Origin of the sequence: Sphingomonas sp. (assembly GCF_029239295.1) — a bacterium.
In the GTDB taxonomy this organism is placed as follows: Bacteria; Pseudomonadota; Alphaproteobacteria; order Sphingomonadales; family Sphingomonadaceae; genus Sphingomonas.
Window position 1 is genome coordinate 172151 of sequence record NZ_JAQZBC010000006.1, and the last position, 55369, is coordinate 227519.

Sequence of the window (55369 nt, forward strand, 5' to 3'; positions counted from 1 at the left end):
AGCTCGATTCCGGCCGGTCGGATCAGCCCAACAATCCGGCAAACTGGCGCGTCGCCCGCTTCGTTGATGAGCTGGAGGCGATCCGCGGCGCACTGGGCGTGGCGCGCTGGCATATGCTCGGGGCCAGCTGGGGCGGCACGATCGCGCTGGAATATGGCGCCCGGCGGCCCGCCGCGCTCGCCGGCCTCGTCCTTGCCAGCCCGCTGATCTCGACCCGCAGCTGGCTGGGTGACGCCCGCGCGCTGATCGGAGAGCTCCCCGCGCCGATCCAGGAGGAGCTGCGCCGCTGCGGCGCGCTCACCCTGCCTGCCCCGCCGGCCAGCTGCGACGAGCCGACCCGTGCATTCTATGCGGCGTTCAACCGGCGGGAGCCGCCCGCGCCTGATATCAAGGCCTACACAGGGCAAGGGCGCGGCTTCAACGCACGCCTGTACCGCGCGATGTGGGGCGCAAGCGAGTTCGTCTCGACGGGCACGCTCAAGGATTATGATGGTGAGCCGTTGCTCGCCAAGCTGGAGGGAAAGCGTACCTTGTTCCTTTGCGGTCAGTATGACGAGGCACGGCCGGGCACCGTCGGCGCCTTTGCCGCGCGCGTGCCCGGCGCCGGCTTCGGCGTCATTCCGGGTGCCGCCCACGGCCTGTTCAACGACCGGCCGGCGGAGACGGTCGGCGTGCTGCGCGCCTGGCTCGCGCGGCAGGACGCGCTGGCATGACCCCGGGCATGATCATCGCCGTCGACGGCCCCGCCGCCTCGGGCAAGGGTACCATCGCCAAGGCGCTGGCGCGTCACTACAATCTGCCGCACCTCGATACCGGGCTGCTGTACCGCGCCGTCGCCGCAACGGTTCGCCGGCTGGAACTGGATCCGACGCGCGAGGCGGATGCCGTCGCAGCATGCGATTTTGACGAACTGACGCTCGCCGATCCGGTGCTTCGCGAGGAGGACATCGGGAAGCTCGCGTCGGTCGTCTCGGCACATCCGCTGGTACGCGCCGCGCTTCTCCAGCGACAGAAGCGCTTTGCGCATCAGGACGGCGGCGCAGTGCTCGATGGACGCGATATCGGCACCGTCATAGCGCCCGATGCCGATGCGAAGCTGTTCATCCGCGCCACGCCGACGATCCGTGCCCGCCGCCGCCACAATGAACTGGTGGCGCACGGCGCCTCGGTCAGCTTCGATCAGGTGCTCGCCGATATTCGTGCGCGCGATCAACGCGACAGCTCGCGCTCAACCGCGCCGCTGGTCCCCGCCAACGACGCCGCGCTGCTCGACACCAGCTTCCTGTCGATCGAGGCGTCGATCGAAAAGGCCATCGCCCTGGTCGAGGCTCGCCGTCGCAGCGACGGCTGACGACTCGCATCCGGCGCGCCCTCACGCCACGGAAACAGGCGCGCGCCTCTCGGCGGGTCGGACCCGGGCGCAAGGGCCAGCGCCCACCGGCGCGCGCCCGCACGGCATCCTTGCTCCGGCTAGTGCTTTGCAGTAAGGCGCACCGTCCGGCGAGCTTGGGTTCGCGGAGGCGTGGCGCGGAGGAAACCTCCAGCGCCCTTTTCGCATTTCGTGCGTCTTGGCCCTCCCCACCCCGGTCGTACGGATGCTGCGGCGGCATGCGGCCGGCGCGGCAACGATGGCCAAGACCAGCGGAACCAACCGCTTGGCCGGAAAACGAACTGACTAGGACGAACGATTTTATGGCCTCAACGGCAGCTCCCACGCGGGACGATTTCGCGGCGATGCTCGATGACATGTTCGGCGGCGCCGACAGCTTCGAGGGCCGCGTGGTGCTCGGCACCGTCACTGGCATCGAGAACGACCTGGCCGTCATTGACGTCGGTCTGAAGAGCGAAGGCCGCGTGCCGCTGCGCGAGTTCGCGCCGGCGCCGGGCCAGAAGGCCGAGCTGAAGGTCGGTGACGAAGTCGAAGTGTACGTCGACCGCGTCGAGAACATGCACGGCGAAGCGATGCTGTCGCGCGATCGCGCACGCCGCGAAGCTGCATGGGACAAGCTGGAGACCGAATTCGCCAAGACCGCACGTGTCGAAGGCGTGATCTTCGGCCGCGTGAAGGGTGGCTTCACCGTCGACCTGAACGGCGCCGTGGCCTTCCTGCCGGGTTCGCAGGTCGATATTCGTCCGGTGCGTGACGTCACGCCGCTGATGGACATCCCGCAGCCGTTCCAGATCCTGAAGATGGACCGCAAGCGCGGCAACATCGTGGTCTCGCGCCGCGCCGTTCTGGAAGAGACCCGCGCCGAGCAGCGTTCGGGCCTGATCCAGAGCCTGGCCGAGGGTCAGATCATCGAAGGCGTCGTGAAGAACATCACCGATTACGGTGCGTTCGTTGACCTGGGCGGCATCGATGGCCTGCTGCACGTCACCGACCTGAGCTACAAGCGCGTCCAGCACCCGTCCGAGATGATCAACATCGGCGACACGGTGAAGGTGCAGATCATCCGCATCAACAAGGACACGCAGCGCATCTCGCTGGGCATGAAGCAGCTCGAGAGCGATCCGTGGGATGGTGCATCGGTCAAGTATCCGGTCGGCGCGAAGCTCACCGGCCGCGTCACGAACATCACCGAATATGGTGCGTTCGTCGAGCTGGAGCCGGGCATCGAAGGCCTGGTGCACGTCAGCGAAATGTCGTGGACCAAGAAGAACGTCCACCCGGGCAAGATCGTCTCGACCTCGCAGGAAGTCGACGTCGTCGTGCTCGAGGTCGATGCCGACAAGCGTCGTATCTCGCTGGGCCTGAAGCAGGCGCAGCAGAACCCGTGGGAGCGTTTCGCCGCCGAGCATCCGGTCGGTTCGACCGTCGAAGGCGAAGTCAAGAACTCGACCGAGTTCGGCCTGTTCATCGGCCTCGACAACGACGTCGACGGCATGGTCCACATGTCCGACATCGCCTGGGGCGTGTCGGGTGAGGACGCGCTCAACCTGCACCGCAAGGGTGAGACCGTTCAGGCCGTCGTGCTTGACGTCGATCCTGAGAAGGAGCGCATCAGCCTCGGCATGAAGCAGCTCGAGCGTGGTGCACCGGTTGTTGGTGGTGCGACCGCAGGCGACCGCCTGTCGAAGAACCAGGTCGTCACCGTCACCGTTCTCGAAGTCCGCGATGCGGGCCTCGAGGTTCAGGCGGGCGACGATGGCGCAACCGGCTTCATCAAGCGCACCGATCTCGGCCGCGACCGCGACGAGCAGCGTCCGGAGCGTTTCCAGGTCGGTCAGAAGTTCGACGCGATGGTCACTGGCTTCGATCGTTCGAAGAAGCCGACCTTCTCGGTCAAGGCGATGCAGATCTCCGAGGAGAAGCAGGCCGTGGCACAGTACGGTTCGTCCGACTCGGGTGCCTCGCTCGGCGACATCCTGGGCGAAGCGCTGAAGGCTCGTCAGAACAAGGAGTAATCCTGTCCCGACAGGGTTCAAAAAGGGTCGGGTGGCGCATGCCACCCGGCCCTTTTTCGTTACGTTTCGTCTCCGTAAGGATCGAAACTTTCGTTTCGGCCCTATTTTGATTGCACTTTATCTGTATTAAGGTGCACCGACGCCGGGGACGGCAAAGGGTAGATCAAGGGCGGGACGAAATGATCCGATCGGAACTGGTGCAGCATCTGGCGGAGGCAAATCCGAGCCTCTCCCTGCGCGAGGTCGAGGCGATCGTCTCCACCTTCTTCGATGAGATCGTTCGCCGCCTAGCGGAGAACGGCCGCGTCGAACTGCGCGGCTTCGGCGCCTTCTCGACCCGCGCTCGCGATGCCCGCACGGGCCGCAACCCGCGCACCGGCGAAGTCGTCGAAGTGACCGCGAAACGCGTGCCCTATTTCAAGCCTGGCAAGGAAATGCGCGTTCGATTGAACGTCTAACGCTTGACGGCGGCGCTTCACTGCCGCTTTTCGTCAGGCGTGATGCGCGGACGTGGCGGAACCGGTAGACGCCGGAGACTTAAAATCTTCTGCCCTCAGGGGCGTGCGGGTTCGAGTCCCGCCGTCCGCACCATCGCTCGGTCAATGTGCCTGTCGCTGCTCCTCGCCACTGCGGCGTGTGAGCGGCGCCCCGATGTCGGCGCGGTGATCGTCAGTGCCGCGGGCACTACCCCCCATCTGACGCCGGCGATCCCCCCGCCCGATGATCTTGCCGATCTGCTGCTGGCCGATGCCGCCGCACAGGGGCTGGTGCGATTCGACGCGGCGGGCCAGATCGAACCGGGCATCGCCGAACGCTGGATCGTTACCGACGAAGGGCGCACCTACATCTTCCGCCTGCGTGAGATGACGTGGTCGAACGGCCGCCCCGTCCGCGCGGCGGAGATCGTGACGATCCTGCGCCGGCTGCTTCAGCAGCGCGCCCGCAACCCGCTCTCCGATTATCTCACCGCAATCGACTCGATTGTGGAGATGACCCCGCAGGTCATCCAGGTGGAACTGTCGCGTCCCCGCCCCGACTTGCTGAAGCTGTTCGCGCAGCCGGAAATGACAATGGTCGATCCGACCCGCTCGATCGGTAGTGGGCCGATGCGGATCGTCCGTCAGGCGGGGATCGTCACTCGCCTGACGCCTCGCCCCGATCCCGATCGCGCGGCGGACGAGCAGCGGGAGCCCGTGCCCGAGGATGACGTGCTGCTCGTCGCCGAACGGCCAGCCGCCGGCATTGCCCGATTTGCTGCGCGCAAGTCCGATCTGTTCGCCGGTGGCCGCTTGTCCGAATGGCCGCTGGTGGCGGCGGCCGGTGTCGCCCAGGTGAACATTCGCGTCGACCCGGCTGCTGGCCTCTTCGGCCTCGCTGTCAGCAATCGCGAAGGCTTCCTGTCATCACCGGACAACCGCGCCGCCATTGCCATGGCGATCGATCGTACCGCGCTGACCCGCTCCTTCACCGAGGATTGGCGCCCGGTGGAGGATCTCTTGCCCGCCGCGCTCGATTCCGCTGCCCCGCCGGCGCGTAGCGCATGGCAGGGTATTCGCCCCGCGGACCGGGTGCCCGCGGCGCAGGCGCGCGTGCGCGCGTGGCGTGAGGCCGGCAATCCGCTCCCGACGCTTCGCCTCGCGTTACCCGGCGGGCCCGGTGGAACGCTGCTGTGGGCGCGGCTGGCGGCGGATCTCTATGCGATCGGCGTCCGCCCGGTTCGCGTGTCCGCCACCGACGATGCGGACCTCCGCCTGGTCGATCTGGTGGCGCCCTATGACAGCGCGCGCTGGTATGTCGATCAGGCCTGCCAGCCCTGCGATGAGCGCGCCGCGACCGCGATCGAGGCCGCGCGGGTGGCCCCGACGCTCGCCATCCGCGCGCGCGAGCTTGCCGCGGCGGATGAGGCGCTGGCCGCCGATGTCGCCTTCATCCCGCTCGCGCGTCCGTTTCGCTGGGCGCTGGTAGCGCAACGGCTGCGGGCGTGGCAGCCCAACGATCGCGCGTGGCACCCGTTGAACCTGCTGCGCCGCGCCCCCAATTGACTCCATCATGATCAATGCCGATCCCAATTCGCCCATGGCGTTCGCCGCGACGCTGCCGCTCGGGCGGGACCCGGCCTCAGTCCGTCGCCGGATCGAGGCAATGGAGCGCCTGCTGGAGGGCGTCGTCGACGTCCCCGGCATGAACCGGAAGGTGGGGCTGGATTTCTTCCTTGGCCTGGTTCCGATCGTCGGTGATGCGGTCGCCGCGGCGCTGGGCGCGTGGATGGTGTGGGAAGCGCGCAATCTCGGGATGACGCGGCTTCAGCTGACCCGTATGGGCGCACGCGTTGGTTTCGACGCGCTTCTCGGCATCGTTCCCTTCGTCGGCGACGCGGCCGACTTCTTCTATCGGTCGAACACGCGCAACCTGAAGACGATCAAGCGGCATCTCGATCGCCATCACCCGTCGACGGTGACGATCGAGCGCTGACGGGGTTCACCGGGGGGCTGCGGGCACCCCGGCCGTCACATCGCCGCCATGTTGCCTTTCGGGTCGTGGCGAACCCCGCCCGTCATTGGGGCAGGCACGCCGGTCGTTCCCGGGAAGGAAATCGGCAGGCCGCGCAGCGATCGCACCGCCATATAGGCAAAGCCCTCCGCCTCGATCGCGTCGCCATTCCATCCGAACGCATCGACCGGCTCCGGCATCAGGCCGGTCTTTTCCGAAATCATCCGCAGCATGACCGGATTGTGCCGGCCGCCGCCCGCCACCAACAGCCGGAGCGGCCGTTCGGGCAGCAGCGAAAGCGCCTCCGCCACGCTCGCGGCGGTAAAGGCGGTCAGCGTCGCCGCGCCGTCGGCAGCCGCCAGACCGCGTACCGGCTGCACGGTGAAATCATTGCGGTCGAGCGACTTGGGCGCAGCCTGCGCGAAAAACGGATGATCCAGCATCGCAGCAAGGATCGCCTCGTCCACCCGTCCGCCCGCGGCAAGCGCCCCGCCCTCATCAAAGCGGGCGCCTGCCTCCTGCTCGACCCAAGTGTCAATCAGGCCATTCGCCGGCCCCGTGTCGAAGGCGACGAGTTCGCCTTGGGCGCCGATCCACGTGATGTTGGCGACGCCGCCCAGGTTCAGCACCGCCAGCGGCCGCGGCAGATCCGCGGTCAGCGCGGTGTGATAGATCGGCAGCAGCGGCGCGCCCTGCCCACCCGCCGCCACGTCTGCGCTGCGCAGGTCGGCGACGGTGACGATTCCGGTGGCATCGGCCAGCGCCTGGCCATCGCCGATCTGCCACGTCCAGCCGCGGTCAGGCCGGTGCGCCACGGTCTGTCCGTGAAAGCCGATCACATCCACCTCGCCCGGCGCAAGTCCCGCGTCGCGCAGCAGCTTCTGCACCGCCAGCACATGCGTGCGCGTGATCAGCTCCGCAGCAGCGACCAGTTCGGGGTTGGCGCGCGGCCGCTCGAACGTCAGCGCCAGCGATGTCGCCGCGGCGAGCTGCGCACGCGCGGTATCGGAGTAAGGCTCGCCGCGGAATGCGACCGCCTTGACCTGTGCCTCTCCGTCCGTCTCGATCAGCGCCGCGTCGATCCCGTCGAGCGAGGTGCCGGACATCAGCCCGATCGCAAGCATCACTTCATCCCCATCTTGGCTGCAACCCGCCTGCGCCTGTGGCGTCCAGCGGTAAGGCCGGTCTTTCACCCACTATAGCGGCGCAGATATGGCAAATTGGTGCATTGCGCATTATGTGCCCGACCACTCATGGCAACGCGTCTTCCCTCACCGCCCCGCGTGGGCATGGTGTCGCTCGGCTGTCCCAAGAATCTGGTCGACAGCGAACGTATCCTCACCCAGCTCCGCGCTGACGGCTATCACATGTCCCCCGACTATGCCGGGGCTGACGTGGTGCTCGTCAACACCTGCGGCTTTCTCGATTCGGCGAAGGAAGAAAGCCTGGAGGCGATCGGCGAGGCAATCGCCGAAAATGGCCGCGTCATCGTCACGGGATGCATGGGCAAGGAAGCCGAGGTCATCCGCGCGCGCTTCCCGAACGTGCTCGCGATCACCGGCGCGCATGAATATGAGCAGGTGGTGGAGGCGGTGCACGAGGCCGCACCGGCGAACCTGTCGCCCTATATCGATCTGGTGCCAGATGCCGGGCTGAAACTCACGCCGCGCCACTACAGCTATCTGAAGATTTCAGAGGGCTGCAATCATCGCTGCTCCTTCTGCATCATCCCGTCGCTACGCGGCGATCTGGTCAGCCGCCGTCCCGACGCGATTTTGCGCGAGGCGGAGAAGCTGGTGGCCGCCGGCACGCGAGAGCTGCTGGTGATCAGCCAGGATACCTCCGCCTATGGCCTTGACCTGCGTCACGCTACCTACCCGGTGAAGAGCGGCGGCCCACTCGCCGGGCAGCCGCCCAGGGACGTGCGCGCGCACATGACCGATCTGGCGCGCGAGCTGGGCCGCATCGCGCCCTGGGTTCGCCTGCACTACGTCTACCCCTACCCACACGTCGATCAGGTCATCCCGCTGATGGCCGACGGGCTGGTGCTTCCGTACCTCGACATTCCCTTTCAGCATGCGGCGCCCAACGTGCTGCGTGCGATGAAGCGCCCGGCCAATGATGCCAAGGTGCTCGCACGGCTGCGCAACTGGCGCGAGATCTGCCCCGATATTGCGATCCGCTCCACCTTCGTCGTCGGCTTCCCTGGCGAAACCGAGGCTGATTTCGAATATTTGCTCGAATGGCTGGACGAGGCACAGCTAGACCGCGTCGGCGCATTCCGGTTCGAACCCGTCGAGGGGGCCAGCGCCAATGCCTTGCCCAATCCGGTGCCCGAGGAGGTCAAGGAAGAACGCTACGCGCGCATCATGGAAAAGACCGCCGCGATCAGCGCGGCAAAGCTGCAGGCGAAGATCGGCCGCAGCTTCGACGTCATCATCGACGCCGTAGGCGATGAGGGTGCCACCGGCCGCTCCTACGCCGACGCCCCTGAGATCGATGGCGAAGTGCACCTGCGCGACGCCGGCCACCTCAACGAAGGCGACATCGTCCGCGTGACGATCGAGGACGCTGACGATCACGACCTGTTCGGCGTTCCGGTCGCCGACTGATCCTCAGCCGGGCGGCAGCAGCAATGCGCCGCCCGGCCATTCACCAATAATCTGCGAAGAAGAAGGCACGCCGAATGCACGTCGGCGCACGCCAATTTGCGCGCCCAGCGCCTCGATCGGTTGCTCGTTGGAATAACGTCGCGAGTGGTAGCGGAGGAACTTGAACCCCCGACCCCAGGATTATGATTCCCGTGCTCTAACCAGCTGAGCTACTCCGCCGCGCCTTCGTGAAGGGGCAAGTACCGCTCGCGAGGCGCGGGCTATAGCAGGGGTTTGAAGGGCGTCAAGCGCTGAACATATGTCGCGACAGCAACTCCCACGGGCCGCCGCGATACCACCACGCCGCCAGCCCGGCGATCTGCAGCGGCCGGGGCCGAAACTCGGCGCGCAATTGCGCCAGCAGCGCCCGTGCGACCGGCGGCTCGACCTTGTTCTGGATGGTGACGTGCGGGCGCCAGCCGGCCTGATCCTGCGGCGTCAGCAGCCCGACAAAGGCATCTGCCAGCCGCTGCCGGACCGCCACCAGTTCGTCACTGTCGATCCGGTAGGCGACGCCCCGCCCCAGCGAAAACGGCGCCTGCAGCGTGGCGGCAGGTCGGGGGACACCGCGGGTCTCGCTCGCCAGCCGCTGTTTCACCTCTGCGGCCGTGCTGGGCGGCAGATGGTGAAACATTGTCAGGTGAGCGGCCAGCACGTTGCGTTCGGGCGGAAAGTGCGCCCTGCGCAGCGCATCGAACCAGGCGTGGTCCGCCTTGTCGAACAAGGCGGTGACGATGATCGGGGCCGGGATCGGCGCGGGTTGGTTATCGCTCAAATCTCGATCTGGCTGCCCAGCTCGACCACGCGGTTGGTGGGCAAGCGGAAGAATTCCATCGCGCTTTCCGCGTTGCGCAGCATCCACGCGAACAGCTTTTCACGCCAGATCGCCATTCCCGGGCGGGCGGAAGGCAGCAGCGTCTGGCGCGACAGGAAGAAGCTGGTCTCCATCATGCGGAATTCACCGTCGCAATCGTTGAACGATTTCAGCGCCGCCGGAATGTCGGGCGATTCCATGAAGCCGTAGCGCAGGATCACGCGGTGAAAGCCCTCGCCCAGCGCCTTGTGCTCGAAGCGCGCCTCTTCGGCGACATACGGCATGTCGCTGACCTTCACGGTCAGCAGGATCACGCGTTCGTGCAGCACCCGGTTGTGCTTCAGATTGTGCAGCAGCGCGTGCGGCACGCCCTCCGGCGTGGAGGTCATGAACACCGCCGTGCCGGGCACGCGGGTCGCGCTGCCGGCGGCCGAGCCGATGAACACCTTGATCGGCATCGCGCCCTCGCGCATCCGCTCCAGCATCAACTTGCGCCCCGTCGCCCAAGTCGTCAGCAGCACGAAGACGATGATCGCCACCAGCAGCGGGAACCAGCCGCCATCGGGCACCTTGGTCAGGTTCGACGAGAAATACAGCCCGTCGATGCACAGGAAGGCGGCGACAAACGGCACCACCGCCCACAGCGGCCAGTGCCACACGCGCTGGATCAGCACCGCGACCATGCAGGTCGAAATGAACATCGTGCCGGTCACCGCGATGCCATAAGCGGCAGCAAGGTTGGACGATTCACGGAAGCCCAGGATGAGCAGCAGCACCATCGTCAGCAGCGCCCAGTTGATCGACGGGATGTAGATCTGTCCGGCGGCGGAGGCGCTGGTATGATCGATGCGCAGCCGCGGCATCAGCCCCAACTGCACCGCCTGCTGCACCACCGAATAGGCGCCGGTAATCACCGCCTGGCTGGCGATCACGGTGGCCATGGTGGCCAGGATCACCAGCGGCAGTCGCCACTCTTCCGGCGCCATAAGGAAGAAGGGGTTCTTCGCCGCGGCCGGATCGCTCAGCATCAGCGCGCCCTGCCCCAGGTAGTTGAGCATCAGCGCCGGGAAGACGAACCACAGCCAGGCGTAGGCGATCGGCTTGCGCCCGAAATGCCCCATGTCGGCATAAAGCGCTTCCGCGCCGGTCACGGCCAGCACGACCGAGCCCAGCGCCAGGAACGCCAGCATTCCGTCCGCCGCGGCGAAGCGGAATGCCCAGCGCGGGTCGAGCGCCAGCAGGATGTCGGGCTGCGCCACCACATGGTACAGGCCCAGCACCGACAGGGTGATGAAATAGACCATCATGATCGGGCCGAACAGCCGCCCGACCCGCGCCGTGCCGACCGATTGCAGGTAGAACAGCCCGATCAGGATCGTGACCGCGATCGGGATGACGAAGCTGTCGAACCGCTGCTCGACCGTCGCCAGCCCTTCGACCGCCGACAGCACCGAGATCGCGGGCGTGATCATGCAGTCGCCGAAGAACAATGCGGTCGCCAGCACGCCCAGCACGACCAGGCCCGGTTCCCACCTTTTGCCCGCGCCGCTGCGCCGCTGGATCAGTGCCAGCAGCGCCAGGCTGCCCCCCTCGCCATTGTTGTCGGCGCGCAGGATGGTCATCACATATTTGCACGTGACGATCAGCACCAGCGACCAGAACACCAGGCTGACGACGCCAAAGATATGCAATTGGTCGACGGCGAGCGGATGATGCCCGACGAAGACCTCCTTCATCGCATACAGCGGGCTGGTGCCGATATCGCCATAGACGACGCCCACCGCGCCAAGCGCGAGCTTCTTCAACGAATCGCTGTGATGAGGGCCATGCGTCTGGGGCACGGCGGCGCCGGAGGCGGTGCTCATCACCGCGTCGCCGACGCCAGGTTCAAGGGGAAAGAAGCCACCGTCATCCTGTCAAAGCCTCGGCGCGCCTAGCACTTGCTCATGGCGACGCAAGCGGGAACGTTGCAAGAACGTAAGAGTTGCTGCTCTTGAAAGGAAGTCTTTGATGAGCGACTCCAACCCGAAGAACGATCCCTTTTCGAACGCGGAAAAAGATCCCGACGATTGGACCACTGGCGACGAGCCGATGACTGGCGCGCAGGCAAGTTATTTAAAGACGTTGAGCGAGGAAGCCGGCGAGCCGTTCGACGAACAACTTACCAAGGCCGATGCGTCTAAGCGGATCGACTCACTTCAGGAGAAAACCGGCCGCGGACGATAGGGCCGGTGCGGGCTGGCGCGCGGTACAAACGGCTGGGACCAGCGCCGCCCGACCACCGATCGTTACCGGCCGCCGCGCTCCATCGCGGCGATATATTGGTCCAGCACGCGCAACTGGTTCGCGATAATGCGGCGATAGTCCATGCCATCCGGCGAGAGGCTCACCGCGCGAGCCAGCAGGCGCCGCGCGGCGGGCAGATCGCCCGCGCGAACATAGGCGATACCGGCATAATAAGGCGGGGCGGGATGCTCGGGCGCAAGCTGCGCCGCCCGCCCGAATGCCAGCTTCGCTGCGGGCGACATCTGATCGCCGTCCAGCATCACCAGATTGCTGCCCAGCTGGGTCCACAGGATGAAGCTGCGCGGCAGGGCGCGCACCCCGCCCAGCACGACCTGCGCCGCCGCGCGCTTGTCCCCCGCGCGAAGCATCGCGTCGGATGCGACGATATAGGCGGTGTCGGCGGTATACCGGCCCATCAACTGCTCACGCAGCATGATCGCCTCGGGATCCAGCGGCACGGCATCGACCCGCGGCTTGGCCGGCGCAGTCGGCTGCCCCGGGCGCCCCTGCCAGGCATAGCCCGCCGCACCCAGGAACAGCGCAGCGCCGGCAAAGGACCACAAAAGCCGCGGCAGCCGCAGCGCCACCAGCACGCCAAAGACAACCGCGCCGATCACCGCCAGGGCGATGAACCCGCTCACGGCTCCAGGCTCTTGGTCTCGTGCATCTTGCCGGCCAGTTCGGGGGGCATGTACTTCTCGTCGTGCTTGGCGAGCAGGTTCGATGCGATGAACGAACCGTCGGGCATGAAGCGCCCCTCTGCCACCACGCCCGAACCCTCACGGAACAGGTTGGGGACGATACCCGCAAAGCGCACCGGCGTGGTCGCCCGGCCATCGCTGACTGCGAACAGGATCGTGACCCCATCGGCCGCGCGTGCGACCGATCCGGCCGCCACCATGCCGCCCAGCCGCACCGCCCGGTCGGACGCCAGCACCTCGTCGGTCACGTCGGACGGCGCGTAGAAGAACGCCGCCTGGTCGCGCAGCCCCGACAGCGCCAGGAACGCCGCCAGCGCGATCGCCAGCAACGCCGCGCCCGCCAGCCACAATCGCTGATGCTTCGCCTTCACTTCCCGTCCCTCTCGGCGCGGCGCATCGCGCGCCAGCTCGCCAGCACGATCAGCGCCGTCGCACCCAGCGCCACGGCATAGGCGGCAATGACATAGGGCCAGGCGGTCATGCGCGTGCCTTCCGGCGCATCCGCGCCTCGGCCTTGGCGACCGCCAGCAACGTGCGCATCCGCATCAGCACCACCGCCCCGAACAGAAAGGTGAAGCCGAACAGCATGATCGGCAATGGCCACAGGATCGAGGTGTCGATCGTCGAATGGGTGAGGCCGATGCTCGGCCCCTGGTGCAGCGTGTTCCACCAAACCACCGAATAACGGATGATCGGCAACAGGATCGTGCCCGCCACCCCGAACAGCGCGGCAATCCGCCCGTCGCCGCCACGCTCGCGATCGGCCCGGGCCAACGCAATGTAGCCCAGATAGACGAAGAACAGCAGAAGCATGGACGTCAGCCGCCCGTCCCATTGCCAATAGGTGCCCCACGTCGGCCGACCCCAGATCGCACCGGTCAACAGGCAGATGGCGGCAAAGGCAGCGCCCGGCAGCGCGATCGCGCGGGCCGCCACATCCGCCAGCGGATGGCGCCAGACGAGATAGGCGATGCTCGAAATCGCGATCCCGCTCCATCCGCCCATGCCCAGCCAGGCCGACGGCACATGGACGTACATGATTCGGACGGTTTCGCCCTGCAGGTAATCCGGCGGCGTCTGGGTCAGTCCTGCCCAGCTACCCACGACGATCAACGCAAGGCCCAGCCACCCCAGAACCGGGGTCAGCGGGCGCGCGATCTTCAGGAAGCGCGCAGGATTGGCGAAGGCGTGAAGGGCAGGCACGATGGGCTTCCCTTATGGGGAAATTGGCGGCGCGTCATCTGGTTGAACGACATCGGCCCACCGCCGTCGTCGCACCATGGAGAAGCAAGGCTCAGCCTGTTTGGATCAAGGGTGGGAGCGGCGCGCCGGCCGCTTCCACCCCGATGGTGTTCAGCCGCGGCCGATCAGTCGGCGGGCGATACGATCGGCAACGTCGGACGCGGGATCGCCGCTGCTGTCGCTCTCGTCCCACACCTGGACCAGGCGATCGGGGATCCGCGCAATACGGGCCTTCACCTCGGCCTCGTCGCCCTGCCCCAGATATTCGAGGCCAACGTTGATGATCCCGCCGGCGTTGATCACATAATCAGGCGCAAACAGGATGCCGCGCTCGTGCAGGCGACGACCGTCTTCGCGCGTGGCAAGCTGGTTGTTCGCACCGCCTGCGACCACCTTCACCTTCAGCGTGGCGATCGACTGCTCGGTGAGCACCGCGCCGAGCGCATTGGGGCTGACGAGGTCGACGTCGGAGGCCAGGATCGAATCGGCAGATGCAGTCGTCGCGCCCAACTCAGCCGCCAGCGCCGCGGCGCGATCGGCATTCACGTCCGCCAGCGTCAGCACCGCGCCATCGGCCGCCAGCAGGCGGGCAAGGCCGCCGCCGACCGAGCCGACACCCTGGATGGCGACGCGAACGCCCTTCATGTCGGTTGCGCCCAGCCCGCGCTTCGCCGCGGCCTTCACGCCCAGGTACACGCCCAGCGCCGTATAAGGCCCCGGATCACCACCAGCCGCGCCGCTCGCCACCGGCAGGCCGGATACGTAGCGGGTTTCCTCGGAAATCACCTTCATGCGGGCTTCGGACATGCCGACGTCCTCGGCAGTCACATAGCGTCCACCCAGCGACTCGACGACACGGCCGAACGCGCGCAGCTGCGCCTCGGTGATCGTCGCGCCGGGCTTGTCAGCCAGCACCACGCCCTTGCCGCCGCCCAGCGCAAGGCCGGCCATCGCGTTCTTGAAGCTCATGCCGCGCGACAGGCGAAGCGCGTCGGTGATCGCCGCGGCGTCATTGGCGTAATGCCAGAAGCGCACACCGCCAGCCGCCGGGCCAAGCGCCGTGGAATGCACGGCGATTACGGCGCGTAGGCCCGAAGCCGGATCGGTGAATAGATGGACGCCCTCATGGTCGTCGAAATCGGGGAAGCCCCACTCGGTCATGTCACCCTCCGGTGGTCGTACAAATATTGTGCGAAGGCGCAATAATGTTGCCACCGCGAAAAGGCGAGGATGAAATTGCGAGGAGGAAAATGGGGCGATCGACGGGACTTGAACCCGCGACCCTCGGTACCACAAACCGATGCTCTAACCAACTGAGCTACGATCGCCGTCAGAATGGGCGCCCCTACGGCCGGGCGCTGGCGGCGTCAAGGGACTTGCCGGTCCACCCGGCAGCAAAACAAGCGTCGCGGGTGCTGTTGTCGCGGCCCTTGCGTCAGAACCTGCCCTCGATCGCCAATTCCATGCCCGTATCGGTCTGGACGAACCCCGCGGTCTGCAGCCGCATCGCGGCGGCAGGGTCGCTGGGCTGCAACGTCAGTTCGGCACGATATCGCCCGTCCGGCCACAACCGGATCGTGCTTCCTTCATTGCCGGCAGCGCTGACCAGCGGCAGCAGCAGCGCCCCACCATCGCAGCGCGCATTGCCGGTCAACGTCGCGGGCACCGGCAGACCGCCGATATCCCCCGTCAACGTCGCGCGGACCCGCCCCTCGGCCGAATCGCACTGGTCGCCGTTGAACCGCACGCTGACCTGCTCCAGATCCAGCACCGTGACCGGCACCGGGCGGAAGGCCGTTCCTACCGGCAGCGACGCGGTCAGATCGTCCAGCGCGAAACTGTGCCGGCTGACGGCGATGGCCCCGCTCAGCCGCGGCGCCGGGGGTATGGCGGCTCCATCCAGTTCCACTCGCGCGCGGCCAAGCAGCAAGGGCAGCGGCGATACGCCGGCCGACAGGTCGCCCAGCGCGATCTGGCCGAACCGCGCCTCGCGCAAATGGCCGGACCAGATGCTGCCGCTCACCGACCGCGCGGTCAGCCCCTGCTCCGCCAATCCGAACCAGCCCAGCGCCAGCCGCAGCGGCAGGAACACGATCAGCGCCACGACGAACATCGCCAGGAACAGCGCGTTCGGCCCCGTTTTCAACCGGATACGCTTCATGCCTCGCGTCCCTTCAGTGTCATCGTCGCTGCTACCGTACCGTCGCCGTTGCCGGTGATCGTGCTCGCGTCGACCAGCAGCCCGTCTGCCTCCAGCGTCGCGATCCAGCCGAGCAGCGCTCCCGGCTTGGCCGTCGCGATAGTGATGCGGACCGAATTGCCGTCCGGCTCCAGGCTGGACAGGGTAAAGCCCGCCTCATCGGCGCGCGTGCGGATCGCATCGACCAGCGGCCCTTCAATGGGCCGCGGACGGCTACGCTGGATCGCCTTCACCTGCGCGACTTCGCGCTGCACCTCGCCCAGCCGCACTACCGCCGCGGCATGCCGCTCTCGGCTGGACGCCAGGCCATCGCGCACAGGGCGGATGACGCCCGCCCACAGGATCGTCACGACCAGCAGCGCCAGCATGACGAGGATCAACCGCCGCTCGCGCAGCGACCGTCCCTGATACCAGCTCATCAGATTGCTCATGGCAGGGTCACCGTCAGATCGCCGCGCAGTCGCTGGCCGTTCGATTCGAAGGTGCTGGCGGTCACGGCGAAGCCAGCCTCGCGCAGCCGCGCGACGATCTGGTTGGCCTGCGCCTCTCCTTCGGCCGCGACGGTTGCGCGCACGCTACCGTTGGGCTCGAACGACAGCGCGACCAATTCGGTGCCCGCCACGCTGCGCACCGCGCTCGACAGCGCCGCCGCCATTGCGGTGAACCCCGCTCCCGGGCCGCGCAGCCCCGCCAGCCGTTCGGCCAGCAGGCGATCGGCGTCGCCCTGGTCGGCCCCGCGCGGCAGGCCCTCACGCGCAATCGCCTCCGCCCGCGCGTCTGCCGCATCCGCAGCCGACGAATATTTGGCGATCCGCACCACGTCGATCGCCAGCGTGGCAAGCAGGACCAGCCCGCCCAGCACGGCCAGCCGCCGCACCAGCCGCCAATCGATCGCGCGCCGCTTGCGCTTGGCAAACGGTCCTTGCCGCAGGTCCAGTTCGGGGCGTCCCACAGCGGAGACGATCGCGGCATCCAGCGCGTCACGTCCCAGCGTTTCGGGCGCATCGTCGCCAGTGATCAGCGCGGTCAGCCGCGCTTCGTCGGCAAATCCACTGGCCGGGCCGCGCACCACTGATTGGAGGCCGAATTGCCCCCGAACGTACCCGGATTCGGGCCGCGGCAGCAGCATTGGCGCAGGAATAACGGCCGCCGGATCGATCCCCAGGCCAGCGAGGGAGTCCAGCCAGGCGCGCATCCGGTCGGCCCCGACGACGCCGATCGGCCGCTCGCGCGGATCGGCCTCACCGCCCCCGGTCTCCGCCGCGCCGACCGCAACATGCAGGCGTTCGACCGGCGACGCACTCGCCTCGCTGACGAGGATGCGGGCGGCAGCGGCGGCTTGCGCTGCGGATCGCGCGGGGATGTCCGCCCAGTGAAGCGTCACCGCATCAGCCGGCGCCACCGCGATGACCGCTCCCGCGTCGCCCTCCGGAATGCCCTCACCGCGGTCAACGATCGCATCCTTGTCGATCCGCAGCCACTGCCACGGATCATCGGCCCCGGGCGGCAGGAAAAGCAGCGTGGCCGTCATGACAATTCCCCCCATTGCCGCGAAACAAGCCGCGCGGGCAGCGTCGTCGCGTCAATCAGCGCGCGTTCCTGCAATTCGCTGTTCGCGACCGTCACGTCGATCCGCAGATCAAACCATTTCGTCTTCACGTCCGCCTGCTGTTGCGCCGCTGGATCAGGCGTAATTCCCTGTTCCGACAATGGCTTCCAGAAGTCAGCTACTTCGCCATAGCCAGCGGCCGGCCGGCGCAGCAGCAGCGCCCGCGCCTGATCGACACCCAGTGTATCCGGCAGCAGCATAGCGACCAGCGGCGCCTGTTCGGGCGTCAGCGTGTTCACGTTCAACCGCGATCGTTCGGCGTTGGGCAGCGTGCACAGCCATGGGCGCAGCTTGGCATAAGCGTCCGCCGTCACCCCGGCGACCGCGCGCAATTCGCTGGGGTCCACCATCAGCGTGCCTGCGGTGCGATATGGCGTCGCGAGCCCCCCATAGGCGCTGTCCTCCGCCCCCGCTCCTAGCGGCTGATCGTCAGTGTCGATCCAGTCAGCCGTGGCGGCGGCAATCCCTTCGCCACCGGGCACGTTGAGCAGGCGGATCAGCCGCGCAAATTGGGCGACCGCGGTGGGATCAGCGACATAAGCGCCATCAAGATTGGTCACCAGGCTATTGAGATTGAAACAATTTCCGCCGTCAGTCACCCGCGCGCTGGCGACACCGCCGGGCAGCGGGATCGTATAGGGTCGGTCGCTCCATCCCCCCGCCAATGTCACCCGCCCGGGGGCTCGCTGCAGCATGTCGGTGATCCGCCCGGCCGCCAGCGCTTCGGCAGCGAATGCCAGCGCGCGCGCCTGATCCAGCGCGACGGCGTTGGCGGTCAGCCGCGTCGACAAGCGCAATCGTTCCAGCGCCGTTGCCGCCATCACGGCGATGATCGCCACCAGCAACAGGACGGTAAGCAGCGCCGCACCGCGCTCGCCCTCACGTCTGGGGCGCATTGGGCTGCTCCTGCGGCCGCGGTGGCGCGCCGCTGCCGACCAGAAACATCTGGCGGAAGCTCGTACCGTCATCGCGCTGCATCACCAGCTCGAACGCCTGCGGCAGCGGCGCGCCTTGCGCACCATCCCACCGATCGCTCCATGCGCCGGCGACACGGTATCGCATCCGCACGCCGCGCACCCCGGTCATCGTGGTCGCAGGCGGCAGCGGTGCTGCACCGTCCACCATCGGCCACGCGATCCGCTCCAGCGCGTCGCCCGTCATTCGATAGCTGACCTTTTGCAGCGTCGATCGCGGTTGCCCGTCGATGTTGCTCCAGCCGGCACGAACCAGCGTCACGCTGTTCTCATTGCCGACAAAGGCGGGAAAGCGCGTGCCCCGCTCATCGCGCGCCGGCCGGTTCACTGCCTGCGCCAGATCCGCCCCCATCAACGAGGATAGCCGCGCCAGCGCGCCGGTATCATCCAGCCGCTCCACCGTGGCGCCCTGCGCGCGAACGCTGAACGCCAGCAGCCCCACGCCGGCAGAGGCGATCATGCCGAAGATCATCAGCGCGACCATCACCTCCACCAGGGTGAAGCCGTTGGCGCGGCGCGCGGTACGGCGGACGCTCACGATATCTGCACCTCGGCCTGGGGCGGCCGGATCATCGTCAACCGCCCAAGCTGGCGCCCGGCGGCGTCGGCCACCGCGACGTCGATCCGCAGAATTCGTGCGTCGCCTGTCGGACGAACCTCCCGCACCCAGCGCCATGCCCGCCCGCCGTTCTGCTCCACGCCCGCAGCTCGGCCAAGGGTCGGCGGCCGCGCCGCGGTCACCGCATCGATCGCTACATTGCGTGCCACCATCTGCGCGACGATCGTATCGCCGAGCAGCGCGGTAGAACGGATCGTCGCGCCTTCCAGCCGGATCAGCGCCAGCGCGGCCAGGCTGAAGACCGCGAGCGCGACCATCACCTCGATCAGCGTGAAACCGGTGTTACCGCGGCGCGGGAAAGTAGGCTCAGCCATCCACCCGCGCGCCCCCGTCCGATCCCAGCGTCACCGTCACGCGAGTCCGCTCCCGCCGCAACGGTACCACCAGCGCGCGGTCGGCCATACCGGTCGGATCGAACGCCACGCGCGTCCGCTCGGCGACCAGTGCCTCGGTCCCCTCGCCCCATTGCGACACCCGCAACGGCTTTTCCGCCAGCGCCATCCACTGGCCGCCCCGGCGCTCATCGAAGCCGTAGCCGCTGCGATCCACCCACACGCTGACAGGGCGTCCCCCGATGATGGCGGCATCATGCGCCGCACGTACTCGCGTGGCGAAGCGCGCGCCTTCATCGATCAACCGGCCGCGCGGGTCAGGCATCGCAAGCACCGCGATGGCGGAGGCAAGGCCGATCACGGTGATGACGATCATCAATTCGACCAGCGTGAACCCGCGCGACCCCGCGCCGCGCCGCGGCGGCACGCGCCTGCACGAACGGGTGCACGCAGTTCCGCCGCGTCGGGCTGCTGGAGTCATCCCGCCCCGCTTTCGCGACCAGCCGCTATCGGCCGTTTACTGCCAGGATCCGATATCGGCATTGATCCCTTCGCCGCCTTCCTTGCCGTCGGCACCGTTGGTCCACACGTCGAACGCGCCATGCTTGCCCGGCAAGGCATAGAGGTACGCATTGCCCCACGGATCATCAGGCAGCTTCTTGATATAACCACCGGCCTGATAGGCAGCCGGGTTGGCCAGCCCCGCGGGCGGCGAGGTCAGCGCCCCCAGACCCTGCGCGGTGGTGGGATAATTGCTCTGCTGCAGCCGATACATTTCCAGCGCCTGTTCGATCGTGGCGATGTCGGCCTTGGCCTTTTGCACCCGCGCGGTGTCGCCCGACGGGATCACGTTCAGCGCGACGATGGTTGCCAAAAGGCCGATGATGACGATGACCACCATCAGCTCGACCAGGGTGAAGCCGTTCTTCTTCCGGCGCTTATGCGATTTTGTTTGCATGATGTCTCTCATTGCCCGGCCAACGTGTTGAGCTGGAGGATGGGAAGCAGGATCGATAGCACGATGGTCGCCACCACGCCGCCCATGACGACGATGATCGCCGGTTCCAGCAGCGACATGGCCGTCGCCGTGAAGCGGTCGAACTCGCGCTCCAGATAGTCGGCGGCGCGCTCCAACATCTCGTCCAGCTGCCCCGCAGCCTCACCCGATGCGGCCAGGTAGGTAAGCAGCGGCGGGAACACGCCCGCCCGGCGCATCGCCGCCGACAGGCTGCCGCCGCCACGGATCGCGTCGGTGATCTCGTCCGACGCAAGTTTCAGCCGGCGATTGTGGATCGTTCCTGCGGTGAGCACTAGCCCTTCAAGCAACGGCAAGCGGCTCGCCACCATCGTCGCCAGCGTGCGGGCCATCCGCGCGGCATGAAGGTCGCGCAGCAACCGGCCCAGCAGCGGAATTCGCAGCAGCCAGCTGTCGAACGCCAGACGGATAGGTGGCTGACGAAGCGCGGCGATGAACCCCGCGACCGCGAGCGCGAACACCAGCAGCATCAGCCACCACCAACCGACCAACAGGTCCGAGATGCCGATGACGATGCGGGTAAGCAGCGGCAGGGCCTGCCCCACCGTGTCGAACTGCTCGACCACTTGCGGCACCACGAAGATCATCAGCGCGGCGACGACCCCGGTGGCCACCAGTGCGAGGATCGTGGGATAGGCCAGCGCCGTCAGCAACTTGCCACGGATTTCTGCCTGCCGTTCGAGCAGCGTCGACAAGCGCTCAAGAATAGCGGGCAGCGTGCCGGAGCTTTCCCCGGCCGCAATCATTGCGCGATACAGCGGCGGGAAGCTCCTTGGTTCCCGCGCCATCGCATCGGCAAGCCGCCGGCCTTCAACGACGCCGGCGTGGACGGTCTCCACAACCACCCGAACCTTGTCCTGCTCGGTCTGGCGGGTGATCGTCCGTAGCGATTCCTCCAGCGGCGACACGCGCGACAATGTCGCCAGCTGGCGCGTGAACAGCGTCAACTGCTTTGGCGACATCTTGGGTGTGCCAAGCTGCAGGCCGAACAGCGGGCGGCCTCGCGCCGCCGGGGCGCTTCCCGGCGCGATCTTCACGACATACAACCGCCGCCGATCCAGCGTGGCGCGCGCGGCATCGATGCTCGGCGCGGCAATATGCCCGCGCGTTTCCTGCCCGCGCGTATCGATCGCCAGATAGTCGAAGTCAGCCATGGGAACGCGCCGTTGATCGGCCGCGAGGCAACCGTGCCTCAGCCATCGGTGTCGCGGCGCGACACGCGCACCGCTTCCTCGGGCGTCGTGACCCCCTGTTCCACCATCCGCCGCGCCGCATGGCTCAGCGTATCGCTGCGCGCAAAGGCGTGCGCGGCGATCGCGCTTTCGTCGGCGCCGTCATTGATCATCCGCCGAACGGTGTCGTCGATCCGGATCGCCTCATACACGCCCACCCGGCCCTTATAGCCGGTCCCGTTGCACTCGGCGCACCCCTGCGACGAATAGACGAGGGCGTCCCGCGCAATACCCAGCAACGGCGCCACCGTCTCCTCGGCGGGCACAGCTCGTCGGCACGTGGGGCACAGTCGGCGCACCAGCCGCTGCGCAATCACCGCGCGCAGCGTGGAGGCGAGCAGGAACGGCTCCACCTTCATGTCGCGCATCCGCGTGATCGCGCCGATCGCGTCGTTGGTATGAACCGTGGACAGCACCAGATGGCCGGTCAGCGACGCCTGAACCGCGATCTCCGCCGTTTCCCGGTCGCGGATTTCGCCGACCATCACCACGTCGGGGTCCTGCCGCAGGATCGCCCGCAGCCCCGCGGCAAAGGTCAGGCCGACCTTCGCATTCACCTGCGTCTGCCCGACCCCTTCGACGGCATATTCGACCGGGTCCTCGACGGTCAGGATGTTGCGGCTGCCGTCGTTCAACAGCCGAAGCGCGGCATAAAGCGTCGTCGTCTTGCCGCTGCCGGTCGGCCCGGTGACCAGCACGATGCCATTCGGCTCGCTGATCGCCCCTTGGAGCAGGTCATGCATCGCCGGGGACATGCCCAGCGCGTCAAGGTCGATCCCGGCATTGTCCTTGTCCAGGATACGCAGCACCACCCGCTCACCCGCCCGGCTGGGTAGCGTCGAAACGCGAACGTCGAGCAGTTTGCCGCCCAGCGTCAGGCCCATGCGCCCGTCCTGCGGCACACGCCGCTCGGCGATGTCGAGGCGCGCCATCACCTTGATCCGGCTGACCACCACCGGCGCGACATGCGGCGGCATGCGCAGCGTCTCGCGTAGCACGCCATCGATCCGCATCCGCACGACCAGCCCGGTCTCATAGGGTTCGATATGGATGTCCGACACGCCATTGCGCGCCGCATCGGCGATCACGCCGTTGATCAGGCGGATCGCCGGTGCGTCGTCCGCCGTGTCGAGCAGATCCTCCGCGGTCGGAATGCCATCGGCCAGCAGGTCCAGCTCGTCACCCATCCCCACCGCCGCTAGCGCGGTCGCCTGGCCATCCATCGCGTAATTGTCACCGAGCAGCCGGTCGAACGCTGCCGGCTCCAGCACGACCACGTCGAACGGCCGCCCCAGCACGCGCCGCACCTCGATCAGCGCCTTGGGATCTGCCCCCTCGCGCAGCGCCACCGCCTCGCCCGACAGCGTCACCCCGAACTTGCGCGCGAAGGCGTAAGGCAGCGACACGAGGTCGAGTTCCAGCACCGGTGCCGACGCGACCGGGATCCCGGCCGCGATGATGGCGTCGGCCGAATCCGGCCCGGGCGCGACGACCGCCGCGCCGGGAACGGCGTCGGGCATAGCCGTCCCGTTCCCGTCGACGGAAAGATCGCGCCCGGTTCTGATCATTTGTCCCGCCGCTTGATCGTAACGGCGGAATTGCGCTGCACCGGCACCTGGATGCGGGGATCTTCGATATTGCCCGGCACCGGGGCCGACGGGATCGGCGCCGCCGCCCCCATGTAATCGCGCACCAGTTCATCGATCGACGGCTCGCGCGTCGGATCGTGCATCCCCTGTTGCAGCCGCAGATAGCCATAACGCTGCTCGGTCACCCGGCGGTTGTCCTCGGGCGTCCGCAGAATGGTGGGGCGGATAAAGACCATCAGGTTCGTCTTCGTGCGCTGCTTGCCCTTGGATCGGAACAGGTTTCCGAGCACTGGAATGTCGCCCAGCAGCGGCAGTTTTTCCAGTGTCCGTCGCTCGTCGTCGCTCAGCAGCCCGCCGATGATGGCAATCTGGCCGTCGTCAACGGTCAGCGTGGTCTCCACCTCGCGCTTGTTCAGGATAAGGTCGGAATTGTCGTCGCTCACCGGCCCGGCGATCGAGCTGACCTGCTGGTGCAGGAACAGCTTGATCGATCCGCTGGAGTTCACCTGCGGCCGCACCTCCAGCTGGATGCCGACATTCTCGCGCTGAACGGTGCGGAACGCATTGTCGAAATTCTGGCTCAGCGCCTGCCCCGTAGTGATCGGGATTTCCTGTCCGACGAGGATGCGTGCTTCCTGATTGTCGAGCGTGATGAGGCTCGGCGCCTGGAGAAGGTTCGACGTCGTGTCTGATTTCACCGCATTGATGATCGCGCCGAACACGGTGTCGCCGCCCAGCGTGCCGCCATAGCCGCCGAATGCCCCGCTGGCGCCCAGCACCGAATTCAGCGCCTGTTGCGCCAGCGCGTCCGCGGCCGGGTTCGGGGTGTTGGTGGTCGTGCGCGTCCCGTCGGCGCCGACCACGGTGGTGGACGTCCCGCCAAACTCCCGCGCCGCGATCGCACCCGCGATGGTCAGCAGGCTGGGCGCGGTGTTGGAGAAACTGGTTGCGCCAAATGCGCCCCCTGACAGGCTGCCCAGCAGGAACTGGAAGCCCAGCCGGCTCGCCGTCTGGTCCGATACTTCCGCCACGATTGCTTCCACCAGCACCTGCTCGCGCCGGGTGTCGAGCTGCCGCACCACCTCGCTCAGCTGGCGCTGAATGTCGGCCGGGGCGGCAATCACGATCGCATTGGCGCCGACGAAGCGAGTCACCACGGCAGGCGCGCGGCCGCCCTGCGCCTGTACCGCCGCCGTCCCGCTTCCACCGCCGCCGCCGGGCGCGCTCTGGCTCTGCGTCTGCCCCGCGGTATTCACCGTCGGCTGGCCGGAGGAGCCGCCGCTATTGGTGGAGGCCCCGAAGTTCGATTGGCTCAATTGGTTCTGCGGGATCGTGTCCGGCGCCTGCCCGACAAGCTGCTGCAACACCGGCAACAGCTGCGCCGCATCGGCATGTTCCAGGAACACGACGCGGATCTCGGTGCCGCTCTTCGCCTTCTGATCAAGGTCGAGCGCGACCTGCGCGAGCCGGCCGACCGTGCTCGGATCGCCGCGCAGCGCGACCGAATTGGCGCCCTCCACCGCAACCACGCTTGCCGTCGCGGTCTGCCCCTGCGCCGGGGTTCCGATCAGGCCCTGCAGCGCGGTGGCTATATCGCGTGCACCGGCATTCTTCAGCGCGATGACGCGCGTCGAACTGTTGTCGGTGTCGATCCGCCGCAGCACTTCACGCACACGCCGGACATTGTCCGCAAAGTCGGCGATGACGATCGAGCTGCCCGCGCGATTGGCGCTGACCGATCCCTGTGCCGACACCAGCGGCCGCACTGTATCTACAGCCGATTGCGCATCGACTGAGCGCAGCCGCACGATTTCCGTGACGAACTGATTGCGTGCCGCGCCAGCGCTGCCGATCCGCCCGGGATTGGCGGCGGCATTCTCGACCGGCTGGACGCGCAGCGCGCCATTGGCGGTCGGCACCGTGACCAGGCCGTTGGCGCGCAGCGTCGACAGGAACACCTCGAAATATTCCGATCGGCTGAGCGGCCGGTCGGTGACGACCGTCACCTTCCCTTGCACCCGGCTGTCGATGATGAAGGTACGTCCGGTGACCTTCGCGGCATCGGCGATGAACGCCCGAATATCCGCGTCGCGCACGTTGAGCGTCGTTTGCGCCTGCGCGGGCGCAGCCAGCACCAGGGCCAGTGCCGACGTCAGGATCCAGTGCCTCATTGTCCCGTCACCTGAACGCTCAACCCCACCGTCTGCCCTCCTCGTTCGACCGTCAGGCCGATCGTGCCCCCGCCAGAGAATTGGGCGGACAACCGCTCGATATCACTGGGCCCCTGCACAGGCCGTCCGCCGATCTGAGTCACCACATCGCCATCGCGAAGGCCGGCCGCCCGGAACGCGCCACCCGAGCCGGCGGGACGCACCACAAGTCCGCTCATCCGCCCCCCTTCGATCCGCGGCACGAAGCCGATCTCGCTCTGAAATTGCTGCACCGTAATCCCTGAAGCGGCCGTCGGCGCGACCGCAGCTTGCGCCGCGCCGGGCGCCGGCGTCGCTGTCGTCGCTGCCCCGCCCGATTGATCGAGGAACAGATCCTCTCGAGCGCCGGCCCGTTCCAGCGTGACGTGATCAAACGCCACCGCGCGCAGCACGACGCCCGGGATTATCTCCTCGCCCACCGCCACGCTTTGCTGCACCCCGTCGGGCCCGGCGAGGATCGCGGACCCGCGCCCCGTCGCTTCGTCGATGCGCGTGCCGAACAGCTTGAGCTGAAGCGACGTCACCACTGCCGGGCCGCCGCTCGCCGCGCCGCTGATACGATAGAATGGGTCGAAACCGCGCAGAACCTCGCCCGGCGCGATCGGCAGCACCAGCCCTGCAGGGCGCCAGTCGCCCAACGGCGTAACCGGGGTCACCACCGTCCACACCAGCCGCGCGCCCTGGACGGCCAGCGCCCCCAGCAGCAGCAGCTCGGCCAGCGAATACACGTTCGCCACGGGAATCCGCCGCAGAAGCGCTCGCGCACGAGCGTCGAAACTCAATCGCATGTGCTTGCCAATCCCCGCCCCGCCGCCGCTATGTCCGTGATGTTACAGCGGCATTGCAGCCAAGTGTAATAATTCCGCACTGGCCCGTCGCGCCGCCTGATGGCAGACATCGCCACCATGCACGCCGCCCCCCCAGATCCTGCGCTCGCGTCCGGTTTGGATGGCAATGCAGTGGTCGCGCGACTTAGCGGGGTGGCCGGGGTGCAGCGCGTTCCCAGCCCCAAGGCCAACCTGTTTCTGCTCCGCGACTTCCTCGATGCGGAGACCTGCTCAGCACTGATCGCGCTGATCGATGCCGATCGGCGTCCCTCGACCGTGTCCGATGCCAATGGCGATTCGGCCTATCGGACCAGCGAGACCTGCGATCTGTCCGCGACTCACCCCGTCGTCCGCGATGTCGAGGATGCCTTGGCGCGGCTGACCGGGATCGATCCGATCTATGGCGAACCGCTCCAGGGCCAACGCTATGCGATCGGGCAGGAGTTCAAGGCACACACCGATTATTTCGAACCCAATGGGATGGATCTCCACCGCTTCTGCGATGTGGCTGGCAATCGCACCTGGACCGCGATGGTCTATCTGAACACGCCGGAGGCCGGCGGAGCGACTCGCTTCAAGGCGATCGACAAGACGATCCAGCCGGAGGCGGGAAAGCTGGTCGCCTGGAACAATCGCCGGCCGGACGGGACACTCAACCCGGCGACGATCCATCACGGGATGAAGGTGCGCGCCGGGGTGAAATACGTCATCACCAAATGGTTTCGCGAACGCCCCTGGGGCTGACGCGCCCCGCGCCGTCGATTGCCTCGCCCATCAGCGACCCCGCGCGCCTAACCGGCCTCACGAGGTCGCTCCTGGACGACATCAGAACGTGACGCTGGCCCCCAGCGTGAACAGGCGACCCTGTTCGAACCGGTTGATGTAGACCCGGCGCCCGCCGTCGAACGTCTGATATTCCTGGTATTTGGTGCCCGACAGGTTGCGGGCCTCACCCTTGATCTCGACCTTCGTACCAAGGAAATCGACCGTCTGGCGCGCGACGAAGTCCACCCGGATGCCCGGCCGTTCGATGATGTCCGGCTGAAAACCGACACCGCCCAGCAGCGATGGGCCGCGGTTGGTCACGCGGTCGCTGGCGTAATTGAACAACAGCGTCAGCTGGGTTTCATTGTCCTTGTCCTCATAACCCAGCTGAAGGTTCACCAGATGGTCCGACTGGCCGGTCAGCGGTGCGCCGTCGCGGAACTGAAGGTTGGCCGGTGCGAAACCGGCCGGGCATCCGCCAAGCGATACGCCCAGCACGCTTGGCACGCATTCCGCATTCGCCGTGATCTTTGACTGGGTGTAGGTGTAATTGGCGATCAGCACCGCGCGCTTGCCGCCCATGCTGTCCGAGATGAAGTCGAGCGGAAAATACTTCTGCGCTTCGAACTCGGCGCCCCACAAGGTCGCCTTGGGCAGATAGGTGAAGCCGGTCTGCAGCCGTGCGTCGGGCGTTGGATAGAAACCGACCTGCTCGATCGGATTGTCGATCCGCTTGTAGAAACCTGCCGCCGTCAGGCGCTGGTCACGGTCAAAGAACCATTCGTAGCGCGCTTCCAGATTGTAGAGCTGCGAATCCCGCAGCAGCGGATTGCCGAAGAACAGCCGGTCCGATTCGAAGTCGCGGAACGCCTGGGGTGCGAGTTCGCGGAATTGCGGACGTGCGATCGTCTTCGCCGCGGCTAGGCGCAGCTGCATATCCGGCGCAAAATTCCAGGTCAGCGTCGCCGCCGGCAGGAAATAGTCGTTGTTCAGCCGGGTCGATACCGCCGCCAGCGGAGTCACGCTCTGCTTTGCGGTCTCGTACCGCACGCCGATGATCGCGCGAACGCCATCGATCGCTTCCGCTTCCGCCTGCACATAGCCGGCGTGGATCCGCAGGCTGGCGTCATATTGCGTCGACCCGTTCAGTCCCGCATCGAATCGTAGCTGGACGGCGTTGCTCGCCGGGGTGCCCGTGGTCGCGACTGGGCAGCCGTTCAGCACGTCGGGCGACAGCAGATAATCGGGGCGAAACAGGTTGCACGGGAACGGGATCGCCCCGCCAGCGACGGTCTGGTAGGTGTACGGCAGACGGGTCGAGGTTCGCTCGTTCTGCGAGTAGTAATAACCCGCCGACAGGGTGAACGGGCGATCACCCGGCAGCTTGTAGCTGACGTCCGCCTGGCCTGAATACAAATCCTCGTTCAGCTCGCTGAATACAACGGTCGCGAACCGGCCGAAGGAGTTGCTGGCCTCCCAGGCACCCGGGCATTGCAGCTCCGTTCCGCCAACCGAATTGGTGCCGGTAACGTTGTAGCTGGTGTTGCAATTATAGACGAACTGCCGCTCGTACGGCGAATTGCGCTTCGAATTGGCATAAGCGCCGCGCACATCGACTGACAGATCCTCGATCGGCTTGAACTCGCCCACCAGCTGCGTTTCGATCAACTGGCGCTCGAACCAGTTGGTGTTCTGCTGGAACAGCGGATTGCCCGACGAATTGTTGTACACCGTCGCGGCCGATGCCCGGCCCTGCTTCAGCGTGTCGTGGATGTAGACGTTGGTCCAGCGGATGCGGTTCTCGTCGAATTCGTAACCGAAACCCAGCATCCCGTTCACCACTGCGCGCATGTCGGTGATGACGGTGTCGAAATCGTTGCGCAGCGTGCCGTCCTCGCTGATCGTATCCTGCTGCAACGTGGCGCGGGTGCGCCAGGTGTTGGACACGCTGCCGGTGGCGATCATGCCGACGCGGCCCGCCCCCAGATCGCCGGTCAGCCCGACGTTGATATCGGCGGACCAGTTCGCCGGCAGATCGTTGTTGCGCTGGAGCAGCGTGGTGCGCGCATTGGAAAGCTGCGCGACCTGAGCGGTCGGAATGATGCCGCTGCCGTTCGCGCCGTTGCGGATAAAACCCGGCACCTTGCGCTCGCCATTGTCATAGCCGAGCCAGTCGGTCTTCGACCCGTAATAGGTGTAGCCCAGCTTGCCGGTGGTCTGCGTGTCGATCCCGCCCGATGCGCCGACGGTGACGAAATTCTCGTCCGGAATGGCCTTCGTCGTCAGGTTGATGACGCCGCCGCCGAACTCGCCGGGATAGTTCACCGAATAGGTCTTCTGGACCAGCGCCGAGCCGACGATCGTCGTCGGGAAGATGTCCAGCGGTACCGTGCGCCGCAGCGGCTCGGGGCTGGGCAGCGGCGATCCGTTGAGCAGCGCGGAGGAATAACGATCGCCCAGGCCACGCACGAAGACATAGCCGTTGCCGACCACCGACAGGCCGGTGACCCGCGTCAGCGCGCCGGCGATATCGCCTTCACCGGTGCGCGCGATGTCGGCGCTCGACAGCACATTGATGACCTGCGCGGTCGACCGGACGGTGTTGGGGATGTTGCGCCCCACCACCACGATATCCCCGCCGGACGTGGCGTCGATCCCCGGCGCGGAAACCTCGGGCGACCGCTGCTCGGCATCCACCTGGGGCTCGGCAGAGGGCGCAGTCTGCGCGTCGGCAGGGTCGACACCGGTCGACATGGTGCTGGTGGCCGGCGGCCCGGCGGGCGTGCTTGTGGAGGGCGCGACCTGGGCCAGGGCAGCCGGTGCGACCAGCGTGGTCGTGAGAAGAAGCAGGGTGGAATAGGCGGTGCGCTGGCGCAGCATGGTCGGGCCTTCCGGTCAGATGGCAATGGGCGGGCCCGCGGCCGCGTCGAAACGCTTGCCGGGGCCCGCCTTGGTCATGGATGCCGAAGGAGGCTCAGCGGCCCTGGCACTGGAAATAGACCGAGTTGAAGGTCGGCGGGCCGACATCCTGCAGGTCTGCGTTAGCGGGCCGGATCGTGGTCCGGTTCGCGCCCTCGCCCGATCCTGCGACGATGTTGATGCAGGCCTGGCCAGCCGCTGCCTTCACCACGCCGTTGACGAAGGCGAAGTCCGCACCGCCACGCAGGCGGATCGCGGCCGGGGCCGACGGCGTCGTCTGGATGAAGGTGAAGTTGGCATAGCGGCCGAAGGTGCGCGGCAGCAGGTCTTCGGAGCCGTTCGAGTCGATCTCGGTCGCGAAGGAGTCGGCGGTGGTGCCCGACGGCTTCTGCGCGGCGATGATGAACTGCATGAACCCGCGCCATCCATTGTCGACGTCGAAGCCGTCATCGTCCGCGCCGGTCACCGCGAAATATTTGACGTTGGTGGTGCCGCCAAAGATCTCGATGCCGTCATCGGCCGAATTGTGGCTCTGCACATGGTCGATCGTGGTGCCGTTGCCGGTGCCGCCCAGCGTCAGGCCCTGCAGCTCATTGCCCTCGCTGATCGCGATGCCGGTGTAGCGCAGCTGCACGTACCGAAGCGTACCCGAATTGCTCGCCTGGTTCGGGCCACCATAGAAACGGCCGGTCACCCCCTCGATCGGGTTCTGGCAGCTGGTGCTGGTGCCGCCCGCATTGTTCGGGCCCGTGCCGGTAGCGCAGACCGCCGTCGGCGCCTGGCCCAGCATGATCAGGCCACCCCAGAAGCCCTGCGAGGCTTCAGACACGCCGTTGGCGGTCAGGTTCTGCTGCGCGGTGAAGATGATCGGGCTTTCCGCCGTGCCCACCGCGTTGATCTGCGCACCGCGGTTGACGAGGATCAGGTCGTTGGAGCTTTCGCTCGAATCCGCTGCCAGCACCACGCCCGGCGCGATCGTCAGGACAACGCCCGATGCAGCCCCGGTCGATCCGACGTCGGTGCCGACCTCGGTCTGCCCACGGAAGCGATAGAAGACGCCGGGGATCTTCGGCAGCGTCAGGCTGGCGTTGATCGTCTGCGGCAGGCGGCATGCCTTGAAGCCGCCAACGGTCACATTGTCGTCGATCGTGCCGGTCGGGCACGCCGTGCCGGCGGCCAGCGTGCCGATGTTCGGCACGGCGGTGCAGGCGGTGGTGGTGCCGCCGAAATTCGCCGACGTGGAATTGCAGGTCCAGCCCTGGAACGACGTGTCGTTCGGGCCATTCAGCGCGCCGACGAAGTTGGTGGCGGTGAAGAAGGAGTTGATCGTGGCGGGGTTCATCGCCGGGGTCAGCGACGTCGCGCTGGTCGGATAGACACCGTTCAGCCCGGCGAAGCCGTTGACGTTGTTGTTCGCGCCCGCGTTGACGATCGCCAGCTGCTCGTCAGCAGTGATCGTGACGCCGCTCTGCGTGGTCGCAAGGGCGAATTGCGCTGCGGTGATCGCGCCAGGCGTCGGCGTTCCGGTCGGCGTCGGGGAAGGCGTCGGCGCCGGCGTTACGATCACGTCGATATTGCCTGCGCCCGGCGAGGCGACGCCATCGGCTCCACCGCAAGCGGCCAGCAGAAGGCAGGCGGTGCCGGCAAGAAACTGATTGCGGCGGCTGAAGCTCAGCATGTCTCACTCCCGTTGAACTGAACGGTCCGTCCCCTGGACCGGAAGCGAGTCGAGCCGATTGCCCGCCGCCCTCCACAGCGCCGCTAGGCCCGGCGCGTGACAGCCGCGTGGAGGTTCAGAGACGTGATGGTGACGATGCTGTTTCGGATCCGTGACAGTCCTCGCGCGGGACTAGTCGTCGATGCCGAAGTTCAGGCTGCGCGACACGAGCGGATCGGCGACGCCGACCAGCAGATAGGCGACGAACTGCTTGGCCCGCTGCCACAGCCCGGTGGCCGCCATGTAGCGCTCCAGCGTGATCTCCTCGGACTGGGCGACCTCGCCATCGATATAACGGCGGACATGGGCGGCAAACGCCGGGTCATCGATCCGCAGCATCAGCTCCAGATTGATGAACAGGCTGCGCATGTCAAAATTGGCGCTGCCGACGTGCACCGCATCATCGATCGCGTACAATTTGGTGTGCAGCTTGGTCGGCAGATACTCGAACACGCGAATGCCCCGCCGCAAAAGCCCGCGATAGGTGAAGCGCGCCGCCGCGATCGTCGCGTTATTGTCCGACTTTCGCGCCGTCACAACGCGCACATTCTGCCCCAGCCGCCCTGCCCGATCGATCCGCCGCAGCAGATTGGGGCTGGGCGTGAAATAGGCCGCGATGATGTCGATGCGGCTCGCCTTGCTCATGTCGCGCCGGATCGCCCGAGCCCAGGGCGATAGCCGCCGGGTCGGCCCGCCGATCAGCCAGCGGACCGGGCCGCTGCCCTCGCTCCACTGCGACAGCGCCCGGTTCAGGTGGCGAAGCTTGCTGTCGTCGGACACGACCCAGGCGCGCAGCGCATCGAAATAGCCGCCGATGCGCGCCGCCGCCGGGCCTTCCATCAACAGCCCCAGGTCCCGCCACGCCTGGTCCCCGGCGGTGCCGAAATAATCGTCCTCGATGTTGAAGCCACCGATGATGATGCGGGGATTCTCGCTCTCGGCATCGGCGAGCGCCAGCTTCTGGTGATTGCGCAACAGGTAGCGCCGCCCGAGCCGCGGCACGAAGCGGCAGACGCGGACCCCGGCCGCGTCGAGCGGATCGAAGAAGCGCCGCTCGGCCGCATCGTCGCTGCCGAAACCGTCGAGGATCAGCCGCACGTCCACGCCGCGCTGTGCCGCCGCAATAAGTGCGTCGTTCACCTGCTGGCCTGCCTGATCGTCGGCATAGATATAGTATAGGATGCGCAGGGATTGGGTCGCGCCGCTGATCAGGTCGATCAGCGCGTTCAGCCGCTCCGGCCCCTCGACGAGCAGGGTCAGCCGGTTGTCAGCCACGGTGAAAGGCGCTGCATGATCCATCGGCCCGCCTTGGCCGTGCAGGGCCGCAGCGGCAAGGACGCGCTTTTCTTGACTTGCCCGCCCCCCTCGCCTAGATCGCCGTCCTTCATCCAGCGATAGTTAAGCGAAGGAAGCGTCTATGGCGCGCGTCACGGTCGAGGATTGCGTCGACAAGATCCCGAACCGGTTCGATCTGGTTCTGCTGGCAGCGCAGCGCGCGCGGCAGGTCTCGGGTGGCGCCGAACTGACGATCGATCGCGATCGTGATAAGAACCCGGTGGTCGCGCTGCGCGAGATTGCCGAGCAGACCGTCAAGCCGAAGGATCTGAAGGAAGCCGTGGTGCAGAGCCTGCAGCGCGTTCAGATCGACGACGAGGAAGAGGCGGACGCCGTCGGCTCGCTGGCCGCATCGGCAGAGGCGCTGCGTCTCACCGCCGCTGCTCCGCCGCGCAACCAGAACCTGGGCGCCGACTACGACGGCTGAACCAGCAATCGACCGGCGCAGCGATCTGCTGCACCAGCGATAGAAATCAAAAGAGCCGCGGCAATTGCTGCGGCTTTTTTTGTTGCGTTCCGCTCAGGTTTTGCCGCGCCGTCACGCACGCGGGTGCTTATTGCGGCGCATCAACGTGTCTCGATGTTCTGTGCGCGCCGCTGCGACACCGCGGGCCAACCCTGCGCCGCTAGGTTTAATCCCTTATCGCGACAGGTTTTTTCTTCGATAATTGTCTCTCTTCCGGCGCGTGGCGCACGAACCAGGGCGACCAGAATCGCGCTTGTCGGGAAGGAGAGACCCCCATGCCTGAAAGCGAGCAGCCCCCTGTATTGCACGAGGCCCGCCCCGCGCGGGGTGCCGACCGGCGCGACTTCTTCAAGCTTGCGGCCGCAGGCGCAGCCGTCGGTTTCGGCGCTGCCGGGCTGGCCGGGCGCGCCTCGGCGCAAACCGCTCCGGCCGCCGCGCCGAGCGACACCGATATCCTCAACTTCGCGCTGAACCTCGAATATCTGGAAGCGCAATTCTACAGCTTTGCCGCGATCGGCACCGGCATCCCGCCCGCGCTACTGCCGGGCACGCAAACGCAGGGCGCTGCCGTCGGCGGGCGCAAGGCCAATCTGCAGGATCCCGTGGTGATCCAATATGCGCGGGAAATCGCCTCGGATGAACTGGCGCATGTCACCACGCTGCGCCGGGTGCTGGGGTCCGCTGCGGTGGCGCAGCCTGCCCTCGACATCTCGCCACAGATCTTCACCGCCGCGGCGGTCGCCGCAGGCATCGATCTGTCGGCCTCGGGCGGCGTGTTCGATCCCTATGCCAGCGACGACAACTTCCTGCTCGCCGCCTACATTTTCGAGGATGTCGGCGTCACCGCCTACAAGGGCGCGGCACCGCTGCTCAGCAGTCCCGACAATGTCGATGGCGCGGCGGGCATCCTCGCGGCGGAGGGCTTCCACGCCGGGATCATCCGCGCGGCGCTGTACCGGCGCGGGGTGGAGGTTCCCGCACTGTGGACCGCGACCGACCAGATTTCGGCGCTGCGCAACCGCCTCGACGGCGACGTGTCTTCGGCAGGGCCGCCGCAACGCGTGGCGAACGACGATTCGGGCGTGTCGCCGGTGCAGACGCAATTCGGCCTCACCGCCAATTTCGTGCCCACCGACAGCAACGGGATCGTCTTCAGCCGCAACAGCGAACAGGTCCACAACATTGCGTACCTGACCCAGAATGCGGCCACCTCGGGCGGCTTCTTCCCGAACGGCACCAACAATCCGAACCCGGCGCTTCGTCGGTCGGGCGCGAATTGAGGAGGCGGCGATGAGCGACAAGATGGAATTCCTCGACCTCATGGAACGCGCCGAGACTCAGCGTCAGGCGCGCCGCAGCTTCATCCGCCTGTGCGGCGGGGCGGCGGCCATGACCGGTGGCCTGTCCCTGCTGGCGGCGTGCGATGACGATGATGACCCGCCGTTCCCGCCCCCGCCGCCGCCCGGGCCGGGCCCCTCTCCCACCCCGCCGGGGCTGACCGATGCCGACGTGCTGAACTTCGCGCTTCAGCTCGAATATCTGGAGGGCAATTATTACTCCTACGCCGTCTCCGGGCAGGGCATCCCCGCTGCACTGCAGACCGGTACCGGCGCGCAGGGCAATGTCGTTACCGGCACCGGGCCGGGCGCCGCCCGTCAGGTATCCTTCACCGATCCAGTGCTGCAGCAATATGCGCGCGAGATCGCCTTCGACGAGATTGGCCACATAACGTTCCTGCGCAATGCCCTGGGCAGCGCCGCCGTGGCACAGCCGGTCATCAACCTGTCGGGCAGTGCCACCATCACGGTCGGCAATACGACCCCGGTGGGTGCCTTCACCGCGGCGGCACGCGCGGCGGGCGTGGTAGGGCCGAACGCGATCTTCGATCCGTTCGCCAGTGACGAGAACTTCCTGATCGGATCGTATCTCCTCACCGATGTCGGGGTCAGCGCCTATCGCGGTGCGGCGCGGCTCATCACCAACAAGACGTTCCTGGAGGCATCGGCCGGCATCCTCGCCACCGAATGCTACCATGACGGGGTGATCCGGGCCGAGCTGTGGCGCCGCGGGTTGACCGCACCCAGCATCTACAGCGTGATCGCGCAGGTATCCGCCGCGCGCGACGCCCTCGATGGAACACCCGATCTCGATCAGGATATCGGCAATGCCAGCGTGGCGAACCTGATCCCTACTGATCCTGGCGGGCTCGTCCTTGGTCGCACCGCGCCGCAGGTGCTGAACATCGTCTATCTCAATCCCGCGTCGACGCAGGGTGGTGGCTTCTTCCCGACCGGCGTGAACGGCACGATCCGCAGCAGCGGCGGCCCATAGGCATTGGCCCACAGGCCAGTCGCGGCCGCATCACCTCACCGGGTGGTGCGGCCGCAGCCGTTCCTGGCGCTGATTACTCGGCGTCGCTCGCCTCGCCTGCCTGCTCGTCCGCCGAACCGTCGGCCGCTTTACCGGCGGTCCCGCGCCGCCCCTTGAAGCCCTGCGCCACGACGAACCATTCCACCGAACCCTTGCGGCTCGCCGGTGGCTTGGCATGTTTCACCGTCGCGAAATTCTTCTTCAACAGCGTCACCAGCGTCGAATCGGCACCCCCCGCGAAGACCTTGGCGACGAACGTCCCGCCCGGCTGAAGCACGCTGATCGCAAAATCGCTCGCCGCCTCGACCAGCGCCATCGTGCGCAACGCATCGGTCTGCGGATGGCCGACGGTGTTCGCCGCCATGTCGGACAGCACAATATCAGGCGCACCGCCCAGTTCGGCGATCAGCCGCTCGGGTGCGTCATCGGCCATGAAGTCCATCTGCAGGATCGTCACGCCGTCCAGCGGGTCGACCGGCAGCAGGTCGATGCCGACCACCGCCGCGTTCGGCACCTTGCGCCGTACCACCTGGCTCCAGCCGCCCGGCGCCATGCCCAGGTCAACGACGCGCTTGGCGCCGCGCAGGAAGCCGAAGCGCTCGTCCAGCTCGCTCAGCTTGTACGCCGCACGGCTGCGGAATCCCTCGGCCTTGGCGCGCTTGACGTACGGATCGTTCAGCTGCCGCTCCAGCCAGCGCGTCGACTGCGCCGTGCGTCCGCGTGCCGTCTTGACGCGCGTGCGAAGTCCGCCCCCGCCCCTCATGCCGCAGACGCCATCAGACGGCGCAGGATACCCTCGCGTATGCCGCGATCCGCCACGCCCAGCCGCTCGGCCGGCCACAGATCCAGGATCGTCTCCAGAATGGCGCAGCCCGCCACCACCAGATCGGCGCGCTCGCGGCCGATGCAGGGCAGCTTGGCACGCTCTGAAATCGGCAGATGCGCCAGCCGCTGGCTGATCGCCCGCATCGACGCCGCCGGCGCGATCAACCCGTCGACCTGCGCGCGATCATATCGGTCCAGCCCCAGGTGAACGCTCGCCAGCGTCGTCACTGTGCCCGATGTACCCAACAACCGCCGCGGCCCCTCCACCTTGGGCAGACGCGCCGCAAAGGGGGCGAAGCTTTCGCGGACCAGATTGCACATGCGCTCATAGGCGCTCGCCAGTCCCGACGCGCTATCGCCGCCGCCCGCGCTCTCGGTCAGCGACACGACGCCCCACGGCGCCGAATGCCAGTCGATCACCGTCGGCACCGTGGTCGACGTGTCGATCAGAACCAACTCGGTCGAACCCCCGCCTATGTCGAACACCAGCGCGGGCGCATTGCCCGGTTCCAGCAGCACATGGCAGCCCAGCACGGCAAGCCGCGCCTCTTCCTCTGCCGATATCACGTCGAGATGAATGCCCGTTTCCCCATAAGCGCGTTCGATGAACGCGGGTCCGTTGGTGGCGCGTCGGCACGCCTCGGTCGCGACCGACCGGGCCAGCGTGACGTTGCGCCGTTTCAGCTTGTCGGCGCAAATCCGCAGCGCGCCGATGGTCCGTTCGATCGCGGCGTCGGACAGCCGGCCGCTCGTCGCCAGCCCCTCTCCCAGCCGGACGATTCGCGAAAAGGCATCCACCACGGCGAAACCGTCGCCCTGCGGTCGTGCGATCAACAGCCTGCAGTTATTGGTGCCGAGATCCAGCGCGGCATAATGTCGCGCGAAATGCTGGCGAAAAGGGGCCGATTGGTGACCCTCCAGTGCCGAACGGGCGCGGCGATCGTCGCGCCGGTACGGCAGGTCGGCGTGATGATGCGCCACGTGCCGTCGTCTTTCTTTTGTTCTTCCGTCGCGGGTGGCCCGCTCGGTGCTTGGCGGCGAAGCTAGCGTGCGCTGGCCCCCACCGCAACCCGCACGCGCAATCAGGTGCTTGACCTCGCGGATAGGCGGGATTAGAGGCGCCCTCCTGTCGCTGCTTCATCGCTGCGACGCGGCTGATGCCCGATCCTCTAACGGTAAGAGAGCGGACTCTGACTCCGTCAATCAAGGTTCGAATCCTTGTCGGGCATCCACCTTTCTATCTTCGCCGGCGCACCAAAGGCCGCTGACGTTCCTGCTGGCAAGCCACCACGGCGCCCCCTGTTTTTTGAATAGCGCGCGGGTTGCCCATGCTGATCCTGTCCTTGCTGCTCCAGGCAGCGGTTGCCACGCCCACTCCCGGCCTGCCGCCTCAGCCACCCGCAACGATGGTGGTGGAGCCTGTCGGCATGTTGATCGCCACCTTTGACGCCGATGGCAACGCCCGCGTCACCAAGGCGGAGCTTGAGGCCGGCGTTCGCCGCACATTCGAGGCGATCGACACCGGTCGCACGGGGCAGCTCGGCTATATCGCCTTTGCCGATTGGGCGGAGCGGTATTTGGGCGATCGCAACGCCCTGCCCAGCCCGTTCGAAACCGATCGCAACGCCGACAACCGGATCACGCTGGACGAACTGCAGGCAACGCTTGCCGGCTATTTCGCCCGCTTCGATCGTGATCGCGATACGGTCGTCACCCGCGCCGAACTGCTGACCATTCGCGCCAACGCCACCCGCTCCACCCCCGATCTGCCGCCGGACGGCAAGAAGAAGCGCGCCCGCCGATGACTGACCGTTTCGCCTTCACCATTGCCGCCACCGATGGCGCCGCCCGCACCGGCAGCATCGCCATGGAGCGTGGCACCATCCGCACCCCCGCCTTCATGCCGGTCGGCACCGCTGCCACCGTGAAGGCGATGAAGCCCGCCGACGTGGAGGCGGCCGGGGCGGACATCATCCTGGGCAACACCTATCACCTCATGCTTCGCCCCGGGGCGGAGCGCGTCGCGCGGCTTGGCGGGCTGCACCGCTTCATGGGTTGGGACAAGCCGATCCTCACCGATTCGGGCGGCTATCAGGTGATGAGCCTGTCCGATCTGACCAAGCGGTCGGAGGAAGGCATCACCTTTAAATCGCACCTCGACGGCACCCGCCACTTGCTCAGCCCGGAACGCTCGATCGAAATCCAGCGGCTGCTCGGCTCGAACATCGTCATGGCGTTCGACGAACTGGTACCGACCACGTCGACGCGGGAGGTGCAGACCGCGGCGATGGAACGCTCGATGCGCTGGGCACGCCGCAGCCGCGATGCGTTCGACAGCGGCGGCGAACATGCCGCACACAACGCGATCTTCGGCATTCAGCAAGGCGCGCTCGACGAGGGGCTGCGCCGCACCTCCGCCGATGCGCTGATCGACATCGGCTTCGACGGCTATGCAATCGGGGGGCTGGCGGTCGGCGAAGGGCAGGAGGCGATGTTCGCCTGCCTCGATTTCGCGCCGGGTCAGCTGCCTGCGGATCGCCCGCGCTATCTGATGGGCGTCGGCAAGCCCGACGACATCGTCGGCGCGGTGGAGCGCGGCGTGGACATGTTCGATTGCGTGCTGCCGACCCGCTCGGGCCGCACCGGCCAGGCGTTCACCCGCTCGGGCCCGATCAACATCCGCAACGCCCGCTTCAACGAGGATCAGGGCCCGCTCGATCCCGAATGCGGCTGCCCCACCTGCGCGACCTGGAGCCGGGCCTATCTCCATCATCTGGTGCGCGCGGGCGAGATCCTCGGCGCCATGCTGATGACCGAGCACAATATCTTCTTCTACGAAACGCTGATGGCTGATCTGCGCTCGGCGATCGCCGAACAGAGGCTCAAAGCCTTTGCCGATGCGTTCCGGTCGCGGTACCAGCGCGCCAAAGGAGAGTAAGCGTGTCTGACGAACCGAACGAAATTCTCGCCGCTGCCGCCGCCGCGAAGCAGCATGAAACCGCCGCCAAGGACGCCAAGGCTGCGCGTCAGAAGCGTGGCTGGGATCTGGGCAAGATCGGCCTCGGCGTCGGCATCGGCTCCGCCGCGATCGCGGCCGCCGTCATGTTCACGCGCAAGAAGGACTGACCCGATCGCTCCTGCCGCTGGCGCGCCCAGCGGCAGAACGGGCGGCCGGCCGCAGCTCCCGTCGCTGACAACAGCCCGCACTAACGCCGAGGCTTAGCTCCGCCCCCACAGCCAGCCAGGCGACGCTCGCCCTGTCGCTGATCAACGCCCGCGCGCCATCAGCGCTCCGGCCTACAAGCCTGAGCGGCGATCATCCTCGGCTACGCAAGGGTGACCGCCGCCCGCAGGATCAGCCCGCCAGATCCTTGAACGCGGCATCCTTGTCCGTCCGGATCTCGCCCGGCAGGCCAAGCACGCGCTCGGCGATGATGTTCTTCAGGATCTCGTCGGTGCCCCCCGCGATGCGCAGCCCCGGCGCGTTCATCACCGCGCCCTGGAACAGCCCCTTCAGCGGCAGCAGCGCGGGATCGTTGATGATCCCGTACTGATCCTCCGCCTCGACCGCGGCGTTGCCCAGATCCTGCAGCACGTTGGCGGCGATGATCTTTCCGATCGAGCTCTCCGGCCCCGGCGTCTGGCCGCGGCTCAGCGCGGTCATGGTACGCATGCGGGTGTTCTTCAGCCCCTCGGACTGGACGTACCAGTCGGCCAGCCGCTGGCGGAACGCGCTGTCCTTGATCAGCGGGCCGTCGGCGGCGTCCAGATCCTTGGCCAGCGCCAGGATCTCCTTCGGGCTCGCCCCGCTCGCCCCGCCGACCGCGAGCCGCTCGTTCATCAGCGTGACCAGCGCGACCTTCCAGCCGTCGTCCACCGCGCCGAGACGCTGCGAATCGGGGATGCGGACGTCGGTAAAATACACTTCGTTGAAGTTCGAGCCGCCCGACATCTGGTGGATCGGCCGGATCTCGACGCCCGGCGATTTCAGGTCGAGCCAGAACATCGTCAGGCCCTTGTGCTTGGGCACGTCGGGGTTGGTGCGGACCAGGACGATGCCATAGTCCGAATAATGCGCGCCGGAGGTCCACACCTTCTGGCCGTTGATCACCCAATCGTCGCCATCGCGCACCGCGCGGGTACGGATCGCCGCCACGTCGGATCCGCCGGCCGGTTCGGAGAACAGCTGCGACCAGATCTCCTCACCACGCAGCGCGGGGCCGACGAAGCGCTTCTTCGTCTCGCCATCGGCAAACGCCATCACGGTCGGCACGCACATGCCAAGGCCAATCGTGAAATAGCCATACTGGACGGGGAACTTGGCCTCTTCCTGGCCGAAGATCACCGACTGGATCGGCGTGCCGCCGGCCCCGCCCCATTCCTTGGGCCAGGTGATCTGGGCATAGCCGGCCTCGGCCTTGCGCCGCTGCCACGCCTTGCCGGCGGCCATGTCGTCGGCATGGTTCTGCGCCTTGTGCTCGGCGACGTTCTTTTCCAGCCAGGCCCGCGCCTTGGCGCGATAGTCGGCTTCTTCCGGGGAATCGTTGAAGTCCATGTCGCTATCCTCTCACGCGCTCAGGCTGCGTTCTTCATTTCAAGCTGGCTGACCAGCCGCTCGCGCCACGTCGCCGGGGCACCCGCCACCAGCGAAAGCTGCCGCGACCGGCGATAATAAAGCTGCGGGTCCGCTTCCCAGGTGAAGCCGATGCCGCCGTGCGTCTGGATATTCTCCTTGGAGGCGAACCAGAACGCCTCGCTCGCCGCAACGCGTGCGGTCGCCGCCGCCAGCGGCAGCTCGCCCGCATCGGTGTTGAGCGCCCAGGCGCCGTAATAGGCGTTCGACCGGGCGATCTCGTTCTTCACATACATGTCGGCCAGCTTGTGCTTGATCGCCTGGTAGCCGGCGATCGCGCGCCCGAACGCCTGCCGCTCGAACGCATAGGCCTTGGCCATCTCCAGGCTCTTGTCGGCCCCGCCGATCTGCTCGAACGCCAGCAGCACCGCCGCACGGTCGAACACCGCCTGCATCGCGGTGATGCCGTCCTCCCCGCCATTTTCTGGGCCCAGCCGCTCGGCCGGCGCGCCCGAGAAGGTCAGCTTCGCCGCCGACCGCGTCGGGTCCAGCGTGGTCAGCACCTCGGCCGACACGCCCTCGCCCTTTTCGACCAGGTACAGCCCGTCCTTGGCCAGCACGACGATCAGGTCAGCGACGTCGCCGTCGGTGACCGGGATCTTCTCGCCGGTCAGCTTACCGCCCGACACGCTCGTCTTGATCGACCGCGCCGTGACCGGCCCCTTGCCCTCGGCGGTAGCGAAGGCACCGATCACCTCGCCCGCCGCGATCTTCGGCAGCCACTTCGCCTTCTGCTCCTGCGAGCCGAACTTCATCAGCGCCTCAGCGACGAAATAGACGGTCGAGGCGAACGGGATCGGCGCGCACGCACGGCCCAGTTCCTCGGCCAGCGCGCACAGCTCGACATGGCCAAGCCCCAGCCCGCCGAACTCTTCGGGGATGGCGGCGCCCAGCCAGCCCTGCTCGGCCACGCCTTTCCAGAGCGCCTCGTCATAGGCGCGGTCGTCATTGTCGAGCACGCCGCGCACCACCTTGGTGTCGCATTTGGCGGTGAGGAACTTGCGCGCCTCGTCCTTCAGCATCTTCTGGTCGTCGGAATAATCGAAATTCATCTAAACTCTCCCCGCCCGCGCCGTTCGTGCTTCGGCCATGCCCAGCACGAACGGGAAGCTGCCATCGTCATTGTTACTTGGGCTGCATCCGGATCGCGCCGTCCAGCCGCACGTCCTCACCGTTAAAATAGCCGTTGCGCAGCATCTCGACTGCCAGCGCGGCATATTCTTCCGCCATGCCCAGCCGCTTGGGGAACGGCACCATCGCTGACAGTGCCGCCTTCACCTGCGGCTTCGCACGCGCCAGCAGCGGCGTGTCGAAAATGCCCGGCAGGATCGTGTTGCAGCGGATACCCTCGGCCGCCATGTCGCGCGCGACGTTCAGCGTCATGCCGATGACGCCCGCCTTGGCGGAGGCATAGGCCACCTGGCCGATCTGCCCTTCCTCGCCCGCCACGCTGGCGGTGTTGACGATCGCGCCGCGATCCCCGTCCTCGGTCGGGTCCAGCGTCATCATCCCGGCGACCGATCCCACGATGCACCGGAACGATCCGACCAGGTTCAATTCCAGCGTCTTCTGAAAATTCTCGATCGGATAGGGAACGATCGATCCGTCCTCACGCGACCGCGCCACCGTCTTGTTCGGCCCGCCGAAGCCACCGCCGGCGCAATTCACCAGCGCGCGTTCCTGTCCGTTGGCGGCACGCGCCTTCGCGAAGCCCGCATCGACCGACGCCTGGTCCATCACGTCGACTTCGCAGAACACCGCACCGATCTCCTCGGCGACACCGGGGCCGATCTCGGCATTCTTGTCGAACAACGCGACCTTCACGCCCTGCGCGCGCAGCGCCTTGGCGGTCGCCAGCCCCAGCCCCGAGGCACCCCCGGTGATGACGGCAGCAATATCCGGTCCGAGCTTCACGCCCCTCTCCCCTAATCCTGAGCGGCGACCCCGTCGGCCGTCCGCGATTGCAGGATAACTTTAGTTATGTAGAGTGCGCCGTCAACAACATCATCGCAACAAGCATGAGTGGGAGAGGCATCGTGGAATATGAGATGATCTCGGTCGAGCGCCGGGGCGAAGTCGATTGGGTGACGATGAACCGCCCGCACGTCCTGAACGCGCTCAACGATCGCCATGTGGAGGAGCTGAACCATTATTTCGGCGCGCTCCACAAGGATCGCGACTGCCGCGTCGTCGTGCTGAAGGGCGCCGGCCGCGCTTATTGCGCCGGGCTCGATCTGCAGGAGGGCGGCCGCTCCGAATTCGACACGATCGATCGCCTCGCGCACCAGCGATCGATCGCCGAGATCGTGATGAAGATGCGCTATTGCCCGCAGCCGATCATCAGCCTGGTCCACGGCCCGGCCTGTGGCGGCGGCTTCGCGATGGCGCTGGCCTCGGACATCCGCATCGCCGGCGAATCGGTCCGCATGAACGCCGCCTTCATCCGCATCGGCCTTTCCGCCTGCGACATCGGCGTCAGCTACTTCCTCCCCCGCCTCGTGGGCGCGAGCGTGGCGGCCGAATTCATGCTCACCGGCAATTTCATCACCGCCGATCGCGCGCTTGCCACCGGCCTCGTCAGCCGCGTCGTGCCCGATGATCAGATGGAGGAAGCCGCCGCGCCGCTGATCGAACAGATGCTCACCACCTCGCCGATGGGCCTTCGCCTCACCAAGGAGTGCCTGCGCATGTCGATCGACGCGCCGAGCCTTGAGGCGGCGGTGGCGATGGAGGATCGCAACCAGATCCTGTGCGCGACCTCCCCCGATTTTGGGGAGGGCATCAAGGCGTTCTTCGAGAAGCGCCGGCCCGATTACACCAAGAAGAAGGAGCAGGCTGCATGAGCGGGGGACTTGAGGGACGGGTCGCACTGGTAACCGGCGGGGGCCGCGGCATCGGGCGCGAGATCGCGCTCCGCCTGGCGCGTGACGGCGCCGACGTCGCGGTGAACTATCGCCGCGACGCAGAGGCCGCCGAGGAAGTGGTGCGCGAGATCGAGGGCCTCGGCCGCCGCGCCAAGGCCTATGCCGCCTCGGTCGACCGGTTCGAGGATTGCGAGAAGCTGGTCGACGCCGTCGTCGCCGACTTTGGCGGGATCGACATCCTCGTCAACAACGCCGGCATCGCCAGCCGCGGGCAGAGCGTCGCCGATACCGACCCGGCCGAGTTCGAGCGCGTCATGCGCACGCACTGCTTCGCCCCGCATTACATGTCGAAACTCGTCCTCCCCTCGATGCGCGAACGCGCCAAGGAAAAGGGCCGCGGCGACATCATCGTGATTTCCAGCGTCGCGACGCTGTACCACGCCCCCAATGGCGCGCCCTATTCGATGGGCAAGGCCGCCGGAGAGGCGCTGGCGCTGGTGCTGTCGAAGGAGGAGCGGCCCAACAACATCCGCACCAACATCGTCGCCCCCGGCCTCACCGTCACCGACATGGGCGAGCGGCTTGCAAAGGCGACGCGCGGCGTGGCGGACATTCATGACCTCGCCGCAGGCTCGCCGTTCGGGCGCGTCTCAACCCCGGCGGACGTCGCAGCGGCCGTGGCGTACTTCGTCTCGGCCGACGGCGAATATGCCAACGGGCAGAAGATCAACCTCCACGGCGGCGGCTGATCGACAGCGTCATGCCGGGCTCCCGCCCGGCATGGCCGTCACGGTGCCGGGATAGCCGTCACTCGGCGCGCAGGCGGCGCTCTTCCTCATAGATATAATCGCGCGTGACCGGCACCGACAGGCGCCCGCGCGTCAGCTGCACCTGATAGTTGCACAGGCCGCCATGGCGGAACGCCGCTGCCGCGCCCGCCAGGTAGAACGTCCACATGCGGAAGAACTTCTCGTCATACAGCGCGACGATCTCGTCCTTCGCCGCCATCGTGCGATCGTACCAATGGTCCAGCGTCCAGGAATAATGGACGCGCAGCACCTCGATGTCGGTGGGGAACAGCCGCATCCCCTCATAGCCGCGAACGATCTCGCTCAGCGCCGGGTTGTAGCCGCCCGGGAAGATGTACTTCAGCGTGAACTGGTCGGTGACGCCCGATCCCCCCAGCCGCCCGATCGTGTGCATCAGCATCACGCCGTCCTCGGTCAGCAGCTCGCGGCATTTCCCGAAAAAAGCGCGATAATGCTTCACGCCGACATGCTCGAACATGCCGACCGACACGATCCGGTCGAACTGGCCCGTGACCTTGCGGTAATCGATCAGCTCGAACCGCACCTTGTCGGCGACGCCCGCTTCCTCGGCACGGCGGCGCGCGACCTTCAGCTGTTCTTCCGACAGCGTCACGCCCAGCACCTCGGCGCCGGTCTTTTGGTGGAGGTACAGCGCCATGCCGCCCCACCCGCAACCGATATCCAGCACGCGCATCCCCGGCTTCAGCGCCAGCTTCGCGGCGATATGCGCCTTCTTGTCCGCCTGCGCCTGCTCCAGGCTGTTCGCCGGGTCGGTGAAATAGGCGCAGCTGTACTGCCGGTCGGCGTCGAGGAAGAGGTCGTACAGCCGGTCGGACAGGTCGTAATGATGCGCCACGTTGCGCTTGGAGGCGCGCTCCATGTTGATCCGTCCGAACCGGTGCGCCGCCGCTGCCACCGCGCGCCGCAACGGGCTCGCCGCCAGCGCCGAGCGGCCGTCTTCCCAAGGGTCGTTGGAGGTCAGCAGCTCGACCAGCGCGCGAATGTCGCCCTGCTCGATGATCAGCCGGCCGTCCATGAACGCCTCGGCCGCACCCAGGCCGGGATCGGACACGATCGAGCGTCCGACATTCTTGTCGGTGAACCGAAGCACCACGTCGGGGAAGCCGGCTTGCGGCGTGCCAAAGGTCTTGGTCGGGACGTCGGGGCGATGCAGGGTCAAGGTACCGCGTTTCACCGCGCGCGAGAGAAATAGATCGATCAGCGCCATGGGCGACCTGCTAACCGCCTCGGCCGTTCGTTTCCAGTACGTACCTACCGCTCAGATGCCGGCGTACCAGTCGTAGTCGACATTGTCCTCCCAATAGCCGCCGCGCCCCTTTCCGATGCCTGCCAGGCTGTCGACGGCGGTCACCCGCATCAGATATTTGGCGTGCTTGTAGCCCAGCTGCCGCTCGACCCGCAGCCGGCATGGCGCGCCGTTCATCACGGGCAGGAACCGGTCGTTCAATGCCCAGGCCAGGATCGTCTGCGGGTGGAACGCGTCCACCAGATCGACCGATTCATAATATGGGGCGGCACCATATTGATCGGCGCAGGTGAAGACGATGTAGCGCGCCGCATCGCGCATCCCCGCGGCCTTCAGCACATCGCCCAGCTTGGGGCCCTGCCATTTCGCGATCGCGCTCCACCCTTCGACACAGTCGTGCCGCGTAATCTGCGCGCGCTGCGGAAAAGCGGCCAGATCGGTGAGAGCCAGCGACAAGGGTCGGGCGACCAGCCCATCGACCTGCAATCGCCAGTCGGCAAAGCCACCCGCGCGCAACGCGGTGTATTCGGGGGTGCCCGGATCGCGCGTGCCGTTCGGCCGGAAGAATGGTGACCGCTGCTCGGGCGTGAATTCCGGCGCCAGCGCGTCGCGATCGACCAGCGCACGCTGAAGGCCGCGCTGCATGTCCTCCCCCATGAACAGGATGCGCCGCGCGGCCGGATGCTCGATCACCCGATCGCACCCGGCGAGCAGTGCCGCCCCGCCTGCCACACCGCCGGCGATCAGGCTGCGACGCGCAACGATCATGGCCGCGGCTCCTCTGGCACGCGCCACCATCCGGTGATCATTGCGCGCATTTCGTTCACCGGCCCGGCCAGGATGACCAGCGCCAGATGGCCAATGATGAACAATGTCAGCCCGGCCATGCACAGGAAATGGATCGACCGCGCCGATTGCCGCCCCCCGAACAGGTCCAGCAGCCAGGGGAAGCCGGCGTTCATCATCGGCGACAGGGCAATGCCGCTCAGGATCACCAGCGGCAGCAGGATGAAGACGACCGCCACGTACGACAGCTTCTGGAAGATATTGTACGCGGTCGGATCGTCGGGATCATGGAATCGCAGCGCCAGATGCTCGCGCACGTCCGCTGCCAGCTTTTTCGGCGCCAAGTCACGGCGGCGTACGCGCAGGTCATTGGCGAAATGCCGGTTCAGCAGGCTGGCGATCATATAGGCCAGCAATCCGAACCCCAGCACCAGTGCAAAGAACAGATGCCAGCGCCGCGACAGCGCCAGATTGTAGTTCGCCGGGATCGTCAGCCAGGCCGGAAATCGCGGCAGCTCCAGCCACGCTGCATCGAAGTTCGCGCCGTAGCGGCCCCAATACAGCCGCGGATGAGCGTTGGAGATGCCCAGCCCCGACCCGATCAGCACGAAGATCGCCACGGCATTGATCCAATGCCACAATCGGGTGGCGATGCGATGGCGGAAGACGAGGGACATCCTGCACAGGCTAACATGCTTTGCCGCAGCGTCCATCCGCGGCCAAATGCTTCCGGAAAGCGGCCGCGCAGACGCCGCCTATCAGCCGTAGGCGCGCCAGAAAAAAACGATCGTCGTCGCCCCTGACAACAGCAGCGTCCACCACCGGATCACCGCGGCTGGCAGCATCTTCCCGATCACTGCGCCCGCCCAGCCGCCGACCAATGCCCCGATCAGCATCGGCACTGCCGACGGCCAGTGGATCATGCCGGTGGCGACGAACACGATTGCCGCCGCCGCATTGGCGACCGCCAGCATCAGCGTGCGCGGCGCGAACATCGCGCGTGGGTCCAATCCGGCGAGCAGGCCATAGGTGGCGGTCATCATCAGCCCAACGCCACCGCCGAAATAGCCGCCATAGATCCCAAGCAGTGCCTGCGCCGCGATCAGGGTGTGTCCCCCGATCGTCACGCGCTGCGCCAGCCACACCGACGCGCGCTTGCCCACCGCCAGCACGACAAAGGCGTACAGCACCAGCCAGGGCACGATCACGTCGAACGTCCGCGCCGGGGTCAGCACCAGCAGCGTACTGCCGACCAGCCCCGCGGCGAACGTCACCCAGCCCAGCACCCGCAGGTCGACCCCGCCCAGCGCGACCCGCTCGTGCCGGAACGACCAGCTGCTCATCGCCGCGCCCGGCAGCACCGCGAAGTTGGAGGTGGAATTGGCGATGTTCGCCGGCAGGCCGATCGCGAGCAGCGCCGGCATGGTGGCGAACGATCCTCCCCCGGCGAGCGCGTTCATCGCGCCGCCCAGGAATCCGGCGGCGGTGACAAGGGCAATTACAGCAAGATCAAGCACGCGCGGCTCTTTGCCGCGCGTGCGCTGCTTGTCGAGGTCTCTCGTGCCGCGCCGCGGTGGCGCGGCGACCTGGATCAGATTCTGCCGGTGCCCGGATAGGCGAACAGCAGATCGGCATCCTCCGACGCGTGGAGCAGCTCAGGGCCCGTCACCATCACGCACTCGCCGGCGTGCCAAGCGACGCCGCCGACAACGCCCTCACCCCGGATCGGCACCAGCCATCCGGTATGGCCGTCCGCCAGGTCGATCGACCGCTTGCCGCCACCCCAGCGTTCCAGCACGAACTTGGGCCCTTCGACCAGGATCGTTCGGCCCGGTGCCACCTCGCCCGGCCGCGGCGGCGCGACATAAGGGTCGAGATCGGCGACCGCGACGCCATCGTCCAGATGCAGCTCGCGCGGCCGCCCGTAATCGTACAGGCGATACGTGGTGTCGGAATTCTGCTGCACCTCGATCAAGGTCAGCCCGGCGCCGATCGCGTGAATCACGCCGGAATGCGAATAATAGAAATCGCCGGCCTTCACCAGCTTCCAGTCCAGCTTGTCCTCGATCGATCCGTCGAGCGCACTCTGCCGCAGTTCGTCGGCAGTCATCGGCTGCTTGGGCCCGATCGCGATCGTCGAATCGGGCTCGGCGTCTAGGATTACCCAGCATTCGTCCTTGCCGCGTGGCAGGCCGCGCTTCTGCGCTTCCTCGTCCGACGGGTGGTCCTGCACCGACAGCTTCTCGCTCGTGAAAAGATATTTGATCAGCAATTCAGGCTCTTCGGGGTGCGGCGACTGGAACCACACCTCGCCAATCGGCTCGCCATCGGCAGCGGGATCAGGGAAGCCGGGATACAGAACATGGCGTCCCCACGGCTTTTCGACCCGCTTGGTGGCCAGCAAGGTTGCAGTCATTTGATGTCCTGTAATGATCGGGCACGATTGCACCGGAATTCTACCGGTCGAACGCCGTCGCGCTCAATGCGTTTCATCCACGACGTTTCAGCATTGTTCGCGCGTGCGGCCCTGCGCTAAAGGCCACTACGATGCGTAAACTCCCGTCCCGTCCGCTCATCGCCCTGGTCCTCGCGGCGATGGCACTGCCGATCGCAGGCTGCGCGCGCAATCGCGCCGGCGGTGATCTCCCGTACGTCGCGCGCGACGTGGGCACCTTGTACACCGCGGCTCGCGAAAAGCTGGACCAGCGCCAGTACAAGCTGGCAGCGGCCCTGTTCGACGAGGTGGAGCGTCAGCACCCCTATTCGGTCTGGGCCCGCCGCGCGCAGCTGATGGGCGCGTTCAGCAATTATCTGGCGAAAAACTATACCGAGGCGATCCAGGGCGCCCAGCGCTTCCTGTCCGTCCACCCCGGTAACCGCGACGCGGCCTACGCTTATTACCTCATCGCGATCAGCTATTATGAGCAGATCAACGACGTCACCCGCGATCAGAAGATCACCGCCCAGGCGCAGGACGCGCTCGGCGAGCTGACGCGTCGCTACCCCAACAGCCGCTACGCCGCCGATGCGCGACTGAAGCTGGACCTTGTCCGCGATCACCTCGCCGGCAAGGAGATGGAGATCGGGCGCTTCTACGAACGCCGCGGTCAGTGGCTCTCGGCATCGCTCCGGTTCCGCAAGGTAATCGACGATTACCAGACCACCACCCACACGCCCGAGGCGCTGATGCGCCTGACCGAGACCTATCTGGCGCTCGGCGTGCGTGAGGAGGCAAAGCGGGCGGCCGCCGTGCTCGGCGCCAACTACCCCGAGACCTGGTGGTACAAGCGCGCCTACGACCTGCTCGGCGAAAACCCCGCGACGCCGATCCGCCCGCTGGCTCCCGGCGAGCAGATCGTGCCGCAGGCGACCGTTCCGGCGCCCGAGACTCCCGTCCGCAAGGAAGTGGAAGTGCTCCCGGTAGAGGATACGCCCACGCCGCGTGCCGAGGCGCCCGGTGCACCGACTCCGGCCACCACCACGGGCGGCGCTGGCGCCACGCCGGGCGGCAACGCGCCGTCCACCGCGACGCCGACCGGCGTACAGCCCGGCACGCCCCCCGCTCCCGCGGACGTCCCGCCGCAGGACCAGTGAGCGCAGCACCGATGATGCACCGCCCGCGCGTTCGGGCGTTGGACCATTCATGCTGACGGCGCTCTCGATTCGCGATGTGGTCCTGATCGAGGCGCTGGACCTCGATTTTGGCCCTGGCCTTGGCGTGCTCACCGGCGAAACCGGCGCGGGCAAGTCGATCCTCCTCGACGCGCTGGGGCTGGCGCTCGGCGCACGCGGCGACAGCGGCCTCGTCCGCCACGGCGCGGCGCAGGCCAGCGTCACGGCCACCTTCGATCCCCCCGCCGGCCTCGCCGCGCTGCTCGACGACAATGGGTTGGAGGCGGAGGATGGCGAACCGCTGATCATCCGCCGGGTGGTGAAGGCGGATGGCGGCAGCCGCGCCTTCGTCAACAATCAGCCCGCCTCCGCCGCCTTGCTGCGCGAACTGGGAAGCCGGCTGGTCGAAATCCACGGCCAGCATGACGATCGCGGCCTGCTCAACCCGCGCGGCCACCGTGCTTTGCTGGACATCTTCGCCCGCCTCGACACCGCCAGCGTCAGCGCCGCATGGCAGGATTGGCGCACCGCCGAATCGGCCTTGTCGGACGCCCGCGCGGAAATCGAAACGGCAGCCCGCGACCGCGAGTGGCTCGACCATGCCGTGGCAGAACTCGACGCGCTCGGGCCCAAACCGGGCGAGGAAGAGACGCTGGCCGAACGGCGGCGCACCATGCAGCGGTCGGAAAAGATCGCCGATGATCTGAACGCGCTCGTCGACGCGCTCGACGGTTCGGACGGTGCCTTGGCGAAGATGCGCCAGGCGGCGCGTATCCTCGACCGCATCTCGCCCGACCACGAGGCGCTGGCGGAAGCGCTGGCGGCACTCGACCGGGCGATGGTCGAAACCGGCAACGCCGGCGATCAGGTGAGCGAGGCCAGCCGCGCGCTGGCGTTCGATCCGCGCGACCTGGAGCAGGACGAGGCGCGGCTATTCGAACTGCGCGGCATGGCGCGCAAGCATCGCGTCCAGCCCGATGATCTTGCCGCGCTCGCCGACGAATTGCGCGAACGACGCGATCGGCTGGAGGCAGGCGAGGAAGGCATCGCCGCGCTGGAGCAGCGTGCCACGGCCGCGCGCGACATCTATCAGGCCGCTGCCGCCCGACTGTCGGCCGCACGCGCCGCCGCGGCAGGCCGACTCGATTCGGCCGTGGCCGCGGAGCTCCCACCGCTGAAGCTGGACGCCGCCCGGTTCCGCACCACCATCGCAGAGCTGCCGGAGGATCAATGGGGGCCCACCGGCCGCGACCGGGTGGAGTTTCAGATCGCCACGAACCCAGGCGCGCCGTTCGGTGCGCTGATCAAGATCGCCTCCGGCGGCGAACTGTCCCGCTTCATCCTCGCGCTGAAGGTCGCGCTGGCGGAAGAGGGCGGCGCGGCGACGATGATCTTCGACGAAATCGATCGCGGCGTCGGAGGCGCGGTCGCTTCGGCGATTGGCGAGCGGCTCCACCGGCTGGCGCGTCAGGCGCAGCTGTTGGTGGTCACGCACTCGCCCCAGGTGGCCGCGCGGGGTGCCGCGCATCTGCTGATCGCCAAAAGCAACGACGGCATCGTCACGCGCACCGGCGTGCGGTTGCTCGACGATTCGGAACGGCGCGAGGAAATCGCCCGAATGCTGTCGGGCGCCACGATCACCGACGAAGCGCGCGCACAGGCCGACCGCCTCATCGAAAGCGTCTGATCGACGGCGCTTGATTGACCGCGGCCTGGCGCAGCCAACCGCGACAACGAGCAAGGCGAATCAGCGAAAGGTGCCGGGGCACGACGCCCCGGCAGGATACTCAGAAGCCGATCAGACTCGCATCGGCATCAGCACGTACAGCGCCGGCGCCTTGTCATTCTCGCGAATCAGCGTCGGGGCTGCCGCATCGGCCAGATGCACCTCGACCACGTCGCCGTCGATCTGCCCCAGGATGTCCATAAGATAGCGGCTATTGAAGCCGATCTCGAAGGGCGCGGCGACATATTCGCCGGGCACTTCCTCGGCCGCCGTGCCGTTTTCCGGGCTGGTCACCGACAGCGTGATCTTGTCGCGATCCAGCGCCATCTTCACCGCGCGGGTCTTTTCCGTGGCGATGGTGGACACACGATCGACGCCTTCCATGAACGCCGACGGGTCGAGCTTCAGGATCTTGTCGTTACCGGTTGGAATGACGCGGCTGTAATCAGGGAAGGTGCCGTCGATCAGCTTCGACGTAAGGATCGCCTGCCCCAGGTCGAACCGGATCTTGGTCCCGCTCAGCGACACGCCGACCGAACCGTCCACTTCGTCCAGCAGCTTGCGCAGCTCGGCCACGCATTTCCGCGGGACGATCACGTCCGGCATGCTCTCGGCGCCCTCCGGCCGCGGCAACGTCACGCGGGCGAGTCGGTGGCCGTCGGTCGCTGCGGCCTTCAGCACCGGCTGCGAACCGCCATCCTCCGATACATGCAGGAAGATGCCGTTCAGATAATAGCGCGTCTCTTCGGTCGAAATCGCGAAGCGCGTCTTGTCGATGATCTGCTTCAGCGCCTCGGCCGGCATCTCGAACTGGGTCGGCAGTTCGCCCTCGGCGATCACCGGGAAATCGTCGCGCGGCAGCGTGGCGAGCGAGAAGCGCGCCCGACCGGCCACGATCGCCATCCGGCCATCGGCCGCACTCAGCGACACCTGCGCCCCTTCGGGCAGCTTGCGCGCGATGTCGAACAGCGTGTGCGCCGACACGGTGGTCGCGCCGGGCTGTTCCACGGAGGCCGCGACACTCTCGTTGATCTGGAGGTCCAGGTCCGTCGCCATCAGCCGCAACGAGCCCTCGGCCGTCGCCTCGATCAGCACGTTAGACAGAATCGGAATCGTGTTGCGGCGTTCCACCACGGACTGGACATGGCTCAGCCCCTTGAGGAGCGTTGCGCGTTCGATCGTCGCCTTCATCACTTCATCCCCCGGCCCGCCGGATTCGACCAGGGGCAACTCGCCCGTTTCCTAGCCAAACAGAAAGGGCCGGAGCAAGCGCCCCGGCCCTCTTTTCGGTGGATTGTTCGCAACCACCGGCTGTCAGGCGCGGCAAGAGGCCGCGCCCGCCCGCATCAGAAGCGGAAGCCGACGCCGGCCGCCACCTGGTGACGATCGGTGTCAACGCCGAACGTGCCGGTGGTGGCGCCGTTCGGGTAACGCAGCTTCGCTTCGCCGTAGTTCGAGTAACGGTACTCGAGCTTGGCGTAGGTGTTCGGCGACAGCGACTGCTCGACACCGGCGCCCAGACGGAAGCCGTCCAGGTTGAAGTTGCGGCCGGTCACGGTCGTCGTGTCGTCACGCGTCAGGTCGAGGCGAGCGTTGGTGTAGCCCACCTTACCGTAGATCAGCGTGGTCGGTGCGGCGATCACGCCGATACGGCCACCGATGTACAGATCACGGCCGGCCTTGACGCGGCCGTAACCGAAATCGTTCGGGTTGCGCGGATCGTTGGTCACCTTGCCGGTCGAACCGGTGATCTCGGCCTCGGCGCCAACCACCAGGTTGTTGAACGCCACGTCATAACCGATGTCGCCACCGTACAGGAAACCATCGCTGCCCTGATCGCCACGGATCAGCGAATCCTGCGTGTCGCCTGGGCGCAGCGCGTCGTAGCCCAGGATCACGCCGGCACGCGGACCGGTGAACGGGCCTGCGTCCTGCGCAGCAGCCGGAACAGCAACGGCAGCGGTGGTGGCGGCGAGCGTCGCCAGGATGAGCTTACGCATAAACAACTCCATTTGCGTTTCCGCCACACAACGTCGGCGGGTGACGCTCAAATGGTGTTTTTCATCGGACGTTGCATGAACCTCAGATAAACAAGGATTTCCGTTGTTTTTGCGCCACAGGGGCTTGAACAACGAAGCTCTGTTTCTAACCGCGAACACGCGTTTTGTGACCTCTTCCGACGCCAGAACTGGCGCCTCAAACTTCGCCCGCATCGCTCATCATTCGCGCCTCGCCCACGCAAAAAGCGTTGCTTTCGCCTCCCCGCCGCCCAAAAGCAGGCGTCATGGCGACCCTTCCCTCCCCACGGCGCGGCCGTGACTTCGTGGCCCGGCATGGCGAAACCGTCTTCAACGCCGCACGGCGGCTTCAGGGGGATGCGCCGCATACCCCGCTCACCCGCGCGGGCTTTGCCCAGGCAGAGGAAATGGGCCGGGCGCTTCGTGCGCATCTCGGGGCAAAACCGAAATTGATGATGTGGGCATCGTCCACCGGGCGCGCCTTGCAGACGCTGGCGATCATCACCGAACATCTTGAACTCGACTGGCACGATGCGCGCCACGATGACCGGCTGATCGAAATCGGCATGGGTGCATGGGGTGGCCGCTATTACGCAGACGTGATCGATGAGGTCGGCCCGGTGGTCGATGAACGCGGCCTGCTGCGCTGCGCGCCGGATGGCGAACGCTATGAGGCGATTGCCGAGCGGGTCGGCGGCTGGCTCGCCGATACCGCGGATGACGATGGCGATCGCCTCGTCATCATGCACGGCATTTCCAGCCGGGTAATGCGTGGCGTGATGACCGGGGCCCCGGTCGATCCGTGCGGCGCACCCGTCTTGCCAGGCCATCCGCAGGGCACGGTGACGATGATCGAGGGCGGCCGCGAAACGGTGGTCCATCTGGGCACCGGCTACGCCCCCGCGTGATCCTGGCCGCTGCGCTCCTGCTTGCCGGAGAGCGGACCGCGATCGGCGTCTATGACGCATGGGGCGCCTTTCGCGCCGGCGTCCCGGCTCGCTGCTATGCGATAAGCGCGCCCGTCCGCTCGGGCAGCAGCG

Annotated in this window: 55 protein-coding genes and 3 tRNA genes (2 of these 58 cut by a window edge); 23 read left to right on the plus strand and 35 right to left on the minus strand. The window is 66.9% G+C overall.

Going from position 1 to position 55369, the window contains the following annotated elements; all coding sequences use genetic code 11:
- From K0S66_RS07985 to K0S66_RS08015, 7 genes are all read left to right on the plus strand, one after another.
- Positions 1 to 713: the 3' portion of a proline iminopeptidase-family hydrolase gene (locus tag K0S66_RS07985; RefSeq protein ID WP_301074817.1), read on the plus strand. 322 nt of this gene lie to the left of the window's left edge; only the last 713 of its 1035 coding nucleotides appear in the window; its start codon lies off the left edge, out of view; its stop codon occupies positions 711 to 713.
- Between the two features lie 8 nt (positions 714 to 721).
- Positions 722 to 1351 (plus strand): (d)CMP kinase, encoded by a 630-nt coding sequence (cmk, locus tag K0S66_RS07990; protein WP_301074935.1) that lies wholly within the window; start codon positions 722 to 724, stop codon positions 1349 to 1351.
- Between the two features lie 341 nt (positions 1352 to 1692).
- The gene (gene rpsA, locus K0S66_RS07995) at positions 1693 to 3405 is read left to right on the plus strand and encodes a 30S ribosomal protein S1 (RefSeq protein WP_301074818.1); all 1713 of its coding nucleotides are present in this window, start codon (positions 1693 to 1695) and stop codon (positions 3403 to 3405) included.
- A 179-nt stretch (positions 3406 to 3584) separates the two neighbouring features.
- The gene (locus K0S66_RS08000) at positions 3585 to 3863 is read left to right on the plus strand and encodes an integration host factor subunit beta (RefSeq protein ID WP_046411477.1); all 279 of its coding nucleotides are present in this window, start codon (positions 3585 to 3587) and stop codon (positions 3861 to 3863) included.
- Positions 3864 to 3909: 46 nt separating this feature from the next.
- Positions 3910 to 3996 (plus strand) — tRNA-Leu (locus tag K0S66_RS08005).
- 11 nt (positions 3997 to 4007) lie between these two features.
- The gene (locus K0S66_RS08010; protein ID WP_301074819.1) at positions 4008 to 5447 is read left to right on the plus strand and encodes an ABC transporter substrate-binding protein; all 1440 of its coding nucleotides are present in this window, start codon (positions 4008 to 4010) and stop codon (positions 5445 to 5447) included.
- A 7-nt stretch (positions 5448 to 5454) separates the two neighbouring features.
- A complete protein-coding gene (locus K0S66_RS08015; RefSeq protein ID WP_301074820.1) occupies positions 5455 to 5877 on the plus strand; it encodes a DUF4112 domain-containing protein in 423 nt (140 codons plus the stop codon).
- A 35-nt stretch (positions 5878 to 5912) separates the two neighbouring features.
- Here K0S66_RS08015 and K0S66_RS08020 read toward each other — a convergent pair whose 3' ends face one another.
- A complete protein-coding gene (locus tag K0S66_RS08020; RefSeq protein ID WP_301074936.1) occupies positions 5913 to 7019 on the minus strand; it encodes an anhydro-N-acetylmuramic acid kinase in 1107 nt (368 codons plus the stop codon).
- A gap of 129 nt (positions 7020 to 7148) precedes the next feature.
- Here K0S66_RS08020 and rimO point away from each other — a divergent pair, with 129 nt between their 5' ends.
- Positions 7149 to 8507, plus strand: a complete 1359-nt coding sequence (gene rimO / locus K0S66_RS08025) for a 30S ribosomal protein S12 methylthiotransferase RimO (RefSeq protein ID WP_301074821.1) — start codon at positions 7149 to 7151, stop codon at positions 8505 to 8507.
- A 283-nt stretch (positions 8508 to 8790) separates the two neighbouring features.
- Here the strand turns inward: rimO and K0S66_RS08030 are convergent, their stop codons facing one another.
- Positions 8791 to 9297 carry a 2'-5' RNA ligase family protein gene (locus K0S66_RS08030; protein ID WP_301074937.1) on the minus strand — a complete coding sequence of 169 codons (507 nt, stop codon included), beginning with the start codon at positions 9295 to 9297 and terminating at the stop codon, positions 8791 to 8793.
- 20 nt (positions 9298 to 9317) lie between these two features.
- Positions 9318 to 11225 carry a potassium transporter Kup gene (locus tag K0S66_RS08035; RefSeq protein ID WP_301074822.1) on the minus strand — a complete coding sequence of 636 codons (1908 nt, stop codon included), beginning with the start codon at positions 11223 to 11225 and terminating at the stop codon, positions 9318 to 9320.
- A gap of 145 nt (positions 11226 to 11370) precedes the next feature.
- On the opposite strand from K0S66_RS08035, the gene K0S66_RS08040 reads away from it, so the two are divergent.
- Positions 11371 to 11586 (plus strand): DUF3072 domain-containing protein, encoded by a 216-nt coding sequence (locus tag K0S66_RS08040; protein ID WP_301074823.1) that lies wholly within the window; start codon positions 11371 to 11373, stop codon positions 11584 to 11586.
- A gap of 62 nt (positions 11587 to 11648) precedes the next feature.
- On the opposite strand, the gene K0S66_RS08045 is transcribed toward K0S66_RS08040, so the two are convergent.
- The 17 genes from K0S66_RS08045 to K0S66_RS08125 form a co-directional block, all read right to left on the minus strand.
- Positions 11649 to 12287 carry a hypothetical protein gene (locus tag K0S66_RS08045; protein ID WP_301074824.1) on the minus strand — a complete coding sequence of 213 codons (639 nt, stop codon included), beginning with the start codon at positions 12285 to 12287 and terminating at the stop codon, positions 11649 to 11651.
- Positions 12284 to 12718 carry a cytochrome c maturation protein CcmE gene (ccmE, locus tag K0S66_RS08050; RefSeq protein ID WP_301074825.1) on the minus strand — a complete coding sequence of 145 codons (435 nt, stop codon included), beginning with the start codon at positions 12716 to 12718 and terminating at the stop codon, positions 12284 to 12286. Before ccmE ends, K0S66_RS08045 begins: the two co-directional genes overlap by 4 nt.
- 106 nt (positions 12719 to 12824) lie before the next feature.
- Entirely contained in the window at positions 12825 to 13550 is a 726-nt protein-coding gene (gene ccmC / locus K0S66_RS08055; protein WP_301074826.1) for a heme ABC transporter permease CcmC, read from the minus strand.
- Between the two features lie 150 nt (positions 13551 to 13700).
- Positions 13701 to 14750, minus strand: coding sequence for a Glu/Leu/Phe/Val dehydrogenase dimerization domain-containing protein (locus tag K0S66_RS08060; protein WP_301074827.1), 1050 nt, complete (start codon positions 14748 to 14750; stop codon positions 13701 to 13703).
- 90 nt (positions 14751 to 14840) lie between these two features.
- Positions 14841 to 14917: transfer RNA gene (locus K0S66_RS08065), tRNA-His, on the minus strand.
- 107 nt (positions 14918 to 15024) lie between these two features.
- A complete protein-coding gene (locus K0S66_RS08070; RefSeq protein ID WP_301074828.1) occupies positions 15025 to 15750 on the minus strand; it encodes a type II secretion system protein N in 726 nt (241 codons plus the stop codon).
- Complete coding sequence (locus K0S66_RS08075) at positions 15747 to 16220, minus strand: type II secretion system protein M (protein WP_301074829.1); 474 nt, start codon at positions 16218 to 16220, stop codon at positions 15747 to 15749. Before K0S66_RS08075 ends, K0S66_RS08070 begins: the two co-directional genes overlap by 4 nt.
- Positions 16217 to 17320 (minus strand): type II secretion system protein GspL, encoded by a 1104-nt coding sequence (gspL, locus tag K0S66_RS08080; protein WP_301074830.1) that lies wholly within the window; start codon positions 17318 to 17320, stop codon positions 16217 to 16219. The genes K0S66_RS08075 and gspL overlap by 4 nt, the downstream gene beginning before the upstream one ends.
- On the minus strand, positions 17317 to 18294 hold the full coding sequence (gene gspK, locus K0S66_RS08085; RefSeq protein WP_301074831.1) for a type II secretion system minor pseudopilin GspK: 978 nt from the start codon (positions 18292 to 18294) through the stop codon (positions 17317 to 17319). The genes gspL and gspK overlap by 4 nt, the downstream gene beginning before the upstream one ends.
- Positions 18278 to 18910 carry a type II secretion system minor pseudopilin GspJ gene (gene gspJ / locus K0S66_RS08090; RefSeq protein ID WP_301074832.1) on the minus strand — a complete coding sequence of 211 codons (633 nt, stop codon included), beginning with the start codon at positions 18908 to 18910 and terminating at the stop codon, positions 18278 to 18280. Before gspJ ends, gspK begins: the two co-directional genes overlap by 17 nt.
- Positions 18907 to 19305: a type II secretion system minor pseudopilin GspI gene (gspI, locus tag K0S66_RS08095; protein ID WP_301074833.1), complete on the minus strand. Its 399-nt coding sequence runs from the start codon at positions 19303 to 19305 to the stop codon at positions 18907 to 18909. The genes gspJ and gspI overlap by 4 nt, the downstream gene beginning before the upstream one ends.
- The gene (locus K0S66_RS08100) at positions 19298 to 19750 is read right to left on the minus strand and encodes a GspH/FimT family pseudopilin (protein WP_366520795.1); all 453 of its coding nucleotides are present in this window, start codon (positions 19748 to 19750) and stop codon (positions 19298 to 19300) included. The genes gspI and K0S66_RS08100 overlap by 8 nt, the downstream gene beginning before the upstream one ends.
- A 90-nt stretch (positions 19751 to 19840) precedes the next feature.
- Positions 19841 to 20281 carry a type II secretion system major pseudopilin GspG gene (gene gspG, locus K0S66_RS08105; protein WP_301074834.1) on the minus strand — a complete coding sequence of 147 codons (441 nt, stop codon included), beginning with the start codon at positions 20279 to 20281 and terminating at the stop codon, positions 19841 to 19843.
- A gap of 8 nt (positions 20282 to 20289) precedes the next feature.
- Entirely contained in the window at positions 20290 to 21513 is a 1224-nt protein-coding gene (gspF, locus tag K0S66_RS08110) for a type II secretion system inner membrane protein GspF (RefSeq protein ID WP_301074835.1), read from the minus strand.
- A 38-nt stretch (positions 21514 to 21551) separates the two neighbouring features.
- Positions 21552 to 23111, minus strand: a complete 1560-nt coding sequence (locus K0S66_RS08115) for an ATPase, T2SS/T4P/T4SS family (protein ID WP_301074836.1) — start codon at positions 23109 to 23111, stop codon at positions 21552 to 21554.
- Between the two features lie 44 nt (positions 23112 to 23155).
- A complete protein-coding gene (gene gspD / locus K0S66_RS08120; RefSeq protein WP_301074837.1) occupies positions 23156 to 25351 on the minus strand; it encodes a type II secretion system secretin GspD in 2196 nt (731 codons plus the stop codon).
- Positions 25348 to 26127 (minus strand): type II secretion system protein N, encoded by a 780-nt coding sequence (locus K0S66_RS08125; protein ID WP_366520796.1) that lies wholly within the window; start codon positions 26125 to 26127, stop codon positions 25348 to 25350. The genes gspD and K0S66_RS08125 overlap by 4 nt, the downstream gene beginning before the upstream one ends.
- Before the next feature lie 150 nt (positions 26128 to 26277).
- Here K0S66_RS08125 and K0S66_RS08130 point away from each other — a divergent pair, with 150 nt between their 5' ends.
- Entirely contained in the window at positions 26278 to 26961 is a 684-nt protein-coding gene (locus tag K0S66_RS08130) for a 2OG-Fe(II) oxygenase (protein WP_301074839.1), read from the plus strand.
- 81 nt (positions 26962 to 27042) lie between these two features.
- Here K0S66_RS08130 and K0S66_RS08135 read toward each other — a convergent pair whose 3' ends face one another.
- The 3 genes from K0S66_RS08135 to K0S66_RS08145 form a co-directional block, all read right to left on the minus strand.
- A complete protein-coding gene (locus K0S66_RS08135; RefSeq protein WP_301074840.1) occupies positions 27043 to 29862 on the minus strand; it encodes a TonB-dependent receptor in 2820 nt (939 codons plus the stop codon).
- A gap of 94 nt (positions 29863 to 29956) precedes the next feature.
- The gene (locus K0S66_RS08140) at positions 29957 to 31579 is read right to left on the minus strand and encodes a hypothetical protein (protein WP_301074841.1); all 1623 of its coding nucleotides are present in this window, start codon (positions 31577 to 31579) and stop codon (positions 29957 to 29959) included.
- Between the two features lie 171 nt (positions 31580 to 31750).
- Positions 31751 to 32917: a phosphatidylserine/phosphatidylglycerophosphate/cardiolipin synthase family protein gene (locus tag K0S66_RS08145; RefSeq protein ID WP_301074842.1), complete on the minus strand. Its 1167-nt coding sequence runs from the start codon at positions 32915 to 32917 to the stop codon at positions 31751 to 31753.
- A 118-nt stretch (positions 32918 to 33035) separates the two neighbouring features.
- Here K0S66_RS08145 and rpoZ point away from each other — a divergent pair, with 118 nt between their 5' ends.
- From rpoZ to K0S66_RS08160, 3 genes are all read left to right on the plus strand, one after another.
- Positions 33036 to 33380, plus strand: a complete 345-nt coding sequence (gene rpoZ / locus K0S66_RS08150) for a DNA-directed RNA polymerase subunit omega (protein ID WP_046411514.1) — start codon at positions 33036 to 33038, stop codon at positions 33378 to 33380.
- 314 nt (positions 33381 to 33694) lie between these two features.
- On the plus strand, positions 33695 to 34699 hold the full coding sequence (locus tag K0S66_RS08155; protein WP_301074843.1) for a ferritin-like domain-containing protein: 1005 nt from the start codon (positions 33695 to 33697) through the stop codon (positions 34697 to 34699).
- Between the two features lie 10 nt (positions 34700 to 34709).
- Positions 34710 to 35750: a ferritin-like domain-containing protein gene (locus K0S66_RS08160; protein ID WP_301074844.1), complete on the plus strand. Its 1041-nt coding sequence runs from the start codon at positions 34710 to 34712 to the stop codon at positions 35748 to 35750.
- Between the two features lie 73 nt (positions 35751 to 35823).
- Here K0S66_RS08160 and K0S66_RS08165 read toward each other — a convergent pair whose 3' ends face one another.
- Both K0S66_RS08165 and K0S66_RS08170 read right to left on the minus strand, forming a co-directional pair.
- Positions 35824 to 36552 carry an RlmE family RNA methyltransferase gene (locus K0S66_RS08165; RefSeq protein WP_301074845.1) on the minus strand — a complete coding sequence of 243 codons (729 nt, stop codon included), beginning with the start codon at positions 36550 to 36552 and terminating at the stop codon, positions 35824 to 35826.
- Positions 36549 to 37535, minus strand: coding sequence for a Ppx/GppA phosphatase family protein (locus tag K0S66_RS08170; RefSeq protein WP_301074939.1), 987 nt, complete (start codon positions 37533 to 37535; stop codon positions 36549 to 36551). The genes K0S66_RS08165 and K0S66_RS08170 overlap by 4 nt, the downstream gene beginning before the upstream one ends.
- Before the next feature lie 237 nt (positions 37536 to 37772).
- On the opposite strand from K0S66_RS08170, the gene K0S66_RS08175 reads away from it, so the two are divergent.
- The 4 genes from K0S66_RS08175 (at position 37773) to K0S66_RS08190 (ending at position 39740) form a co-directional block, all read left to right on the plus strand.
- Positions 37773 to 37846: transfer RNA gene (locus K0S66_RS08175), tRNA-Gln, on the plus strand.
- A 96-nt stretch (positions 37847 to 37942) separates the two neighbouring features.
- Positions 37943 to 38419 carry an EF-hand domain-containing protein gene (locus K0S66_RS08180; RefSeq protein WP_301074846.1) on the plus strand — a complete coding sequence of 159 codons (477 nt, stop codon included), beginning with the start codon at positions 37943 to 37945 and terminating at the stop codon, positions 38417 to 38419.
- Positions 38416 to 39552, plus strand: coding sequence for a tRNA guanosine(34) transglycosylase Tgt (gene tgt / locus K0S66_RS08185; RefSeq protein WP_301074847.1), 1137 nt, complete (start codon positions 38416 to 38418; stop codon positions 39550 to 39552). The genes K0S66_RS08180 and tgt overlap by 4 nt, the downstream gene beginning before the upstream one ends.
- Positions 39553 to 39554: 2 nt before the next feature.
- The gene (locus K0S66_RS08190; RefSeq protein WP_301074848.1) at positions 39555 to 39740 is read left to right on the plus strand and encodes a hypothetical protein; all 186 of its coding nucleotides are present in this window, start codon (positions 39555 to 39557) and stop codon (positions 39738 to 39740) included.
- 229 nt (positions 39741 to 39969) lie between these two features.
- On the opposite strand, the gene K0S66_RS08195 is transcribed toward K0S66_RS08190, so the two are convergent.
- The 3 genes from K0S66_RS08195 to K0S66_RS08205 form a co-directional block, all read right to left on the minus strand.
- Positions 39970 to 41169: an acyl-CoA dehydrogenase family protein gene (locus K0S66_RS08195; RefSeq protein ID WP_301074849.1), complete on the minus strand. Its 1200-nt coding sequence runs from the start codon at positions 41167 to 41169 to the stop codon at positions 39970 to 39972.
- Positions 41170 to 41189: 20 nt separating this feature from the next.
- Positions 41190 to 42299, minus strand: coding sequence for an acyl-CoA dehydrogenase family protein (locus K0S66_RS08200; protein WP_301074850.1), 1110 nt, complete (start codon positions 42297 to 42299; stop codon positions 41190 to 41192).
- Positions 42300 to 42372: 73 nt separating this feature from the next.
- On the minus strand, positions 42373 to 43161 hold the full coding sequence (locus K0S66_RS08205) for an SDR family NAD(P)-dependent oxidoreductase (protein WP_301074851.1): 789 nt from the start codon (positions 43159 to 43161) through the stop codon (positions 42373 to 42375).
- Positions 43162 to 43265: 104 nt separating this feature from the next.
- On the opposite strand from K0S66_RS08205, the gene K0S66_RS08210 reads away from it, so the two are divergent.
- Complete coding sequence (locus K0S66_RS08210; RefSeq protein ID WP_046411531.1) at positions 43266 to 44090, plus strand: enoyl-CoA hydratase/isomerase family protein; 825 nt, start codon at positions 43266 to 43268, stop codon at positions 44088 to 44090.
- Entirely contained in the window at positions 44087 to 44860 is a 774-nt protein-coding gene (locus K0S66_RS08215) for an SDR family NAD(P)-dependent oxidoreductase (protein ID WP_301074852.1), read from the plus strand. The genes K0S66_RS08210 and K0S66_RS08215 overlap by 4 nt, the downstream gene beginning before the upstream one ends.
- A gap of 58 nt (positions 44861 to 44918) precedes the next feature.
- Here K0S66_RS08215 and K0S66_RS08220 read toward each other — a convergent pair whose 3' ends face one another.
- The 5 genes from K0S66_RS08220 to K0S66_RS08240 all read right to left on the minus strand — a co-directional run bounded on the left by K0S66_RS08220 (position 44919) and on the right by K0S66_RS08240 (position 49389).
- Positions 44919 to 46148, minus strand: a complete 1230-nt coding sequence (locus K0S66_RS08220; RefSeq protein WP_301074853.1) for a cyclopropane-fatty-acyl-phospholipid synthase family protein — start codon at positions 46146 to 46148, stop codon at positions 44919 to 44921.
- 51 nt (positions 46149 to 46199) lie between these two features.
- Positions 46200 to 46955 (minus strand): molybdopterin-dependent oxidoreductase, encoded by a 756-nt coding sequence (locus K0S66_RS08225; RefSeq protein WP_301074854.1) that lies wholly within the window; start codon positions 46953 to 46955, stop codon positions 46200 to 46202.
- Positions 46952 to 47650, minus strand: coding sequence for a cytochrome b/b6 domain-containing protein (locus tag K0S66_RS08230; RefSeq protein WP_301074855.1), 699 nt, complete (start codon positions 47648 to 47650; stop codon positions 46952 to 46954). Before K0S66_RS08230 ends, K0S66_RS08225 begins: the two co-directional genes overlap by 4 nt.
- Before the next feature lie 81 nt (positions 47651 to 47731).
- Positions 47732 to 48490 carry a sulfite exporter TauE/SafE family protein gene (locus K0S66_RS08235; RefSeq protein WP_301074856.1) on the minus strand — a complete coding sequence of 253 codons (759 nt, stop codon included), beginning with the start codon at positions 48488 to 48490 and terminating at the stop codon, positions 47732 to 47734.
- Between the two features lie 74 nt (positions 48491 to 48564).
- Positions 48565 to 49389, minus strand: coding sequence for a class I mannose-6-phosphate isomerase (locus K0S66_RS08240; protein ID WP_301074857.1), 825 nt, complete (start codon positions 49387 to 49389; stop codon positions 48565 to 48567).
- Between the two features lie 131 nt (positions 49390 to 49520).
- Here K0S66_RS08240 and K0S66_RS08245 point away from each other — a divergent pair, with 131 nt between their 5' ends.
- Positions 49521 to 50567: an outer membrane protein assembly factor BamD gene (locus tag K0S66_RS08245; protein ID WP_301074858.1), complete on the plus strand. Its 1047-nt coding sequence runs from the start codon at positions 49521 to 49523 to the stop codon at positions 50565 to 50567.
- Positions 50568 to 50616: 49 nt separating this feature from the next.
- Positions 50617 to 52272: a DNA repair protein RecN gene (recN, locus tag K0S66_RS08250; protein WP_301074859.1), complete on the plus strand. Its 1656-nt coding sequence runs from the start codon at positions 50617 to 50619 to the stop codon at positions 52270 to 52272.
- Between the two features lie 111 nt (positions 52273 to 52383).
- Here recN and dnaN read toward each other — a convergent pair whose 3' ends face one another.
- Both dnaN and K0S66_RS08260 read right to left on the minus strand, forming a co-directional pair.
- Complete coding sequence (dnaN, locus tag K0S66_RS08255; protein ID WP_301074940.1) at positions 52384 to 53502, minus strand: DNA polymerase III subunit beta; 1119 nt, start codon at positions 53500 to 53502, stop codon at positions 52384 to 52386.
- A gap of 155 nt (positions 53503 to 53657) precedes the next feature.
- Entirely contained in the window at positions 53658 to 54311 is a 654-nt protein-coding gene (locus K0S66_RS08260) for an outer membrane beta-barrel protein (RefSeq protein ID WP_301074941.1), read from the minus strand.
- A 284-nt stretch (positions 54312 to 54595) separates the two neighbouring features.
- On the opposite strand from K0S66_RS08260, the gene K0S66_RS08265 reads away from it, so the two are divergent.
- A complete protein-coding gene (locus tag K0S66_RS08265; RefSeq protein ID WP_301074860.1) occupies positions 54596 to 55237 on the plus strand; it encodes a histidine phosphatase family protein in 642 nt (213 codons plus the stop codon).
- Positions 55234 to 55369: the 5' end (the start) of a hypothetical protein gene (locus K0S66_RS08270; protein ID WP_366520797.1), read on the plus strand. Its footprint extends 314 nt past the window's final position; 136 of the gene's 450 nt are visible here — the first part of the coding sequence; its start codon is at positions 55234 to 55236; its stop codon lies beyond the right edge, outside the window. Before K0S66_RS08265 ends, K0S66_RS08270 begins: the two co-directional genes overlap by 4 nt.

What these genes read in the sequence shown, in the direction of transcription:
- K0S66_RS08240 (WP_301074857.1), bottom strand. Translation starts at nt 49,389, where the DNA reads ATGACTGCAACCTTGCTGGCCACCAAGCGGGTCGAAAAGCCGTGGGGA.
- cmk (WP_301074935.1), top strand. Translation starts at nt 722, where the DNA reads ATGATCATCGCCGTCGACGGCCCCGCCGCCTCGGGCAAGGGTACCATC.
- gspG (WP_301074834.1), bottom strand. Translation starts at nt 20,281, where the DNA reads ATGCAAACAAAATCGCATAAGCGCCGGAAGAAGAACGGCTTCACCCTG.
- K0S66_RS08070 (WP_301074828.1), bottom strand. Translation starts at nt 15,750, where the DNA reads ATGAAGCGTATCCGGTTGAAAACGGGGCCGAACGCGCTGTTCCTGGCG.
- K0S66_RS08180 (WP_301074846.1), top strand. Translation starts at nt 37,943, where the DNA reads ATGCTGATCCTGTCCTTGCTGCTCCAGGCAGCGGTTGCCACGCCCACT.
- K0S66_RS08010 (WP_301074819.1), top strand. Translation starts at nt 4,008, where the DNA reads ATGTGCCTGTCGCTGCTCCTCGCCACTGCGGCGTGTGAGCGGCGCCCC.
- K0S66_RS08195 (WP_301074849.1), bottom strand. Translation starts at nt 41,169, where the DNA reads ATGGACTTCAACGATTCCCCGGAAGAAGCCGACTATCGCGCCAAGGCG.
- K0S66_RS08220 (WP_301074853.1), bottom strand. Translation starts at nt 46,148, where the DNA reads ATGGCGCTGATCGATCTATTTCTCTCGCGCGCGGTGAAACGCGGTACC.
- K0S66_RS08035 (WP_301074822.1), bottom strand. Translation starts at nt 11,225, where the DNA reads ATGAGCACCGCCTCCGGCGCCGCCGTGCCCCAGACGCATGGCCCTCAT.
- K0S66_RS08020 (WP_301074936.1), bottom strand. Translation starts at nt 7,019, where the DNA reads ATGCTTGCGATCGGGCTGATGTCCGGCACCTCGCTCGACGGGATCGAC.
- K0S66_RS08215 (WP_301074852.1), top strand. Translation starts at nt 44,087, where the DNA reads ATGAGCGGGGGACTTGAGGGACGGGTCGCACTGGTAACCGGCGGGGGC.
- K0S66_RS08140 (WP_301074841.1), bottom strand. Translation starts at nt 31,579, where the DNA reads ATGCTGAGCTTCAGCCGCCGCAATCAGTTTCTTGCCGGCACCGCCTGC.
- gspI (WP_301074833.1), bottom strand. Translation starts at nt 19,305, where the DNA reads ATGGCTGAGCCTACTTTCCCGCGCCGCGGTAACACCGGTTTCACGCTG.
- K0S66_RS08130 (WP_301074839.1), top strand. Translation starts at nt 26,278, where the DNA reads ATGGCAGACATCGCCACCATGCACGCCGCCCCCCCAGATCCTGCGCTC.
- K0S66_RS08260 (WP_301074941.1), bottom strand. Translation starts at nt 54,311, where the DNA reads ATGCGTAAGCTCATCCTGGCGACGCTCGCCGCCACCACCGCTGCCGTT.
- K0S66_RS08160 (WP_301074844.1), top strand. Translation starts at nt 34,710, where the DNA reads ATGAGCGACAAGATGGAATTCCTCGACCTCATGGAACGCGCCGAGACT.
- gspD (WP_301074837.1), bottom strand. Translation starts at nt 25,351, where the DNA reads ATGAGGCACTGGATCCTGACGTCGGCACTGGCCCTGGTGCTGGCTGCG.
- rimO (WP_301074821.1), top strand. Translation starts at nt 7,149, where the DNA reads ATGGCAACGCGTCTTCCCTCACCGCCCCGCGTGGGCATGGTGTCGCTC.
- K0S66_RS08145 (WP_301074842.1), bottom strand. Translation starts at nt 32,917, where the DNA reads ATGGATCATGCAGCGCCTTTCACCGTGGCTGACAACCGGCTGACCCTG.
- K0S66_RS08115 (WP_301074836.1), bottom strand. Translation starts at nt 23,111, where the DNA reads ATGCCCGACGCCGTTCCCGGCGCGGCGGTCGTCGCGCCCGGGCCGGAT.
- K0S66_RS08200 (WP_301074850.1), bottom strand. Translation starts at nt 42,299, where the DNA reads ATGAATTTCGATTATTCCGACGACCAGAAGATGCTGAAGGACGAGGCG.
- K0S66_RS08155 (WP_301074843.1), top strand. Translation starts at nt 33,695, where the DNA reads ATGCCTGAAAGCGAGCAGCCCCCTGTATTGCACGAGGCCCGCCCCGCG.
- gspF (WP_301074835.1), bottom strand. Translation starts at nt 21,513, where the DNA reads ATGGCTGACTTCGACTATCTGGCGATCGATACGCGCGGGCAGGAAACG.
- tgt (WP_301074847.1), top strand. Translation starts at nt 38,416, where the DNA reads ATGACTGACCGTTTCGCCTTCACCATTGCCGCCACCGATGGCGCCGCC.
- K0S66_RS08075 (WP_301074829.1), bottom strand. Translation starts at nt 16,220, where the DNA reads ATGAGCAATCTGATGAGCTGGTATCAGGGACGGTCGCTGCGCGAGCGG.
- K0S66_RS08245 (WP_301074858.1), top strand. Translation starts at nt 49,521, where the DNA reads ATGCGTAAACTCCCGTCCCGTCCGCTCATCGCCCTGGTCCTCGCGGCG.
- K0S66_RS08265 (WP_301074860.1), top strand. Translation starts at nt 54,596, where the DNA reads ATGGCGACCCTTCCCTCCCCACGGCGCGGCCGTGACTTCGTGGCCCGG.
- dnaN (WP_301074940.1), bottom strand. Translation starts at nt 53,502, where the DNA reads ATGAAGGCGACGATCGAACGCGCAACGCTCCTCAAGGGGCTGAGCCAT.
- gspL (WP_301074830.1), bottom strand. Translation starts at nt 17,320, where the DNA reads ATGACGGCCACGCTGCTTTTCCTGCCGCCCGGGGCCGATGATCCGTGG.
- K0S66_RS08230 (WP_301074855.1), bottom strand. Translation starts at nt 47,650, where the DNA reads ATGTCCCTCGTCTTCCGCCATCGCATCGCCACCCGATTGTGGCATTGG.
- K0S66_RS08165 (WP_301074845.1), bottom strand. Translation starts at nt 36,552, where the DNA reads ATGAGGGGCGGGGGCGGACTTCGCACGCGCGTCAAGACGGCACGCGGA.
- K0S66_RS08225 (WP_301074854.1), bottom strand. Translation starts at nt 46,955, where the DNA reads ATGATCGTTGCGCGTCGCAGCCTGATCGCCGGCGGTGTGGCAGGCGGG.
- K0S66_RS08000 (WP_046411477.1), top strand. Translation starts at nt 3,585, where the DNA reads ATGATCCGATCGGAACTGGTGCAGCATCTGGCGGAGGCAAATCCGAGC.
- recN (WP_301074859.1), top strand. Translation starts at nt 50,617, where the DNA reads ATGCTGACGGCGCTCTCGATTCGCGATGTGGTCCTGATCGAGGCGCTG.
- gspK (WP_301074831.1), bottom strand. Translation starts at nt 18,294, where the DNA reads ATGCGCCCCAGACGTGAGGGCGAGCGCGGTGCGGCGCTGCTTACCGTC.
- rpoZ (WP_046411514.1), top strand. Translation starts at nt 33,036, where the DNA reads ATGGCGCGCGTCACGGTCGAGGATTGCGTCGACAAGATCCCGAACCGG.
- K0S66_RS08060 (WP_301074827.1), bottom strand. Translation starts at nt 14,750, where the DNA reads ATGACCGAGTGGGGCTTCCCCGATTTCGACGACCATGAGGGCGTCCAT.
- K0S66_RS08210 (WP_046411531.1), top strand. Translation starts at nt 43,266, where the DNA reads ATGAGTGGGAGAGGCATCGTGGAATATGAGATGATCTCGGTCGAGCGC.
- K0S66_RS08135 (WP_301074840.1), bottom strand. Translation starts at nt 29,862, where the DNA reads ATGCTGCGCCAGCGCACCGCCTATTCCACCCTGCTTCTTCTCACGACC.
- K0S66_RS08040 (WP_301074823.1), top strand. Translation starts at nt 11,371, where the DNA reads ATGAGCGACTCCAACCCGAAGAACGATCCCTTTTCGAACGCGGAAAAA.
- K0S66_RS08015 (WP_301074820.1), top strand. Translation starts at nt 5,455, where the DNA reads ATGATCAATGCCGATCCCAATTCGCCCATGGCGTTCGCCGCGACGCTG.
- rpsA (WP_301074818.1), top strand. Translation starts at nt 1,693, where the DNA reads ATGGCCTCAACGGCAGCTCCCACGCGGGACGATTTCGCGGCGATGCTC.